This window comes from Klebsiella sp. CSG-1 (assembly GCF_056521145.1).
Genome location: NZ_JBWNLD010000008.1, coordinates 115,344 through 173,014, shown reverse-complemented (window position 1 = coordinate 173,014; position 57,671 = coordinate 115,344). Strand labels below are relative to the sequence as shown.

General features: G+C 57.6%; 46 protein-coding genes and 2 pseudogenes (2 of these 48 cut by a window edge). 24 read left to right on the top strand and 24 right to left on the bottom strand.

What is annotated here, in order from left to right:
- Positions 1 to 1,320 carry the 3' portion of an alpha/beta hydrolase gene (locus AC007G_RS19565; protein WP_375379704.1) on the top strand. It extends 180 nt beyond the left edge of the window, so 1,320 of the gene's 1,500 nt are visible here — the last part of the coding sequence; its start codon lies off the left edge, out of view; its stop codon occupies positions 1,318 to 1,320.
- 249 nt (positions 1,321 to 1,569) lie between these two features.
- Positions 1,570 to 2,145 carry a lipid IV(A) palmitoyltransferase PagP gene (gene pagP / locus AC007G_RS19560; RefSeq protein ID WP_032695265.1) on the top strand — a complete coding sequence of 192 codons (576 nt, stop codon included), beginning with the start codon at positions 1,570 to 1,572 and terminating at the stop codon, positions 2,143 to 2,145.
- A 26-nt stretch (positions 2,146 to 2,171) separates the two neighbouring features.
- Here pagP and AC007G_RS19555 read toward each other — a convergent pair whose 3' ends face one another.
- From AC007G_RS19555 to AC007G_RS19545, 3 genes are read right to left on the bottom strand one after another with little or no spacing between them, the layout of a single operon-like run.
- Entirely contained in the window at positions 2,172 to 3,095 is a 924-nt protein-coding gene (locus AC007G_RS19555) for an acyltransferase (protein WP_162180085.1), read from the bottom strand.
- Positions 3,096 to 3,142: 47 nt separating this feature from the next.
- Positions 3,143 to 6,196, bottom strand: a complete 3,054-nt coding sequence (locus tag AC007G_RS19550) for an efflux RND transporter permease subunit (RefSeq protein ID WP_142630701.1) — start codon at positions 6,194 to 6,196, stop codon at positions 3,143 to 3,145.
- Entirely contained in the window at positions 6,196 to 7,281 is a 1,086-nt protein-coding gene (locus AC007G_RS19545) for an efflux RND transporter periplasmic adaptor subunit (protein WP_032699400.1), read from the bottom strand. The genes AC007G_RS19550 and AC007G_RS19545 overlap by 1 nt, the downstream gene beginning before the upstream one ends.
- A gap of 532 nt (positions 7,282 to 7,813) precedes the next feature.
- Here AC007G_RS19545 and AC007G_RS19540 point away from each other — a divergent pair.
- Entirely contained in the window at positions 7,814 to 8,245 is a 432-nt protein-coding gene (locus tag AC007G_RS19540; RefSeq protein ID WP_032695261.1) for a universal stress protein, read from the top strand.
- A 50-nt stretch (positions 8,246 to 8,295) separates the two neighbouring features.
- Positions 8,296 to 10,983 carry a cation-transporting P-type ATPase gene (locus tag AC007G_RS19535; RefSeq protein WP_032695260.1) on the top strand — a complete coding sequence of 896 codons (2,688 nt, stop codon included), beginning with the start codon at positions 8,296 to 8,298 and terminating at the stop codon, positions 10,981 to 10,983.
- Positions 10,984 to 11,252: 269 nt separating this feature from the next.
- Here the strand turns inward: AC007G_RS19535 and AC007G_RS19530 are convergent, their stop codons facing one another.
- Positions 11,253 to 12,221: a threonine ammonia-lyase gene (locus AC007G_RS19530; RefSeq protein ID WP_032687021.1), complete on the bottom strand. Its 969-nt coding sequence runs from the start codon at positions 12,219 to 12,221 to the stop codon at positions 11,253 to 11,255.
- A gap of 129 nt (positions 12,222 to 12,350) precedes the next feature.
- Between AC007G_RS19530 and AC007G_RS19525 the strand changes: the two are divergent.
- A pseudogene (locus tag AC007G_RS19525) lies at positions 12,351 to 12,452 on the top strand (hypothetical protein); the annotation flags it as partial.
- Here AC007G_RS19525 and AC007G_RS19520 read toward each other — a convergent pair.
- Positions 12,405 to 14,120, bottom strand: a pseudogene (locus tag AC007G_RS19520) (potassium/proton antiporter); the annotation flags it as partial. The pseudogenes AC007G_RS19525 and AC007G_RS19520 overlap by 48 nt on opposite strands.
- A gap of 92 nt (positions 14,121 to 14,212) precedes the next feature.
- Positions 14,213 to 15,127, bottom strand: coding sequence for a muramoyltetrapeptide carboxypeptidase (gene ldcA, locus AC007G_RS19515; protein WP_131063690.1), 915 nt, complete (start codon positions 15,125 to 15,127; stop codon positions 14,213 to 14,215).
- 95 nt (positions 15,128 to 15,222) lie between these two features.
- Here ldcA and emtA point away from each other — a divergent pair, with 95 nt between their 5' ends.
- Positions 15,223 to 15,834: a membrane-bound lytic murein transglycosylase EmtA gene (gene emtA / locus AC007G_RS19510; RefSeq protein WP_142630700.1), complete on the top strand. Its 612-nt coding sequence runs from the start codon at positions 15,223 to 15,225 to the stop codon at positions 15,832 to 15,834.
- Positions 15,835 to 15,923: 89 nt separating this feature from the next.
- Here emtA and AC007G_RS19505 read toward each other — a convergent pair whose 3' ends face one another.
- The 3 genes from AC007G_RS19505 to AC007G_RS19495 all read right to left on the bottom strand — a co-directional run bounded on the left by AC007G_RS19505 (position 15,924) and on the right by AC007G_RS19495 (position 20,939).
- Positions 15,924 to 18,044, bottom strand: a complete 2,121-nt coding sequence (locus AC007G_RS19505; RefSeq protein ID WP_407300197.1) for a TonB-dependent siderophore receptor — start codon at positions 18,042 to 18,044, stop codon at positions 15,924 to 15,926.
- 254 nt (positions 18,045 to 18,298) lie between these two features.
- Positions 18,299 to 19,090, bottom strand: coding sequence for a methyltransferase domain-containing protein (locus AC007G_RS19500; RefSeq protein ID WP_142630698.1), 792 nt, complete (start codon positions 19,088 to 19,090; stop codon positions 18,299 to 18,301).
- Between the two features lie 103 nt (positions 19,091 to 19,193).
- A complete protein-coding gene (locus AC007G_RS19495) occupies positions 19,194 to 20,939 on the bottom strand; it encodes an alpha,alpha-trehalase (protein ID WP_142630697.1) in 1,746 nt (581 codons plus the stop codon).
- Positions 20,940 to 21,162: 223 nt separating this feature from the next.
- Between AC007G_RS19495 and AC007G_RS19490 the strand changes: the two genes are divergently transcribed.
- From AC007G_RS19490 to AC007G_RS19470, 5 genes are all read left to right on the top strand, one after another.
- On the top strand, positions 21,163 to 22,056 hold the full coding sequence (locus AC007G_RS19490; RefSeq protein WP_142630696.1) for an alpha/beta hydrolase: 894 nt from the start codon (positions 21,163 to 21,165) through the stop codon (positions 22,054 to 22,056).
- A 204-nt stretch (positions 22,057 to 22,260) separates the two neighbouring features.
- A complete protein-coding gene (locus AC007G_RS19485) occupies positions 22,261 to 23,700 on the top strand; it encodes a circularly permuted type 2 ATP-grasp protein (RefSeq protein ID WP_004863765.1) in 1,440 nt (479 codons plus the stop codon).
- Positions 23,694 to 24,623 (top strand): alpha-E domain-containing protein, encoded by a 930-nt coding sequence (locus tag AC007G_RS19480; protein ID WP_032687030.1) that lies wholly within the window; start codon positions 23,694 to 23,696, stop codon positions 24,621 to 24,623. The genes AC007G_RS19485 and AC007G_RS19480 overlap by 7 nt, the downstream gene beginning before the upstream one ends.
- Positions 24,620 to 25,435 (top strand): transglutaminase family protein, encoded by an 816-nt coding sequence (locus AC007G_RS19475; RefSeq protein WP_032687031.1) that lies wholly within the window; start codon positions 24,620 to 24,622, stop codon positions 25,433 to 25,435. Before AC007G_RS19480 ends, AC007G_RS19475 begins: the two co-directional genes overlap by 4 nt.
- Before the next feature lie 18 nt (positions 25,436 to 25,453).
- Positions 25,454 to 26,194, top strand: coding sequence for a proteasome-type protease (locus AC007G_RS19470; protein ID WP_032687032.1), 741 nt, complete (start codon positions 25,454 to 25,456; stop codon positions 26,192 to 26,194).
- Here AC007G_RS19470 and AC007G_RS19465 read toward each other — a convergent pair.
- Positions 26,191 to 26,970 carry an AraC family transcriptional regulator gene (locus AC007G_RS19465; RefSeq protein ID WP_142630695.1) on the bottom strand — a complete coding sequence of 260 codons (780 nt, stop codon included), beginning with the start codon at positions 26,968 to 26,970 and terminating at the stop codon, positions 26,191 to 26,193. The two genes, AC007G_RS19470 and AC007G_RS19465, sit on opposite strands and share 4 nt — an antisense overlap.
- 95 nt (positions 26,971 to 27,065) lie before the next feature.
- Here AC007G_RS19465 and AC007G_RS19460 point away from each other — a divergent pair, with 95 nt between their 5' ends.
- Positions 27,066 to 28,220: an MFS transporter gene (locus AC007G_RS19460; RefSeq protein WP_142630720.1), complete on the top strand. Its 1,155-nt coding sequence runs from the start codon at positions 27,066 to 27,068 to the stop codon at positions 28,218 to 28,220.
- A gap of 14 nt (positions 28,221 to 28,234) precedes the next feature.
- Here the strand turns inward: AC007G_RS19460 and AC007G_RS19455 are convergent, their stop codons facing one another.
- The 5 genes from AC007G_RS19455 to AC007G_RS19435 are packed head-to-tail and all read right to left on the bottom strand — an operon-like array spanning position 28,235 to position 33,263.
- Complete coding sequence (locus tag AC007G_RS19455; protein ID WP_032695252.1) at positions 28,235 to 29,320, bottom strand: ABC transporter ATP-binding protein; 1,086 nt, start codon at positions 29,318 to 29,320, stop codon at positions 28,235 to 28,237.
- Positions 29,307 to 30,269, bottom strand: a complete 963-nt coding sequence (locus AC007G_RS19450; protein WP_142630694.1) for a carbohydrate kinase family protein — start codon at positions 30,267 to 30,269, stop codon at positions 29,307 to 29,309. Before AC007G_RS19450 ends, AC007G_RS19455 begins: the two co-directional genes overlap by 14 nt.
- A gap of 2 nt (positions 30,270 to 30,271) precedes the next feature.
- Positions 30,272 to 31,111 carry a carbohydrate ABC transporter permease gene (locus AC007G_RS19445; RefSeq protein ID WP_032687345.1) on the bottom strand — a complete coding sequence of 280 codons (840 nt, stop codon included), beginning with the start codon at positions 31,109 to 31,111 and terminating at the stop codon, positions 30,272 to 30,274.
- Entirely contained in the window at positions 31,101 to 32,009 is a 909-nt protein-coding gene (locus AC007G_RS19440) for a carbohydrate ABC transporter permease (RefSeq protein ID WP_064793240.1), read from the bottom strand. The genes AC007G_RS19445 and AC007G_RS19440 overlap by 11 nt, the downstream gene beginning before the upstream one ends.
- Before the next feature lie 9 nt (positions 32,010 to 32,018).
- Entirely contained in the window at positions 32,019 to 33,263 is a 1,245-nt protein-coding gene (locus AC007G_RS19435) for an extracellular solute-binding protein (protein ID WP_032699419.1), read from the bottom strand.
- Positions 33,264 to 33,474: 211 nt separating this feature from the next.
- Between AC007G_RS19435 and AC007G_RS19430 the strand changes: the two genes are divergently transcribed.
- The gene (locus tag AC007G_RS19430) at positions 33,475 to 34,647 is read left to right on the top strand and encodes an ROK family transcriptional regulator (protein ID WP_064793242.1); all 1,173 of its coding nucleotides are present in this window, start codon (positions 33,475 to 33,477) and stop codon (positions 34,645 to 34,647) included.
- Between the two features lie 101 nt (positions 34,648 to 34,748).
- On the opposite strand, the gene AC007G_RS19425 is transcribed toward AC007G_RS19430, so the two are convergent.
- The gene (locus tag AC007G_RS19425; protein ID WP_032695247.1) at positions 34,749 to 35,192 is read right to left on the bottom strand and encodes a 6,7-dimethyl-8-ribityllumazine synthase; all 444 of its coding nucleotides are present in this window, start codon (positions 35,190 to 35,192) and stop codon (positions 34,749 to 34,751) included.
- 447 nt (positions 35,193 to 35,639) lie between these two features.
- Between AC007G_RS19425 and AC007G_RS19420 the strand changes: the two genes are divergently transcribed.
- Positions 35,640 to 36,638 (top strand): fatty acid desaturase, encoded by a 999-nt coding sequence (locus AC007G_RS19420; RefSeq protein ID WP_099972937.1) that lies wholly within the window; start codon positions 35,640 to 35,642, stop codon positions 36,636 to 36,638.
- Positions 36,628 to 37,422 carry a phosphate/phosphite/phosphonate ABC transporter substrate-binding protein gene (locus AC007G_RS19415; protein WP_136893778.1) on the top strand — a complete coding sequence of 265 codons (795 nt, stop codon included), beginning with the start codon at positions 36,628 to 36,630 and terminating at the stop codon, positions 37,420 to 37,422. Before AC007G_RS19420 ends, AC007G_RS19415 begins: the two co-directional genes overlap by 11 nt.
- A gap of 55 nt (positions 37,423 to 37,477) precedes the next feature.
- On the opposite strand, the gene AC007G_RS19410 is transcribed toward AC007G_RS19415, so the two are convergent.
- From AC007G_RS19410 to AC007G_RS19390, 5 genes are read right to left on the bottom strand one after another with little or no spacing between them, the layout of a single operon-like run.
- Entirely contained in the window at positions 37,478 to 38,806 is a 1,329-nt protein-coding gene (locus AC007G_RS19410) for an LLM class flavin-dependent oxidoreductase (RefSeq protein ID WP_142630693.1), read from the bottom strand.
- 42 nt (positions 38,807 to 38,848) lie between these two features.
- A complete protein-coding gene (locus AC007G_RS19405) occupies positions 38,849 to 39,748 on the bottom strand; it encodes an ABC transporter substrate-binding protein (protein WP_032695244.1) in 900 nt (299 codons plus the stop codon).
- A 43-nt stretch (positions 39,749 to 39,791) separates the two neighbouring features.
- A complete protein-coding gene (locus AC007G_RS19400; RefSeq protein WP_032687044.1) occupies positions 39,792 to 40,460 on the bottom strand; it encodes an ABC transporter permease in 669 nt (222 codons plus the stop codon).
- Positions 40,460 to 41,089, bottom strand: a complete 630-nt coding sequence (locus AC007G_RS19395) for an ABC transporter permease (RefSeq protein ID WP_032687046.1) — start codon at positions 41,087 to 41,089, stop codon at positions 40,460 to 40,462. The genes AC007G_RS19400 and AC007G_RS19395 overlap by 1 nt, the downstream gene beginning before the upstream one ends.
- Positions 41,082 to 42,170 carry an ABC transporter ATP-binding protein gene (locus tag AC007G_RS19390; protein ID WP_131063695.1) on the bottom strand — a complete coding sequence of 363 codons (1,089 nt, stop codon included), beginning with the start codon at positions 42,168 to 42,170 and terminating at the stop codon, positions 41,082 to 41,084. Before AC007G_RS19390 ends, AC007G_RS19395 begins: the two co-directional genes overlap by 8 nt.
- 852 nt (positions 42,171 to 43,022) lie before the next feature.
- Between AC007G_RS19390 and tdcA the strand changes: the two genes are divergently transcribed.
- The 7 genes from tdcA to tdcG all read left to right on the top strand — a co-directional run bounded on the left by tdcA (position 43,023) and on the right by tdcG (position 51,909).
- Positions 43,023 to 43,961, top strand: coding sequence for a transcriptional regulator TdcA (tdcA, locus tag AC007G_RS19385; RefSeq protein ID WP_032695243.1), 939 nt, complete (start codon positions 43,023 to 43,025; stop codon positions 43,959 to 43,961).
- 181 nt (positions 43,962 to 44,142) lie between these two features.
- A complete protein-coding gene (gene tdcB, locus AC007G_RS19380; protein WP_032687049.1) occupies positions 44,143 to 45,132 on the top strand; it encodes a bifunctional threonine ammonia-lyase/L-serine ammonia-lyase TdcB in 990 nt (329 codons plus the stop codon).
- A gap of 20 nt (positions 45,133 to 45,152) precedes the next feature.
- Positions 45,153 to 46,484, top strand: a complete 1,332-nt coding sequence (gene tdcC, locus AC007G_RS19375) for a threonine/serine transporter TdcC (protein WP_099001823.1) — start codon at positions 45,153 to 45,155, stop codon at positions 46,482 to 46,484.
- Positions 46,485 to 46,512: 28 nt separating this feature from the next.
- A complete protein-coding gene (gene tdcD / locus AC007G_RS19370; RefSeq protein WP_032687051.1) occupies positions 46,513 to 47,721 on the top strand; it encodes a propionate kinase in 1,209 nt (402 codons plus the stop codon).
- 34 nt (positions 47,722 to 47,755) lie between these two features.
- Positions 47,756 to 50,050 carry a formate C-acetyltransferase gene (gene pflB, locus AC007G_RS19365; RefSeq protein WP_032687052.1) on the top strand — a complete coding sequence of 765 codons (2,295 nt, stop codon included), beginning with the start codon at positions 47,756 to 47,758 and terminating at the stop codon, positions 50,048 to 50,050.
- A gap of 13 nt (positions 50,051 to 50,063) precedes the next feature.
- Positions 50,064 to 50,453: an enamine/imine deaminase gene (locus tag AC007G_RS19360; protein WP_032687053.1), complete on the top strand. Its 390-nt coding sequence runs from the start codon at positions 50,064 to 50,066 to the stop codon at positions 50,451 to 50,453.
- 91 nt (positions 50,454 to 50,544) lie between these two features.
- The gene (gene tdcG / locus AC007G_RS19355; protein ID WP_142630692.1) at positions 50,545 to 51,909 is read left to right on the top strand and encodes an L-serine ammonia-lyase; all 1,365 of its coding nucleotides are present in this window, start codon (positions 50,545 to 50,547) and stop codon (positions 51,907 to 51,909) included.
- Positions 51,910 to 52,017: 108 nt separating this feature from the next.
- Here the strand turns inward: tdcG and hpaX are convergent, their stop codons facing one another.
- The 3 genes from hpaX to AC007G_RS19340 form a co-directional block, all read right to left on the bottom strand.
- Complete coding sequence (gene hpaX, locus AC007G_RS19350) at positions 52,018 to 53,388, bottom strand: 4-hydroxyphenylacetate permease (RefSeq protein ID WP_142630719.1); 1,371 nt, start codon at positions 53,386 to 53,388, stop codon at positions 52,018 to 52,020.
- A 503-nt stretch (positions 53,389 to 53,891) separates the two neighbouring features.
- Positions 53,892 to 54,590, bottom strand: a complete 699-nt coding sequence (locus AC007G_RS19345; RefSeq protein ID WP_032687056.1) for an RluA family pseudouridine synthase — start codon at positions 54,588 to 54,590, stop codon at positions 53,892 to 53,894.
- A 186-nt stretch (positions 54,591 to 54,776) separates the two neighbouring features.
- Positions 54,777 to 55,811 (bottom strand): malate/lactate/ureidoglycolate dehydrogenase, encoded by a 1,035-nt coding sequence (locus AC007G_RS19340; RefSeq protein WP_032695238.1) that lies wholly within the window; start codon positions 55,809 to 55,811, stop codon positions 54,777 to 54,779.
- A gap of 338 nt (positions 55,812 to 56,149) precedes the next feature.
- Between AC007G_RS19340 and AC007G_RS19335 the strand changes: the two genes are divergently transcribed.
- Positions 56,150 to 57,157, top strand: coding sequence for an ABC transporter substrate-binding protein (locus AC007G_RS19335; protein WP_032687347.1), 1,008 nt, complete (start codon positions 56,150 to 56,152; stop codon positions 57,155 to 57,157).
- A gap of 1 nt (position 57,158) precedes the next feature.
- Positions 57,159 to 57,671: the 5' portion of an ABC transporter ATP-binding protein gene (locus AC007G_RS19330; RefSeq protein ID WP_032695237.1), read on the top strand. Its footprint extends 342 nt past the window's final position; only the first 513 of its 855 coding nucleotides appear in the window; its start codon is at positions 57,159 to 57,161; the stop codon falls past the right edge of the window.

Below are 57,671 nucleotides of genomic sequence, written 5' to 3'. Positions count from 1 at the left end.
GCGGAGATTGACCGCTCGACCTTCGCGGGCTATCTGGCGCGAGAAGACGCGATTTTTCACGAGATGAAAATTCAGCTGACCAATACGCTTCCTGACGATCAAAAAACGCCGCTTAATCGGTTTTATGCCCAAAGCCAGGTCTACCCGCAACAGTTTCAGCCTGACTGGAATCGCTCCTTTGTGCTGCTGCCGGAGGGGACGCCGCGCGGCGCCGCGGTGTTACTTCATGGCTTGACGGACTCGCCGTACAGCGTGCGCTATCTGGCAAAGGCCTACCAGCAGCAGGGGTTCGTTGCCGTTGTGCCGAGGCTGCCGGGGCATGGTACTGCGCCGGGTTCGCTGACCGCCGTTGACTGGCAACAGTGGATGGCGACAACGCGACTGGCGGTACGCGAAGCGACCCGACTGGCCGGGGCGAACGTCCCGCTGCATGTTATCGGCTATTCCAACGGCGGCGCGCTGGCGCTGAAATATGCGCTCGACGCGCTGGATGATAAGGCCTTGTCTCAGCCGCAGCAGATAGTCCTGCTGTCGCCGATGATTGGGGTGACCGCTTTTGCCCGCTTTGCCGGGCTGACGGGGTTACCGGCGGTGTTTCCTGCTTTTGCGCGGGCGGCATGGCTGAACGTGGTCCCTGAGTTTAATCCTTATAAATACAATTCCTTTCCGGTGAAGGCGGCCCGACAGTCGTGGCTGTTAACCCAGGCGCTGCAGGAGAAAATTGTCCAGGATTCCCGCAGCCAGCGGCTCGCGGCCCTTGCTCCGGTGCTGACTTTTCAGTCGGTGATGGACTCCACCGTCAGCACCAGGGCCGTGGTGGATTCGCTGTATCGCTATTTGCCGGAAAACGGCAGTGAACTGGTGATTTTTGATATCAACCAGGCGGCGAATTTGCGCGCGCTGTTTCGACCCGCGGTCTACTCTGCGCTCAGCACGCTATTACCGCCAGCGCCGCGGCGCTATCGCACAACCGTGATTACCAATGCCTCGCCCACCACGTATGATACCGTCGCTCGTACCACGCCAGCAGGCGCGCAAGAGGAGCAGGTGACGCGGCTGAACATGGCGTGGCCGCAGGATATGTATTCGCTCTCGCATGTCGCGGTGCCATTCCCGATGACCGACTCTCTGTACGGTCGCGAGCCGACGGAGAAGAACCTTTACGGCATTAGTATCGGCACCATTTCGCTACGCGGAGAGACCTCAACCCTCAGCGTAGGGCTGGATACGCTGATGCGCGTCACCTCCAACCCGTTTTTCCCATTTATGATGGAGCGTATTCAGCAACATATTCGCGGCGCTGTCCCGCCTTCTCCCTGAATCGGGATTATAATGCGAGGACATCCTTTGATTTCCCGACCGGCGCATACGCCAGATTCAATGAGCGTCGTGAGAATGTCCTGATTCAGAAATGGTAGGGTTTATCGCTCTGGGGGAGCGCCTTGCCGGCTACTATAGCCCTGTCATCAGGGACGCCTGTGACCAGCAAACTAGCGGCGGTGATATTGGCAAAGCGCGTTTATTATTCCCGGACTGAATCGTTACCGGTGATTTTTTAAGGAAAAACCTATGCAACATTGTCGGCTGATAGTGTGGGCAACCCTGATTATTTTCGCCACGGCGGTACAGGCTGAAGACCATGTTTACGGCGAACAGCGTATCAGCGGCTGGTGGAACTGGCTCAAAAACGATGTTTCGCAAACCTGGAATCAGCCGCAAAATTATGACCTCTATCTGCCGTTTCTTAGCTGGCACAACCGCTTAACCTACGATAAAGAGAAAACGGATAACTACAATGAGATGCCCTGGGGCGGCGGCTTCGGCGTCTCTCGCTATCACGATGATGGCGACTGGAGTTCGCTGTATGCCATGATGTTTAAGGATTCGCATAACAAATGGCAGCCGATCGTCGGCTACGGCTGGGAGAAGGGCTGGTATCTGGATAGCCGCCAGGATTTCCGCCTTGGTCTTGGCGTGACCGCCGGGATCACCGCCCGTGATGATTTTGCTAATTATGTCCCCTTACCGATTATTCTCCCCTTATTTTCCGCAAGCTATCAGCGGCTTAGCGTACAGTTCACCTATATTCCCGGCACCTACAATAACGGCAATGTCCTGTTTGCCTGGCTCCGCTATGGTTTTTAAACCCGGGTCAGCTGGGCGCCGGTGATTTAAAGGGTGATCACTTTTTTAGTGATGGAGTGGGATAACGCCAGCATGGAAATCAATACCGAGACGATAAACGTCAGGGCAATCAGCATTAATTTTGTGGTCAGCGAACCGATTGGGATAAGGGTGCTCAGGAGATGAAAAATTGAGTAATGGAGAATATAAACCCCGGTCATCGTTTTGCTGATTGCCGCCAGAATACTCTCTTTAAACTCGCTGTTTTTGCGAAAACGCACGCCGTTGGCCGCAATGACCAGCGCGACCACCAGAATATAAATTTGCGAACCGGTGAGAATGAAAGCATTTCTGTCGGCCTTGAACAGGGCGAAAAAGAAATGGCGCTCGTAAAACCAGGTGAAAAGATAAATAAAGGGGATAGCAAACATCGCGGCTTTGACGACGTTATCGCGATTAAGCCAGCGCACGACCAGCGGGTCGCTAAACAGCTGACCGGTTAAATAAAACAACAGCCAGGTCCACAGGCGATACTGCGGCGCCAGGGTCAGCGCATGCACGTTGGGATAGAGGGCCGCCAGCAGGTCGTAACCATAGGAGAAAAGCAGTAATACAAACACCACGCCGAAGAAGAGCCTTCTTCGCTGGCTTAGCCACTCGATCAGCGGGTGGAAGGTATAAATCACAATAAAGGCGAAGACAAACCACGGCTGGATAAGATAGCCGCGCTGATAGGGCTCCCAGAGGTAGTAAATCGTCATCCAGAAAAGAAAGACGATCACCACGCTTTTAATTTTCCCCATCTGCCAGCTCGCGCTATGCCGGGACTGAGCATCGAGATAGCCGGCCACCACAAAAAACAGCGGCGTGGCGATGGTTGAGATAAACGTCAGAAAGCCGAGGATCCAGTGATAATCGTAATCATACCGATCCCAGGTGTTATAGATGGTAAAGAAGGTGACCGCCGTCATGCATCCCAGCGTTTTAATAATATTTAACCCGGTGGTGTTCATTGTGGTTACCGCATATCCTTAGGGTGGAAACAGGCGTAAATAACCGGAAGAACCAGTAGCGTCAGAAGGGTCGCAAAACCCAGCCCGAACATGATAACCACCGCCATACTCTGGAAGAAGACGTCCAGCAGCAGCGGCGCCAGCCCGAGCACGGTGGTGAAGGCCGTGAGCAGTATCGGCCGTAAGCGCGAGGTTGCCGCATAGATAATCGCCTCGTGCTGCGGTTTTTCCTGTTTTTGTTGTTCAATCTCTTCAACCAGCACGATACCGTTACGGATAAGCATTCCGCTCAGGCTCAGTAGACCGATAAGCGCCATAAAACCAAAAGGGATGCCGGTAATTAAAAATCCCGGCGTCACGCCGATCAGCGCCAGCGGTACGGTCAGCCAGATGGCAATGGCATTCTTCAGCGAGCTGAACATCAACACGGTGATGACGAACATCACCAGATAGCCCAATGGCAGGGTGGTGAACAGCCCCTGCTGCGCTTCGCTGGAGTTCTCGGCATCGCCTCCCCACTCAATGCTGTAGCCGTGCGGCAGGCTGAGCGCGTCAATCTGCGGCTGGACCCGCGCCAGAATATCGCCTGAGGTTTGATTGCTCAGCGGGTCGGGGTCGGTCATCACCGTGAGCACGCGGCTGCGGTCGCGGCGCAGAATTAACGGGTCTTCCCATTCGAGGTTAAAGCCGCTGACGACGTTGCTTAGCGGAATGTACTGCTGACGGCTTTGACTCCACACCAGCACGTTTTGCAGATGGTTAGCATCCTGACGTTCGGCGGCCGGCGGGCGCACCACTACCGGCAGCAGATCGGCGCCTTCGCGATACAGCCCGGCGCGGCTACCGCTGAAATTCATCTGCAGCGCACTGTCGATATCTTGCTTATCCACCCCCAACTCGCGCCCCAGGGTAGGGGAATACTGCGGGCGGATCGTTTTACTGCGGTTTTGCCAGTCGTTACGCACGCTGCCGACGGCCGGATCTGCCGTGAGGATCGTGCTTACCTGGCTGGCTATCAGCCGCAATCTGTCGGGATCGGGGCCTTTAATCCGCACCTCGATTGCGCTGTCGCCGGACGGACCAAACATCACCCGCTTGCTGCTGGCGTTCACCTGCGGATAGTGACGCGCAATATAGGCATCCACGTGACGAGTGAGGGCGTCAATGCTGCGCCGGTCGTCCATGCGAACCATAATCTGCGCATAGTTGCTGTACTGCCGCTGGCCGCTATAGGTGAGGATAAAGCGCATGCTGCCCTGACCGACGGTGGCCACGGTGGTGACGACGCCGGGCTGGCCGTTAATCGCGGTTTCGATATCGCTGGCCATTTTTTCCGTGGCGGCAATGTCGGTGCCGTAGGGCAGCCACAGATCCACAAAGAAGATCGGCGTATTGGATGACGGGAAAAAGTTCTGCCGCACCGAGCCAAATCCCCAGACTGCGCCAGCCAGCAGCGCAGCCATCACCACGAGGGTGACGGTTTTTTGCCGCAACAGGGCGTTGAGGATCCGCTGGTAGCTGCGGTAGAAGCGCCCGCGGTAAGGATCGGTCTCAGCGGCCGGCGCCGGGGATGCCGCGCCTTTAAACAGCCACCATTTGATCAGCACCGGGGTAATGGTGAGCGCCGAGAACCAGCTGAGCATCAGGGAGATTAACAGTACCTGGAACAGCGATTTACAATATTCCCCCGTCGAGTCCTGCGACAGGCCGATAGGTGCGAAGGCGAGGATCGCAATCACCGTTGCTCCCAGCAAGGGCAGGGCGGAACGGCGGATAACGTAGTTGATGGCGGTCAGCAGCGTTGACCCCTGCTGGCGGGCAATCAGCACCCCTTCGACAATCACGATAGCATTATCGACCAGCATACTGAGGGCGATAATGAGCGCCCCCAGCGAAATCCGCTGTAGCTCAATACCCCACAGGTACATAATCAGCAGCGTGCCCAGCACGTTGAGGGCCAGCGAGAACGCAATAATAATACCGCTGCGCACGCCCATAAAGATCAGCAGCACGCCGACAACAATGGCCAGCGCCATTAAGAAATTAGTGATAAAGCCGTTAACCGAGTGGCCAACTTCAGCCGCCTGATCGTAGAACAGATCGAGGTGAATCCCGGCGGGTTTTTCCGCCGACATTTGCGCCAGTTTAGCCTCCAGCGCGTGGCCAACATCGATGACGTTGACGCCGGGAATAAACGAGACGCCCATCGTCACCGCCTGGCGGCCGTTGGCGTGGTAGATGCTGGACGGGGATTCGCTCAACCCGCGCGAGATCGTCGCAATATCCCGCAGCCGGGTCGCCGCTCCCGTGCCATGCGGGTTGATCGGCAGGTCGCCCAGTTCGTCGATATTGTCAAATTCCCCGGTGGGATGCAGGCGAATGGACTCGCTGCCGGATTTTATCTCCCCGGCGCTGGAAACGACGTTCAGGCGACTGAGAAGAGCGGAAAGTTGATTAAGGGTAATGCCGCGGGCCGCCATTTTAGGCAGCGAGATATCAATGTTAATTTGCTGGGGGATCGCGCCGCCGATGGCGACCTTGCCGACGCCGGGCACCAGCACCAGCTCCCGGCGCAGCTGCTCGGCATAGCGGACCAGCTCCGGATTGCTAAAACTGTCGCCGGAAATGGCAAAGAAGAAGCCAAACACGTCGCCGAAATCATCGTTGACGAAGGGGGAAACCACGCCCGGCGGGAAGAGGCGGGCCGCATCGCCCACCCTGCGCCGCAGCTCATCCCAGATTTGCGGCAGCTCATCGGAGTGGTAATTCGAGGCGATGTTCACCGTAATCTGCGAGAGTCCGTTGGACGAAATAGAGCTGACGTTATCCAGATAGGGCAACTGTTGCAGGGCATTTTCCAGCGGAAGGGTGACCTCTTCTTCGACCTGTTGCGCCGATGCGCCAGGATAGTGGGTAATGACCACCGCCGTTTTAATGGTAAAGGCCGGATCTTCCAGACGGCCGATATTGAGCAGGGCAAAAATACCGCCAATGCCCAGCAGCAGAATAGTTAACCAGACGCGAACGGGATTATTAATAAACTGGCGAGAGATATCCATTACAGGCCTCGTTCACGCGTCCAGATTCGAACCGGCTGTTGGGCATGCAGTTCGCTTACGCCAGCCGCCACAACGCGCTCGCCGGCGCTGAGCCCGTCGGTAATGACCACACCCTGGGTGGTTACCTGCCCGACACTCACTTTGCGATCTTCAAGATGCAGCTGTTCTCCATCGCCTTTAATTACCCACACGTGCGGCTCATTGCGCGGATGATTATCGGGATTGAACACCGCCTCAACCGGCACCACCAGCGCCTCATGACCCGCGTTGGCGGGCAGATTTGCCAGATTCACCGTCACGGTTCCGCTGACGCCGCCCACCGCAGGGAAATCAGCCGGACGCGGCATGGTCAAAATCACCTGCCACGTCAGGGTATGATTGTCGCTGCTGCCGGAATGCTCTTTGTACTGGGCGGTGAACTGGCGCTCCGGCAGGGCGTTGATTTTCACTATCGGGCGGTACTGGGCGTTGCGAATATCAAAGGCGCTAAACAGGTTTTCCGGAATACTGAAGACCACATCAAGGAGATCGCTACGCGTCAGGGTCACAATGGTCTGGCCGGCGGCGACCACCTGGTGATTGCGGACCGGCACGCTGGCCGCTACCCCGCTAAACGGCGCGTTTAGCGTCATCTGGTCGAGCTCTTCGCGGGCAATTTTCAGCGCGGCATTTGCCGAGTCGCGGCTGGCGCGCTGGATGTCCATTTCAGCTTTCGAAATAGCCTGGCGGCCGGCCAGGGTCTGGAAGCGATCGAACTGCCGCTGCGCGAGCGTGGCGGCAGTTTGTCGTTCATTGAAGCGCTGTTGGGCTTCCCGCGCGTTCAGGCGGGCGAGGACCTGTCCTTGCGTAATGTTCGCCCCCTGGCGAACGTCGAGCGATTCAACCTGGCCACCGCGTTTAAAAGACAGATCCGTAGAGTCCCCGGATTCGATGCGCGCAGGAAAAATACGTTGCTGTGAATCACCGACGGCGGTTACCTCCACCGCTTTAACCATCCGCGGTAGTGGCGTGACCTGGGGTGCTTTCTGATCGCAAGCTGTTGTTATTAAAATAACAACAGGAATGAGAGAAAAATAACGCTTCACTGTATTCCCCTCAGTGTGAATAGATTTATTTTACATGTTTGTTACAAGCGCCATGATTATTCAGCCAACGCGGAGACAACGACATAAGTGAATAAACCTGTCGCCGTACAGGCAATGATTGCCAGGGCGATAAACAGGCTCAGACGAACCAGACTATAGCCAAACATCGCGCCTCCTTTAGTACTGGATATATAGTAAGTAAATTCTCACATGACTAATTATGGGGTGATTTTTGGAAGTACTATAGCTCCTGATTATGAGCATAGTCGTAGAAAAACGGAAATGTTAAAAAGAGTAAAAATTGTCCTTATGTCGAAGTTTTAGCGCTGTTTCCAGCCGATTTGTCTGAGGTGAGCGGGCTCTGTGATATTTTTCAATATAATAACCGGTGGCTTAATCATGTTAACCGTCCTGTGCTACGTTTAATTATACCGACTTTTGTGCCAGCTTTTGTTTCTGAGATTATTTCCTCAATACGACACGTCAGGCGTTAATCGCCAACTATTCTATTGGTAATAAAAGGATTGTCTCTATGTATAAAAATATCCTGGTCCCGGTTGATGTCTTCGAAATTGGTCTCGCCGACAAAGCGTTATCCCATGCTCAGTTTCTCGCGCAAAGCGCTTCCGGGAAAATTCATTTAGTGCACGTAAACCCTCTGTTTTCCCCAGCGCTAACGCGCGGATTTATTTCCGATGCACGAAAAATGGAAGACTATCTGGTTAAAAACTCAGAGGAAAAACTGGCTGAGCTGGCCAAAAAGTCCACCTTGCCGGAAAGTGACATCCATATTCATGTCCGCAGCGGCAATATTCGTGATGAGGTGATCAAACTGGCCGACGAACTGCAGGCGGATGTGGTGATTATTGGCTCGCGTAACCCCAATATTCAGACCCACTTGCTGGGTTCCGAGGCGGCAAGCATCGTGCGTTATGCCCACGTTCCGGTTTTCGTTGTGCGTTAGGGGCGGCCTGATGCTGTTCTGATTTCCGTTACAGGAGTGAGGAGATAACTATGAGTACAGACAAACCGGCTGGCCCGTTCTACAAGCTCTCCGTCGATGAAACCCTGACCAGCACCAACAGTTCCTCCGAAGGTATTAGCAGCGCAGAAGCGGCCTCGCGACTCCAGCAGTACGGTGAGAATGCACTACCCCAAAAGCCGGGCAAACCCGCCTGGCTCCGCTTCCTCGCCCATTTCAACGATGTCCTGATCTACGTCCTGCTGGCAGCCGCGCTGCTGACTGCGGTCATGGGGCACTGGGTCGATACCCTGGTGATCCTCGGCGTCGCGGTGATCAATGCCCTGATTGGCCATATCCAGGAAAGTAATGCGGAAAAATCGCTGCAGAGCATTCGCAATATGCTTTCCAGCGAAGCGGTGGTGATTCGTCAGGGGAACCATGAAACGGTGGCGACCACCGCGCTGGTGCCGGGTGACATTGTGGTGATTCGGGCAGGTGACCGAATCCCTGCCGACCTGCGGGTTATTGAAGCCCACAATCTGCGTGTGGAAGAGGCGATTCTCACCGGTGAGTCGACGGTCGTGGAAAAAAACACCGAGGCGCTGAGCGGCGAGCTTCCCCTCGGCGATCGCACGAACCTGCTGTTTTCGGGGACCACGGTCAGTTCCGGCGGCGGGAAAGGTCTGGTGGTGGCGACCGGCGGGGATACCGAACTGGGCCATATCAACCAGATGATGGCGGATATTGAAAAGCACCGTACGCCGCTGCTGGTACAGATGGATAAGCTCGGCAAAGCCATCTTTATTATCATCCTGGTGATGATGGCCGCGCTGTTCGTCTTCAGCCTGCTGTTTCGCGATATGCCGGTTTCAGAGCTGATGCTCTCGCTGATTAGCCTTGCGGTGGCGTCGGTGCCGGAAGGTTTGCCGGCGATCATCTCGATCATTCTCTCTTTGGGCGTGCAGACCATGGCGCGGCAGAAGGCGATTATCCGCAAGCTGCCGACCGTTGAGACCCTCGGGGCGATGACGGTGATCTGCTCGGATAAAACCGGAACGCTGACCATGAACGAGATGACGGTAAAAGCCGTCATTACGGCGGATACCGTCTATCGGGTAGAAGGCGATAGCTATGAACCGATCGGGAATATTCACCCGGTAGATGGCGCTGGGCCGGTTGTGGTGGCCCCCGGTACGCTGCTTGAGCGCTATTTGAGGACCATTGATTTATGTAATGACAGCCAGCTTATCAAGGATGAAAGCGGGTTATGGAAAATTACCGGCGGTCCAACGGAAGGGGCGCTGAAAGTGCTGGCGGCGAAAGTCGCGCTGCCGACTGTGGCCACAGAATTGCGCAGCAAAATCCCTTTCGATTCGCAATATAAATATATGTCGACGCTCTATCGGATCGGTAATGAAGAGATGATCTTAATCACCGGCGCCCCGGATGTGCTGTTCCGGCTTTGTCAGCAGCAGCAGACGGAGGATGGCCTGCAGCCGCTGAATCAGCCCTACTGGGAAGCGAAAATCGAAGAGTACGCGCGGGAAGGGTTGCGAATGGTCGCGGCGGCGTGGAAACCGGCGGCCAGCGGGCAAAGCGAGCTGACCCATCAGGATCTGCAGCAGGGGGTTATCCTCCTCGGCATTGCCGGGATGATGGACCCGCCGCGTCCGGAAGCGATTACGGCGATTGGCGACTGCCTGCAGGCGGGCATTCGGGTGAAAATGATCACTGGCGATCACCCGCAAACCGCGATGAGTATCGGCAAAATGCTTGGCATTGGCAATGCCGGCAATGCCATCACCGGGCGTGAACTGGAGGTGATGGACGACCAGCAGCTCAGCGAAGCGGCGCAGAAATTTGACATTTTCGCCCGTACCAGCCCGGAAGATAAATTCCGTCTGGTGCAGGCGTTGCAGAGTAAAAAAGAGGTGGTGGGGATGACCGGCGACGGGGTGAACGATGCTCCGGCGCTGAAGCAGGCTGATGTCGGGATCGCCATGGGCATCAAGGGAACCGAGGTGACCAAAGAGGCGGCCGATATGGTGCTGACGGATGATAACTTCGCCACCATCGCCAGCGCGGTCAGAGAAGGGCGGCGGGTGTACGATAACCTGAAGAAAACCATCCTTTTCATTATGCCGACCAACCTGGCGCAGGGGTTATTAATCATTATTGCGCTGCTGGCGGGGAACTTGATTCCTTTGACCCCGGTGCTGATCTTATGGATGAACATGGCGACCTCCGCCACGCTGTCGTTCGGCCTGGCGTTTGAGGCTGGCGAGAAGAACATTATGGCGCGACCGCCGCGCGATCCTAAACTGCATGTTATGGATGGTTTCGCTATCTGGCGGGTGATTTTTGTGGGTTCGATGATAGCCGTGAGCGCCTTTGTTCTGGAAGCCTGGCTCCAGCCACGCGGCTATTCGCCGGAGTTTATTCGTACCGTCCTGCTGCAGACGCTGGTGACCGCCCAGTGGTTTTATATGCTCAACTGCCGCGTCGCCGACGGCTTTTCTCTGAGTAAAGGATTACTGGCAAACAGAGGCATCTGGATCGTCAGCGCCGTCCTGCTGGCGCTGCAGCTGCTGATCATCTACGCGCCGTTTATGCAAATGCTGTTTGGTACCACCGCGCTGCCGTTCCGCTATTGGGTGATCACTTTTGTCATCGGATTTGTGATGTTCCTGATTGTCGAGGTCGAAAAACCGTTAACCCGGAAATGGCGCACCGCCTGATACATGAGGCTGTCGCATCGGACAAGGGCAGGCCCGCTTATGTTCAGCAGGCGTATTGTGTTAACCGTGGGGGAAATGGCGCTTCAGGCCGCATGAGCCGGCGTGGGATTAGCCATTCTTTTTGAGCAGGTCTGTCGGGCCTCTGTTGCCGGTGGGCGGCGGGTAAAAATTCCGCTGGAATTTGAACCCGCCCCTTTGCCGCTTTCAGTACTCTCTGCCGATCGCCCATTTTTGCCAGCCTAAAGCAGGGGGGCACAGGACGCTGGCATTTAATTAATCCCGGCATTTTTTGCCCAGACATTCATCTCCCGCTGGCTAATATTCCCCCCGCATACGATGAGCCCAATGACCGCATCTTTGGGAAGTTTGGGGATAACCGCATGGGCCGCAGGAATGAGCGTCCCGCTGGCGGGTTCCACCCATTGTCTGGCTTGCTCAGCAAAAGTGATCATCCCTGAGACGGCGTCGTTATCTGACACGATGACTATCTCTTCAAGGTAGCGCTGAGCGTGTTTCAGCATCAACGGATCAATCACCGGGACACCCAGCGTTGACACGGCGGAGGTGATATCGACATTTACAGGCTTGCCCGCTTTTAATGCCTGATACATTGAACTGGCGCCCACCGTTTCCACTCCCCAGATGCGGATATGCGGGTTGTGGGATTTAAGCACCGTCCCCACCCCAGCCAGCATGGCACCGCCACCGACCGCAACAAACACGTCGGTTAAAGAAGGGCAATCCGCAATCAGTTCGAGCGCCAGAGTGCCATATCCTTCCGCGACACGGGTGTCGCGACAGTCATCAATGAGATGATATCCCTGTTGTGAAAGGTTTCTGGCCCGTTCAAAGGCGGCGTCGACATTTTCTTCAATCATGACCGTGGCGCCGGAATGACGTATTTTTTCAACGGATGAGGCCGGAGCATTTTCCGGCATGATGACGGTGACGTTGATATTGAGCGCTTTGGCAGCCTCTGCCACTGCGATACCAAAGTTACCGCCACTGACGGCAGCGAAGCGGTAATCTTTCCGCTCGCCGCTAAAAGCGGAAAGCAGGTTCAGCACTCCCCTGGCTTTAAATGAACCCCCGGTCTGCAAATTCTCCAGTTTAAGAAAAACCGCTCTTCCCAGCATATCCGATAATCCCGGAGACCAAACCGTGGGGGTTCGCACGACTGTATCTCTAACCCTTTCGGCTGCGGCGACAATGGAAGACACAGTCATGTAAGTCGTCATCGGTATATCTCCTGTGAAAGCTCTCGGGTAAAAGAGGTGAGGAAACAGGGGGCGTTTCCCTGCGTCATCGCGGCCCTCAGGGCCGCCGATGCGCGTTTGTTGAGATGATTCTGGGGTCTGTATGCGGCGGTGCCATTCACCGAAGCGAGAGTAGCAAGAGGCGGATCACTCCGCCTCGTCTTCCGCCACGCGTACCCCGACCTTCAGCACGTGGTCTTCCTCTTTCTCCGCCACTGTCCACAGCATTCCGGCGAACTCCACCTGGTCACCGACAACCGGCGCGGCACCGAGCAGGTCCTGAATCACGTCCCCCAGCGACTGCTGGCGTTCGCGAAACTCCTCTCCGCCGTCAAGGCCGTAAATTTGCGCCACATCGGCGAATTTTGCGCTGGCGTCGAGAATAAAGTCGCCGAAGAAGCGCTGGTCGAGCGCCACCGGCGGCGACTGGCTGAACATTTTACCCAGCGCCGGCAGGTCGTGCTCGCGGCCGATCACGCAGAGAATATCGCCTTCGAGCAGGCGGGTGCTACCGGTCGGGTGCAGCAGAACATTGTCGCGGAACAGGGCGGCAATGCGGGTTTCCGGCGGCATGTGCAGATCGCGCAGCGCCGCGCCGACGCACCATTTATCGGCGCTCAGCTGGTAAACAAACTGCTCCCAGGGGTTTTCCGGGTGAATATCCAGCCCGACGCGGGAGATGGGCCAGCCCACCGGCGGAACCACCACTTTGGCTTTTTTCGCCGCCCAGGAGAGGGACGTTCCCTGCAGCAGCAGCGAGACCAGCACCACGAAGAAGGCGACGTTAAAGAACAAGCGGGCGTTGTCAAGGCCCGCCATCATCGGGAAGACGGCGAGAATAATCGGCACCGCGCCGCGCAGGCCAACCCAGCTGATAAACACCCGCTCGCGCAGGTTAAAGCCGCGAAATGGCAGCAGGCCGGCGAAGACCGACAGCGGGCGGGCGACGAAAATCATCCACATTGACAGCAGCAGCGCCGGGATGGCGATAGGCCACAGATCCGACGGCGTGAGCAGCAGACCGAGCACAAGGAACATGGCGATTTGCGCCAGCCACGCCAGCCCGTCAAAGTTCTGCAGGATCCCGTGGCGGTTGCGAATCGGCCGGTTGCCGAGCAGGAAGCCGCACAGATACACCGCCAGAATACCGCTGCCGTCCAGCGACGTGGTGACGGCAAAAATCATAATCCCGCCGCTCAGCGCCAGCAGCGGATAGAGTCCCGCAGGGAGCACGATACGGTTAATCATCTGCAACAGCAGATAACCGCCGCCGAGACCAATCGCAATACCGAGGCCGAACTGCTGCACGATATGCACGGCAAACATCCAGCTCAGGCCGGTTTCATGCTGCTGAATCATCTCGATAAGGGTAATGGTCAGGAATACCGCCATCGGATCATTGCTACCGGATTCAATCTCCAGCGTGGAGCCCACGCGTTCGTTCAGCCCTTTGCCGCCGAGCAACGAGAAGACCGCCGCGGCGTCGGTGGAGCCGACAATCGCGCCGATCAGCATCCCCTCGATAAGATCGAGATGGAACAGCCACGCGGCCATCATCCCGGTCAGACAGGAGGTGATCAGCACGCCAACGGTCGCCAGTGAGAGGGCGGGCCAGAGCGCGACGCGAAACGAGCTCGCCTGGGTGCGCATGCCGCCGTCCAGCAGGATCACCGCCAGCGCCAGGTTACTCACCATGTAGGCGAAAGGGTAGTTGTCAAAAGGGATGCCGCCGATACCATCGACGCCGGCCAGCATACCGATGGCAAGGAAAATAACCAGAATCGGGATGCCAAGGCGTGAGGAAAAGGAACTCAATAAAATGCTACAGGTTACTAATACAGAACCCAGAATAAACAGACTAATGACCGCACCGGCGTCCAAAGTTGACGTACTCCTTACTGGCGTGAAGGTTTTATGAAAGTGACATCATTTTAACAATCTGCAGAGTATCCGAAAATGTGTAACGGAAGTTTTTATTCTGTCAGTACCGGATGCCCGCTGAGCGTTAAGGTGGTGGTGGCCGCGTTGTTCACCAGCAGCGCATTCGCGCCGAGGGGCAGAGTCACGGTCCGCTGCTCGTGGCCGAAGTCCAACCCGCTGATGAGCGGAACAGCGAGCTGTGCGCGAAGATAATCACGGACCTGCGGTAAATCATAGCCCGCGTCGTAATCGTTAGGTCGGGCGCCGGTAAAGCTGCCGAGGACGATGGCGCGCTGATTCGCGAGGATACCACTATTGAGCAGCTGCAGCAGCATCCGTTCGACGCGGAACGGATGCTCGTTAATATCTTCCAGCACCAGAATGCCGTTGGCGATTTGCGGCAGCCACGGCGTGCCAATCAGCGAGGTTATCATCGCCAGATTGCCGCCCCACAGAGTTCCCTGGGCCCGGCAATCCGGGCCTTCGCCCTGCCACTCGAGGGTAAATTCCGGGTTGCGCAGCGCCTGCCAGAAGTGGTGTTCGGTAAACGGGTCCATGGTTTCGGCGCCAAAGTTACCGGCCAGCATCGGACCACTGAAGGTGATTATGCTACCCTTTGCCAGCAGGCCCATCTGAATCGCTGTAAAATCGCTGTGTCCGCAAATGATTAGCGGGTTCTGCCGCTGGCGCGCAGCGAGGGCCTGCCAGTCGATGTGCGGCAGCAGGCGGCTGGCGCCGTAGCCGCCGCGTACCGCCATCACGATGCGGTTAGCGCCGTCGAGGGTCGCCAGTTGGTTAATGTCGTTCAGGCGCTCATGCTCAGTTCCGGCAAACCGCTGCTGGCGGCGAGGGATGACCTCCTGGTGCAGGACCTGATGCCCGGCTTCCTGCAGACGTTGAACGCCGCGGTATGCTGCCTCCTGGTTGAGGCAGTAACCTGAGGGGGCGACCAGATAAAACTGAGACATGACAATTCCTTGCTAAGAATGAAAGGGTTATCATGCCGCCTGGAGCGATTATTGTCATCTCCAGGCGGCAAACTTCAGCCAATAAGGATAGATGTGTGAAATTGAGATGGTATGTTTTTATCGTTGTATTGTTGGCCGGTTGTAGCTCAAAACAGGATTACCGTAACCCGCCGTGGAACGCTGAAGTTCCGGTTAAGCGGGCGATGCAGTGGATGCCGATCAGTGAAAAAGCCGGCGCGGCGTGGGGCGTTGACCCGCAGCTGGTGACGGCGATTATCGCCATTGAATCCGGTGGCAACCCGACGGTTATCAGCAAATCCGGAGCAGTAGGCCTGATGCAGCTGAAGCCTTCCACTTCCGGGCGCGATGTCTACCGGCGCATGGGCTGGCGCGGCGAGCCGTCGGTCAGCGAGCTGAAAAACCCCGAACGTAATATCTCGATGGGCGCGGCCTATCTGAGTATCCTTGAGAATGGCCCGCTTGCCGGGATTAAAGATCCGCAGGTGATGCGCTATGCGGTGGTGGTCTCCTACGCCAATGGCGCCGGGGCGCTCCTGCGTACCTTCTCCTCGAATCGTCAGGATGCGATTGACGAGATTAACGATTTGGATGCCGATGAGTTCTTTGAGCACGTGGTGAAAAAACATCCGGCTCCGCAGGCTCCGCGCTATATCTGGAAGCTGCAGCAGGCGCTGGACGCCATGTAGCCGCCTGCGCTCGCGCTGCGCTTCACGGGGCGACACGTCGGGTGTCATCCGTAGAGCACAGCGCGAGCGGAATGTTTTTCAGACAATCCTTAGAAGTCGTAGCCGACGGTAGCGGTCACGCTGCGTTCGGCTCCCCAGTAGCAGTTGCCGGTTCCGTAGCAGCCGGAGAGATACTCCCGGTCGCTGAGGTTATTGGCGTTAACCTGCACAAAAGCCCCTTTCAACGACGGCGACCAGACGCCGAGATCGGCGCGCACCATCGCATCCAGTAAGGTGACCGACGGCAGGCGTTCGGTATTAGCGTCATCCGCCCACTGTTTCCCGATATAGCGTACGCCAGCCCCGGCGCTGATCCCCGCCGGGAACTGATAGCGCGCCCAGAAAGAGGCCATCTGATCCGGCGTCAGCTGCGGCGTATTGTCGCTCGTCCCATCTTTGGTGTCCTGGAAGCGCAGGCGGTTCCAGGTGTAGGAGGCGAGGGTGCTCAGCTCAGGCGTAATCTGGTTGCGCATCTCCAGCTCCACGCCCTGAGAGTGAACTTTTCCTGCTGGAATAAAGGTCGCGGTGGCGATGTTTGGATCGCGCGTCGCCACATCTTTTTGCGTTAAATCGTAGACCGCGATGCTGTACATATCGGCGGAGCCCGGCGGCTGGAACTTCAGCCCCGCTTCCAGCTGTTCTGCAGTGGTGGGTTTCAGCAGGGTACCGTCGGCGCCCGGCAGCATCGCAGGGGTAATCGCCTGGCTATAGCTCAGATACGGCGAGAGGCCGTTTTCCAGGGCATACAGCAGCGATGCCCGGCCGCTGATATGGTCATCGGAGCGGCGGCTGGAGGTGCCGAAGGTATCGCTGACCTGCTGCGAAACAATACGGTCGTAACGCCCGGACACATCCAGATGCCAGCGCGCCCAGACCATTTCGTCCTGCAGATAGATCCCGGTCTGGTAATAGCGGCGGTTGTTGTTATCGCTGTAGGTCACGGTATGTCCGGTCTGCGCGCTATAGCCGCTGAACGGATCGAGAGGCGACGCGCTGCCGGCACCGGTCCACAGATCGTTGCGGAAACGGTGATATTCTCCACCGAGAATCAGCGTATGGGCCAGTTCGCCGGTGGTGAAATCGGCGCGCAGGCGGTTATCGGTTGACCAGGCATCCAGCGAACCGCGCGAGCCGCTGTAGCCGCGCGCCAGACTATCGCTGTCATCAATCCAGCCGACCTGATACACCTGATCCAGCGATACGTTGGTGTGGGTATAGCTTCCGGCGGAGTAGGCCGACCAGACGTCATTGAACTGGTGAGTGAACTCGTAGCTGTAGATCTGCTCGCGGCGCTGATACCCGTCTGACGGATCGCCTTCGTTGGTGCTGGTGGAGAGCTTACGCCCGTTGTGGGCATAGCGGGTGCCTTCCAGCGGCAGCGAACCGTGATAGCCGCCTGACGGATCTTTTTGCAGGTAGGCGCGCAGCAGCAGCGAGGTGTCAGTATCCGGTTGCCAGAGCAGGGAAGGCGAAATAGCGTAGCGTTCTTCGCGGGTGTTATCGTACTGAGTATCGCTGGTGCGCGTCATGCCGATAATCCGGTAAGCCCATTGATCGTTGAGGGCATCGGTATAATCGAAGGCGGCCCCTTTGGTATTCTGCGTCCCGCCGCTGAGGCGGAAATGGCCTTCCGAGGTAAACTGCGGACGTTTGGAGGTCAGATTCACCACCCCGCCCGGCACGCTCTGACCGTACAGCGCCGAAGAGGGGCCGCGGATGACGTCAACCCGTTCAACAAACCACGGATCGATTTGCAGGACGTTGTGGCTACCGCCGTCGCTCATCAGGCGCATGCCGTCGAGAAACAGGTTATCAACATCACCGCCGTGGTAGCCGCGTAGCGATACCGTATCAAAGCGGGTTGCGCCGCCGCCGAAGCTGGAGTAAACCCCCGGAGTGTATTCCAGCGCCTGGCTGATGGTATTGGCTCCCTGATCATCCATCTGTTGACGGGTGATGACGGAGACCGATTGCGCGGTGGTAATCAACGGCTGATCGGTTTTGGTCGCGCCGGCCGAGGTTTTGGCGCTATAGCCCTGCGTTGGCGAGATGGCAGAGTCGATGGGTTGCGCGGTGACGATAACCGTCTCTTCCGCCAGGCTGGCAAACGGGAAGACGCTGGCCAGCGCGTACAGCAGCGCCGGGCGTTTGAAGATGACGCGAGCGGTCATGACATAATCCTGAGTTGACGTAGCCTGGTACTCCTGTACGCCACCACGCATAAAAAACGAAAGTGTCATCTTTCGTAAAAAAGTAATGCGAATTATTATCGTTTGCTTTCTCGCGATCAAGCGCGTTTTTGTCGCGCTCGCTGGCAAAGACCGCGATAAATATCAGGATGTTGCTGCGTAAGGGGCGCGTCATGCGCCCGAAGGGGGAGAGAGGGAAACCCGCTACCTACTAATTCAGGTGGGGGATAACGCGTTCAGCGACGGCAATTCCAGCCGATCAGCGCCCAGTCCCGGGCGTCAACCTGAATTGTCTCCGGGTTTTGCTGCGGATACCAGCGGGCGAGACGTTCCCGCTCGGCCGGGCTGAGTGCGCCGAACGCCGCCACGACGTTGCGCTCAAACAGCGGATAGCTGCTGTTATCCTGAGTGTCGCCATAAATAAAGTCGACGCTGGCATTAATCCCCATTTGATACAACACGTTCACGGCATACATATAGTTCGGCAGCGCCGCGCCGTCTCGTCCCAGCACGCGCAGGATCGTCGGTGAGGCAAACCCCGGGTTAACCAAATGGGTGGTGTAGACCCGCAGCTGCGCCTGACGATCGAGCTTCGTCATCGCATCGCGCAAATCGGCCACCAGGGTGGAACGGGAGGCGATGGCGATATCGCAGCGCGGTAGCCCCTCCCAGCTCTCTTCCCACGCCCGCTGGCGCCAGACCGCGTGGCGAACGCCTTGCGCCGTAGCCCGACGGGCGGCGACCTCCAGCATCCCCTGACTGTAATCGACGCCGCAGATCTCTTTGAGCTGGCTGGCCAGCGCCAGCGAGACGGTACCCGGCCCACAGCCCATATCAAACAGGCTGCTGGCGCCGTGCAAATCGATTTTTGCCAGCAGCTGCTGCAGATAGCTGTCGATGACCGGGGCGTCGCCGATGGCGATGTTTTCCGCCCGGGCATCCCAGTGGGCGGGCGGTTTCTCTTTCCGTCCTGCCAGAGCGAGCTGTTGTTGGTAGAGGCGGGCAAAATCGATATCGTCAATCAACATAAGAGTCTTCCATCAAGGCGGGTGACCTGAAAACAGCAGACTAACGCGATTGCGAGCCGCGCGGGAGAAAAAAACGCGGCGGTGAGCCCGCCGCGTACGAGGTTTACGGCGCCGGTTTTTTATCCGGTTCGGCGAGCGCATCGTTGGCGGCCGGCTGGGTGCTGACGGCCGCAGCGGATTTTTCCACATTCCCGACCGGGCGCGAGGCCGGCAGTGAATCGCACGGTTTCTCTTTCGGGCAGACCAGATCCAGCATTTTCAGCGTCACGCCGTTGGTCCAGCCGAAACCATCCTGCAGCGGATATTCACCGCCGCCACCGCCGGTGCCCGTCGAGCTGACATCATACTTTTCGACCAGCTTTTGTTGACTGTCGTAGGTATGCTGGACATTGCTGAGGAAGCGCCAGCTCACCTCCATCGCAATTTTCTGCTGGTCGTAGTTTTGTAGCCCCTGGGCGGCAACCCACTGCAGCGGCGCCCAGCCGTTCGGTGCATCCCACTGCTGACCGCTGTTCACGGTGGTCGTGGTTAAGCCACCGGGTTTCAGCAGCTGCGATTCTGCCGCCGCAGCGACCTTCGCCGCTCGCTCGCGGGAAGCGGCGTTTACGTACAGCGGGAACAGGGCCGCGGCGGTGAGCTGATTACGGACCTTATGGGTCTTGAGGTCATAATCGGCGTACCAGCCCGCTTTATCGTTCCACAGATATTTCTCCAGCGCCTTCTGGCGGTCGTTGGCCAGGGCATCGTACTGCGCCGCTTTGGCGCTGTCGCCGGCGGCCTTGCTGGCATGCGAGAGGGTCTTCTCCATGTGGAACATCAGCGCGTTGAGATCGACCGGCACGATGCTGGTGGTGCGGATGGTCCCCAGTTTTTTCGGGTCATCCATCCAGCGCGAGCTGAAATCCCAGCCCGAGGCGGCGGCAGAACGCAGGTCGCGATAGATCTCGGTCGCCGGGCGATTCGGGTTGTTTTTCGCGGTGGTGACATCATCGAGCCACGATTCCGGACGCGGGGTATCGTTATCATCCCAGTAGCGGTTCAGCAGCGCGCCATCCTCCATTCGCACCACCCGCTGGTTGGCTTTTCCCGGCTCCAGCGCATCGGCGCCTTTCATCCAGTACTGGTACTCTTTTTCCATCTGCGGCAGCCAGGTTTTCAGCACCCTATCGCCATCATGGGTCGCGAGGAGCTCCACCATAAACGAGAAAAACGGCGGCTGTGAGCGGCTCAGATAGTAGCTACGATTACCATTGGGAATGTGGCCCCAGGCATCGATCTCCGCCGCGAAGTTGGTCACCATATCCTCAACTTTATCCCAGTGCCCGCTCTCGGCCAGGCCCAACATGGTGAAGTAGCTATCCCAGTAATACACTTCCCGGAAGCGGCCGCCGGGAACCACGTAGGGTTTGGGCAACGGCAGCAAAGAGTCCCACTTTTCGACCTCAACGGTGCTGCGGGTCAGCACTGGCCACAGGCCGTCGATATGCTGACGCAGCGTCTGGCCCTTCGGCGGAACGTACCGATCATTGTCTTTCGGCAGGGTGAAATTCAGCTCGACGAAATGACGCAGGTCGAAGCTGGTCTGGTTTTTTTGCATGCGATAGTCGGCCAGGATCATCAGCGGATCGCTATTGGGGATCGCATCGGCAAAGGTTTTCTGGTCGGGGAAGAGTCGGGCATTTTGCACATCATTAAACAGCGGGCCGAGCATCACATCCGGGGATGACGGCACGGGTTTGGTTTCCACGGCCTGGGCGGCCAGCGTCGATAAAGCGAAGATCGCGCCCCCGAGCGCCAGAGATAAAGCGTAAGGCAACGTTGCGGGACGACGTGAAACCGATCTCGTCATGGGGAATTCTCCTTATCATTTCAGACGGTCTTGCCACTGCATTTGACCATCAGAAAACCTTAGACGAATATCTGCTATCCGGGGTGTTGCAGGTAACATTTTGCGTGAAAACAGACAATTTACCTGCCTGTCCTGGCAGACAAACAATAAGCAGAGCCGTGGAAATCGCCATGTCATCGCGGTGTGCTGTTATCGGTCGATCAAAGTCTGAGGAGAACTGCGGGTGAATCGACGTCATTTTCTGCTGTTAAGCGCGGCATCGCTGTGGGCGGCGGCACGTGCCGGGGCCAGCGATCGCCGGGATGAGGTGCTCAGCTTATGGCCTGCCGAACCGCCGGGGGGCGGCGGGCCATCCGGGGCGCCGCGGCTCTCTGCGCGCGGCGCGCTCACTCATATTGTCCGGCCGCAGTTGGCGGTGTGGCGCCCGGCGCAACCCCGTGGTCATGGCGTACTGATTGCCGCCGGGGGCGGCTACCGGCGCATCGAAATGGCGAAAGAGGCCTGGCCTGCCGCGCGCTGGCTGACGGCACGCGGCTATACCGCCTACGTCCTGAGCTACCGGCTTCCCGGCGAAGGGTGGGGCGCCGGCGCGCTGGCGCCGTTGCAGGACGCCCAGCGGGCGCTGCGGTTGATTCGCGCGCGGGAAGAACAGGTCAGCCTGCTGGGGTTTTCCGCCGGCGGGCATTTGCTGGGTATGGCGGCCTGCCGGGCCGATTTTGCCGCTTATTCGCCGCAGGATGCTCTCGATGACCATCCGGCTCGTGCCGATAAAGCCGCGCTGATTTATCCGATTATTTCGCTGATGTCGCCCTATAGCCATACCGCGACGCACCGGATGCTGGCGGGCGCCCATGCCTCGGAAGCGGTTGACCGCGCCTGGTCGGTGCAGACCTACGTCAATTCACAGACACCGCCCTGTTTTCTGGCCCAGGCGGAGGATGATTCGGTGTCCGATCCGCATAACACCCTGATCATGGCCGCCGCCTGCCGACAGCATCAGGTGCCGGTCAGCCTCTATCGCTATGCCCGCGGTGGACACGGTTTTGCCATGGGGCGTCCCGGTACGCCGACCGTCGAATGGCCGGAGCATTACGCGCACTGGCTGAACGGGCGCTAACCCTGATGGCGCAGGCGCGCGATATTTGCTTCATGATGGTGCAAAACCGGCGTGGCATCGGCTATCGGGGTGATTGTTTTTTGCACAATAAAGCGGCGCATTGTGGGGAATTGCACTGGTCTCACGCCCTCTGCTACCTGGCATAATAAATGCTTATCTCTTTGCGGGGTTACCCCAACGTGAGTATAACCGGAGGAGACGGCCATGATAAAAATAACGCTTCCTGACGGGCATTATTATGATGAGATGCTTACCGCGCAGGGACAGCAGCGTCACCACTATAACGCCTGGTGGCAATGGTTTCACAACACCGATCAATTCTCTATCCGGCAAAAGAAAGAGCAGGCGGAGCTGCTTTTTCACCGCATCGGCATCACGTTTAATGTGTATGGGGAAGATGAAGGTACCGAGCGTTTGATTCCATTCGATAGCGTCCCGCGCATCATTCCCGGCGGAGAGTGGAAAAAGATCGATCGCGGTATTCGTCAGCGGGTCAAAGCGCTGAACGCCTTTTTGTACGATATCTACCACGAGCAAAATATCCTGCGCGCGGGCCTCATTCCGGCGGAGCAGGTACTGGCCAATGAACAATATCAGCCCTGCATGCAGGGCATCAATCTGCCCAATAATACCTATGCCCACATTACCGGCGTCGATATGGTGCGCAACAGCGACGGCCAGTATTACGTGCTGGAGGATAACCTGCGTACCCCTTCAGGGGTCTCGTATATGCTGGAAAACCGCAAAATGATGATGCGTCTCTATCCGGAGATGTTTGAAAATCACCATATTGCGCCGGTCGAGCGCTATCCGGGCTACCTGCTGCAAACCCTGCGTGAAAGTTCCCCGGTGGACGATCCCTGCGTGGTGGTGATGACGCCCGGGCGTTTTAACAGCGCCTATTTCGAACACAGCTTCCTCGCCCAGCAGATGGGGGTTGAGCTGGTGGAAAGTGCCGATCTGTTTATTAAATCGGGCGCGGTCTATATGCGCACTACCGAAGGGCCGCGGCGGGTGGATGTGATTTACCGCCGTGTTGATGACGCCTATCTCGACCCGCTGGCATTTCGCGCCGACTCGATGCTCGGCGTGCCCGGCCTGCTGTCGGTGTATCGCGCAGGCGGCGTGGTGCTGGCTAATGCGATTGGTACCGGTGTGGCGGACGATAAGTCGATCTACCCCTTCGTCCCGGAGATGATCCGCTTCTATCTTGGCGAGCAGCCGATACTGAACAATATTCCCACCTGGCAGTGTCGCAAGCCGGAGGATTTGCAGTACGTGCTGGGGAATCTCGAGAGGATGGTGGTCAAGGAAGTTCATGGCGCCGGGGGATACGGCATGCTGGTGGGGCCGCGTTCAACCAAAGAAGAGCGGGAGATGTTTCGCCAGCGTCTGTTGGCCAATCCGGCTAACTATATCGGACAGGAGACCCTGGCGTTGTCCACCTGTCCGACCTTCGTGGAGGGAGGGCTGTCGCCGAGGCATATCGATTTGCGTCCCTTTGTCCTCTCCGGCCAGGAGATTCGTCTGGTGCCGGGCGGTCTGACGCGGGTGGCGCTCACCGAAGGCTCGCTGGTGGTGAACTCATCGCAGGGCGGGGGCACCAAAGATACCTGGGTGATGGAGGATGGTGAATCATGCTGAGTCGGACTGCGAGTGAACTTTTCTGGATGGCGCGCTACCTGGAGCGCGCGGAAAGCTATGCCCGGGTGCTTGATGTGACGTGGAAGCTGTCGATGATCCCGCGTCACAGCCAGCAGTCGCGGGATCTGGCTCTGCCGCTGAATTTGTCCTTAACCCATGAACTGTTTCAGGCGCGACATGCGCGCTTCACCATGAGCAATTTGCTTAATTTCTTCGCGCTCGACGGCAACAACCCCTGCAGTATTTACAGCTGCGTGGAGATGGCCTGGAACAACGCGCATGCGGTTCGCGGCAGCCTGTCCGCCGAAGTGTGGGAGTGCATCAACGCTACACGTATTGAACTGCGCCAGCTCCGCCAGCGGGGGATTAGCGAACTGGGCACCGATGGTTTTTTCGACTGGGTGAAGGAGCGGGTGCACCTGTTTCGCGGCGCGGTGCTGGGTACGCTGCTGCGCAATGACGCGCTGAGCTTTATCGGTATCGGCACCTTGATTGAACGGGCCTACGCCACCACGCAACTGCTGCTGATCAAGGATCAGCAGCTGAGCAGCGATCCGGATTCGGTACGCGAATACTACCGGCTGGACACCCTGCTTAACGCGGTCAGCGCCCGGGAAGCCTACAACAGTATCTTTCGCCAGCCGGTCACCCGGGAGACGGTGATGGAGCTGCTGATTTTGCGCAACGACGTACCGCGATCCCTGCGAGCCTGTATCTCCGATCTGATTGGTCAACTGGAGCATATCGCGAACGACCGTTCACACCTGCCGCTGCGCCTGGCGCATCAGCTGAATGTCGATCTGCGCTTCAGCACCCGCGACGATCTGGCGGGCGCCGATTTACAAAGTTACCTCAACGGACTGCTGGCGCGTATTAATGCTCTGTCCGACAGCATCAGACAAACTTATCTGGAGGCGCTATGAAACTGGTCATCGATCACCTGACCCGCTACGGCTACGATGAAGAAGTGAAGTTTTCGACCCAGTACCTGCGCCTGACGCCGCGCAGTACCGGACGGCAAACCATTACCTCCTGGACCCTGACCTTGCCGGAGGGGGCGGCGGTGACGACCACCGACGCATGGGGAAATGTCCTGCATGTATTAACGCTCGACAATCCCCACAAAGAGATTGCCATCCGCGCCAGCGGGATCGTGGATATTGCCGAGGACAGCGAACAGAGCGATGTGGCGGAAGAGGAGCTGCTCTCTCCGCTGGTCTATTTACGCTGTACGCCGCTGACCCGCGCCGACGACAGGATTCGCGAATTTGCCCAGCGTCTGTATCGCCGCGATGAGCCGGAGGAGAGTCTGAATCAACTGATGGCGGACCTGCTGCTGAGAATGCCATACTCACCGGGAGCCACGCAGGTGCAGGACTCTGCCGCAGACGCCTTTGCCAGGGCAAAAGGCGTCTGCCAGGATCATACCCACGTCTTCCTCGCCTGCTGTCGCGCGCTGGAGATCCCGGCGCGCTACGTCAGCGGCTACGTTTACAGCGATAATGCCCAGCATGTCGCAATGCACGCATGGGCAGAGGTGTGGGTGAACGGACGCTGGCAATCTTTTGATATCACCAATAATACCCGTCACCTCAACCAGCATCTGCGGCTGGCGACCGGGCTGGACTATCTGGATGCCTGTCCGGTGCGCGGCACCCGGCTGGGCGGCGGCGGGGAAATAATGTTAACCAACGCTGAAGTGCGCGAGCATTCGCAACAGGCGCAGCAGCAATAAAGGCAGGAACAAAGAACGATGACCTACTGTGTGGCCATGTGTTTAGCGGATGGACTGGTATTTGCCTCCGACTCCCGCACCAATGCGGGAGTGGATCATATCGCGACCTTTAAAAAACTCCATGTGTTTGCCGAGGACGGCGAACGGGTCCTGGTGCTGCAGTCCGCAGGCAACCTGGCCACCACCCAGAGCGTCATAAGCCTGCTGAGTACGCGGATTGCGACTCAGCAGGAGCCTAATCTGCTGCAGGTGAGCTCGCTGTATGACGCGGCGATGCTGATTGGCAAAACGCTGCAGGAGGTGATTCAGCGCGATAGCAGCAATCAGCAGCACTGCGGCAATACCAACTTCAACTGCAACCTGCTGCTGGGCGGGCAGATTGCCGGAGAAACGCATCGGTTGTTTCATATCTATCCGGAAGGCAATTTTATTGAAGCCTCGCGCGATACCCCGTACTTCCAGATTGGCGAGAGCAAATACGGCAAACCGATCATCGATCGGGTGTTAAGCCGGGAGACACCGCTGGAACAGGCGATGTGCTGCGCGCTTATCTCGATTGATTCCACGCTGCGCAGCAATCTCTCCGTTGGCCTGCCGCTGGATACGCTGCTGTACCGCAGCGGGAGCCTGAGCAGCGCCGGCCAGCATCGCATCACCGAAAGCGATCCGTACTTCAACACCATCCGCAAGGCGTGGTCGGAAGGATTGCAAAACACGTTCCAGACCTTGCCGCCCTATGCGCCGGGCGGCGATCGCTAAGGCGCGGTCTGCGGTGAGAAATAGCGTCCCGGCGTCATGCCGGTCATGGTGCGGAAAAAGTAGATAAAGGCGCTGTCGCTGGCGAAATCCAGCGCCTGCGCGGTATCGGTAATGCGCTCCCCGGTGGCCAGCAGCTCCACCGCCTTCATCAGGCGCCACTGCTGCCGCCACTGCTGATAAGTCATCCCGGTATCGCGACGGAAAATCCGGCTGATGGTCTTTTCGCTGGCTCCGCAGCGGACCGCCAGCTGCTGCAGCGGCGGCAGCAGGGCGTCGCCGGCGAGCAGCGCCAGACGCTTATCCTGAGGCAGGGCGAGCATCATCGGCTCCTGCGCCGCGCTGCACATTTCCGCCTCGCAAAGCGCGGCGAGGTGCCAGCCGATACCGTTCTGCCAGTCACTATCCCACGGGCTGGCGGCGATTCGCTCCAGCAGTTCGCGCAGCAGCGGGCCGACGTTGAGGATCGCCGGATGGCGCGGGAGGGCAGGATAGTGGGTCGGATGAAACCAGACCGAGCGATAGTCGACGATGCTTTTCATCTCCGCACGGTGGTCCATGCCGGCCGGTATCCAGGCCGCCCGGGTGGGCGGCAGCAGGCACAGCAGCGCGCCGTTGTTGAGGGTCAGTCGTATGCAGCCCTGACGGGTAAAAAGCAGCTGTCCCATCCGGTGCAGGTGGCTGCCGGAATCATGCTGACCCAGCGCCGAGCACACGCCAATCACTCTGTTATGCAGATCCTCCGGATTAAATAGCGCATTCGCCTCGAGCCAGGCCATGATGTCTGATTTCCGATATAAAAAGTCATTATGTTTATAATGTACGATTCACCGCCCGCCTACAATAGCGCCTCTTAATTGTATCGGAGGTGATGATGTTCGGGCGTTCGGCCATGGTGCTGGTTACCGCATTATTGATGTTTCCGCAGATCGTGGAGACGATTTACAGTCCGGCGCTGACCGATATCAGCCGCTATTTTTCCGTCAGCGCGGTAGAGGCGACGCAGACCCTGTCGGTTTACTTTATCGGCTTCGCCATCGGCGTGCTGTACTGGGGACGATTCAGCGACCGCTATGGCCGGCGTCCGGCGCTGCTGGCGGGCCTCGCGGCCTATGCCCTGGGCTGCGTGCTGGCGCTGGCGGCGCGTGATTTCACGTTACTGCTGGTCGCCCGGATGCTGTCGGCGTTCGGTGCGGCAACGGGATCGGTGGTGAGCCAGACTATCCTTCGCGACCGTTTTAACGGCCGCCAGCTTGCCGCTCTTTTTTCAGTGATGGGCCTCGTGCTGGCGGTCAGCCCGGCGGCAGGCGTCTACCTCGGCGGAGCAATCGTTGCCGGCTGGGGAATGCACGGTGTGTTGACGGCCCTCGCGCTGCTGGCCGCGGTGTTACTGCTACTGTGCTGCTGGCTACTGCCGGAGACTCGCCCGTCGCAGCATGTTCACACCGCGTTTTTACCGCTCTTACGCCGGATGGCGACGGATAAGCCGCTGGCGCTGGCGGTCCTGCTGGTGGCGGCCTTCAACGTCAGTCTGTTCAGCTATTACAGCCTGGCGCCGTTCATCTTCGCGCAGCTGCGTCAGGGGAGCGTGATTTTTGGCTACAGCGGCATCGCGTTGGCCGTCGGATCGTTGGCCGGGGCGCTGTTCAATCGCTGGCTGCTGCGCAAAGCCGTCGCGGAAGCGGGAATATTGCTGCTCGCCTGTCTGATACAGCTGATGAGCAGCGTAGCGGTGTTTTGCCTGCCGGATACGCTGCTGTTCCTGCTGCCGATGATCGGCATCACCTTTGCCTACGCCATGGCGATCCCGCTGCTGCTCGGCACGGCGCTGGGCGCATACTGCCACTGTCGGGGAACCGCCGGGGCTATCTTCGGCCTGGCCTATTATGTGCTGATTGGCCTGGGACTGGCGGCAGTGGGATGGGGGCAATCGCTGGGAGGGGCGCTGATCGTGTGCGCCAGCGTCAGCTGCATCGCCGGGCTATGCTACGGCTGCTGTTTGCGCACCGCGCGGGCAGAGGCGACCTGACCCGCCCGCGAGGCTCAGCGCGTGGAAGCCAGCCGTTCGCCGCTGGCGGCGTCGAAAAGATGGATTTTCTCGCGCCGTACCGCCAGCGATAAGGGCTGACGGATAGTCGCTTCGAGACGCCCGGCGACCTGGACATGGAGGGGGAAGCCTTGCCAGTCGAGATGCAGCAGCGTGGACTCGCCGGTGACCTCGACAATATTGACGACCCCCGGCAGTCCTTCGGCGGCAGGCTGAATATCCTGCGGACGCAGACCGACAATCACCGGCGCCTGACCCTGCTGTGCCGCCGCCGGATACCAGCGTTCAGGCAGGGCCAGCCACAGTTCGCCGCACTGCACGCCGGGCTGGCCATCGCGCTGCTGAATCTGCCCCTCCAGCAGATTCATCGGCGGGGAGCCGATAAAGCGCGCCACGAAGGTGTTGCAGGGGCGATCGTAAATCTCCAGCGGCGCCCCCTGCTGCACGATCACGCCATCGCGCATCACCACGATCTGGTCGGCAAGCGTCATGGCTTCAACCTGATCGTGGGTGACGTAAATCATGGTGGTGTTGAAGCGCTGGTGCAGGGATTTGATCTCGGCCCGCAGCTCCATGCGCAGCTGGGCATCGAGGTTGGAGAGCGGCTCATCGAACAGAAAAACCTGCGGATTACGCACCATCGCCCGGCCCATAGCCACGCGCTGACGCTGGCCGCCGGAAAGCGCTCGCGGATAGCGGCCGAGCAGTTTATCGATACCCAGCATACTGGCGATGTGCTGAACCTTGTTTTTCTGTGTCGCCTTGTCGACTTTTTTGACCTGCATATGAAAGGCGAGGTTTTCCGCCACCGTCAGATGGGGGTAGAGCGCGTAGCTCTGAAAAACCATGGCGACATCGCGGTCCGCGGGATCGAGATCGTTGATCGGGCGGTTGTTCATCAATATCGTTCCAGCGGACAGGCTTTCCAGCCCGGCCAGCAGGCGCAGCAGCGTTGACTTTCCGCAGCCGGATGGCCCTACCAGCACCGTAAAGCTGCCGTCCGGAATGGTCAAGTCCAGCGGATGCAGCACCGTCTGTTTACCGTACTGTTTGGCGACGTTTAGCAGTTCAACGCTGGCCATAGTCGACCTCCTCGATATGGTGTTGCAAGGTTCGCCAGTCGGGATAGCGACGTGGGGATGAACCGATCGCGTAAGCGGCCACGGCGTTGCCCCAACGTAACGCCTGTGAGGCCGACTGGCCGTTTAACAAACCGGCAAGAAACCCGGCATTAAAACTGTCTCCGGCGCCGATGGTGTCGATGACCTCGACCGGTTTCACCGGCGCGTGATGCCCCTGTTCCGCCGTCCACCACCAGGCGCCATCGGCGCCGCATTTGACAATGCAGCCGCCCCGGCCGCTGAGACGCGCCGCGAGGGTGCGGGCCGCCGTCGGCAGAGGGTCCTGGTTCGCCAGGCCAAGCGTTTCGACTTCATTGAGCAGCAGCCAGTCGCAATCGCCGAGCCAGCGGTGGGTCGCCTCACGCAGCGCGCTGTCCCAGTTGTGCGGCGGCCAGCCGGTATCGACCGCCACCTGAAAACCGCGGTCGCGCAGGGTCGTCAGCAGCCGTGGATAGTCCGGCAACAGCGCGGTGCATAAGAAGGTGCCGCAGAGCAGCAGAATATCGCCGGGCGTCGCCCTGGCCGGGAGCTGAGTCAGGATGTCGTCGGCGGACAGGCGGGTGATATGTCCATAGTTGCTGAGAAACGAACGCTCTTTGTCGGGATGCGTCACCGCCACCGTCAGCGAGGTCTCGCAGGGATACTGCGGCCAGCGTTCGGCGCTGCCGGGGAACTGCGCCGCCAGCCAGGCGGTAAAGGCGTCGTCGCCCTGGCAGCCGACGGTGCAGTGGGGGAGCTGCATGGCCGCGGCCGCCAGCGCGCAGTTACCCGCTGAACCGCCGGGGCGCAGCGCGCTGTGTTCCAGCATCACCTCGGTGCCGGGAGTTGGCCACTGTGCGAGGGTTCCCATAATTAAATCAATATTGTAATTACCTGCGATATAGAGCACAGGCGCGGTGAGCGTTTGCATAGTTATCCTTTACTTCCACCGTGAGTGAGACCGCTGACCAACGTTTTTTGCAGCCAGATGGCGATAAACAGCGGCGGGACCGAGGCGAGGATGCCGACCGCCGCCACCAGTCCATCGTCGGTGGCGCGCCCGGCGGTGAATCCGGCAATGGTGACCGGCAGCGTCTGGGCGGCAATGTTGCTGGTAAACAGCAGCGCATAGAAAAACTCGTCCCAGGCCAGCAGCCAGCCGAACAGCGCCGACGCCCCCAGCATGGGTTTTGCCAGTGGAAGGGTGATGCGCAGTAGCACCTGCCAGACCCGCAGACCGTCAAGTCGGGCGGCCTGCTCAATATCCTGCGGCAGCGCGTCGAACTGATTTTTCACCATCCAGGTGAGAAACGGCATAATCAGCGAACAGTAGACCAGCACCAGCCCGCTGCGGGTATTCAGCAGCCCGAAATGTTCGAGAATAAAATAGAGCGGCAGCACGAAGGCCACCGGCGGCACCATATAGATGCCGAGCCCGGCGTACAGCCAGCCGTCGCGTCCGGGGTAGCGCGAGAAGCTGAAGGCGGCGGGCACCGCCAGCAGCAGCGACACCAGCGTCGCCCCAGCGGCAACCAGCAGGCTGTTGCGCAGGGCGGGGAGAAACAGCGCGCCGGGCTCACCGGGCTGCAGCGACAGCAGACGGGCGTAGCGGCTGAAGTCCCACTGACGCGGCAGCCACTCCAGCGGCACCCGGGTCAGATCTGCCGCGGCGCTGACGCTCATCAAAAACAGCCACGCCATGGGGGCCAGGATCGACAGCGCCACCAGCAGGGCCGCCAGGTAGCGCAGCAGAATACGCAGTTTACGTTTCATCATGAGTGCTCCGGCGGCGCTGACGCAGCAGCATAAACAGATACAGGGCGATCAGCAGGGCGCACATCAGGGTCATCAGGATGGCGTAGGCCGCGCCGCTGCCCGCCCGCAGGTAGCTAAAGGACTCCTGGTAGACGAAGAAACTCAGCGTGCGGGTACTGTCCAGCGGCCCGCCGCGGGTCATTACGTAGATGATATCGAAGACCTTAAACGCATCGATGGTGCGCAGGACCAGGGCCACGCCGAGCGGGGCGGCGATCGCCGGGAAGGTAATGGCGCGAAAACGCCGCCACGACGAGGCGCCGTCAAGGCGAGCCGCTTCGTATAAATCCTCCGGAATGGATTGCAGCGCGGCCAGCACCAGCAGGGTGACCAGCGGATAGTTCTTCCAGATATCCGCCAGCATCACCGCGTTGAGGGCCGAGTCCGGCGACCCCAGCCAGCTGCGGTAACCGTCGATAATGCCCCATTGGCTGAGCAAGGCGTTAATACTGCCGTAGTCCGGGTTGAAGTTGAGCCGCCACATCATCGCGTTAACGATAGTCGGCAGCGCCCAGGGCAAAATGACCAGCACCCGCAGGATATTGCGTCCGACAAATGGCTGATTGAGCAACAGCGCCACCAGCACGCCGATAACCCCTTCAATGGCGACAGAGACCACGGTGAAGTAAAGCGTGCGGGCGAAGGCGGCGCGAAAATCCGGGTCGGTTAACGCATACAGATAGTTATCCAGCCAGAGGTAATTCGTCACATCGCCATTGCCCACCAGCGCGGTGTCGGTAAAGCTCAACCATAGCGTGCGCGCCAGCGGCCAGGCCGTCAGCAGAAACATCACGATCAGCATGGGTGCCAGAAGCACCCATGCCTGACGCTGCTCGCGTTGTTGCAAACTCAGCATCAAATGTCCTTAACGCAGGCGCGCCGCGCTTTTGTCGACGGCTTGCATCGCGGCATCCGGGGCGGCCTTGCCCTGCAGAACGGCCTGAAGCTGCTGTTGTAAGGCGTTGGAGAGGCGCGAGTAGTCCGCGGTTTCCGGACGCGACAGCATCACGTTCAGCGATTTATCCGCTGCGGCGATCAGGCTCTCCTGACCTTTCGCCACCGCCGGGTCCTGATAGGAGGATTTCCACACCGGCAGGCTCAGCTTCGCATATTTATCCTGCACCGGTTGCGAGGTCAGATAGTGAATATACTGCCACGCCTGTTCCGGATGCTGGCTGGCTTTGGCAATGCCTAACCCCATTGAGCCGTTCACCGCGCCGGGTTTGTCCGGCGTATCGCCGGGGGCCGGCATAATGCCGACATCGCCCGCTACCTTACTTTGTTTCGGGTCGTTGGCCATGTTGTACATATAGGTCCAGTTCAGGGCAAATGCCGCGTCGCCGTTGGAGAAGGCCTTGCGCACATCCTCTTCCAGATATTCACGGGAGGCCGGATTGCTTAACCCGTCATCCAGCGATTGTTTCATCAGCGTAACTGCTTTCAACGACGCCGGAGTGGAAAAGTCCAGTTTGCCGTTCTGATAAAACTGCCCGCCAAACCCGGAGACGAGGGTGGTGTAGTCGCACACCAGCGCTTCTGCCTGCGACCAGCTCCACACCAGCGGGTATTTAACGATACCTTTATCCTTGATGATTTTGGCGTCGTCCAGCACCTGTTGCCAGGTGGTCGGCATCTGCTTGATCCCGGCTTTGTCCAGCATCGCTTTGTTGTAGTAAAGATACTTGGTGTCGAGGATCCACGGCATGCCCAGCGTTTTGCCTTTGTAAACCACGGTATTCATGGCGCCGGGGAAAACCTTCTCCCGTTCGGCGACGGGAATACGTGCCGAGACATCCTGCAGGAGATCGAAGTGGCTAAATTCGGCAGGCCAGATGGCATCGAAGAGCACCACGTCGTAGCCGTTGCCGCCGGCTCCGCGTGCGGCAACGATTTTGTCATGCAACGCTTCGTAGGGGACGAACTCAAGGTTGATTTTGATATCCGGGTTTTGTTTTTCGAAATCGGCGGTCATGGCGCGAATGTCATTTTCGCTGTACGCCGCCTGGGTCATAAACAGGGCGTTAACCTGGGTGGCCGCCGCCGCACTCCCGCTGATGACCAGCATAGCCAGCAGACCGGCTTTAACCCGAAATGCACTGTAGTCGTTCATGTTGCTCTCCGCGGTACTGAAAAGAGGGATATGATTTATTAAATCAATTTGATTGATTTAATCGGGGCGACAATACGGCCCAAACGTCATTCGTGGCCCTTAGCATAAGCGTAGCAAAGCTTATGCCACCCGAAAGGGGGGAGGAGAATGTCGTTGCGCGAATTGTGACGCTGGCTAGAATTGCAGCATGATGCGACCAGGAAGGGACGGAATGAAAACCTCGGGAACGAACCTTGAACACGCGCGAGTACACAACCGGCGGGTGGTGATTGAGGCCGTGCGTCTGCACGGTACGCTGACCCGGGCGGAGCTGGCGCGAATTACCGCGCTGACGCCGCAAACGGTCTCCAATATTGTCGCCGAGCTACAGCAGATGGGGTTGCTCACCAGCCATGAACCGCGTCGCGCCGCAGGACGCGGTCAGCCGGCGGTGCCGGTGAGCCTCAACCCCGCCAGCGCGTGGTCCATCGGGATCCATCTCGACCATCAAACCTTGATCATCGTGCTGGTGGATCTCACCGGCGAGATCCATTTCCGCCGGCTCATTCTGGTGCAAAAGCCCCAACCTGGTGCCACCTTTGCCCGCATTGCCGAGGTGGTGCAGGAGATGAAAGCGCTGCCCGGGCTCGACTGGAGTCGGGTGCTGGGCATTGGCGTAGTGATGCCTGGGCCGTTTGGCGTGGAGGGCATTTCATCGACCGGGCCGACCACTCTCAACGGCTGGGAGGGGGTGGATGTAGCGTCGGAGCTGGAGCGGATAAGCGGTCTGCCGGTCACCCTGGAGAATGACGCCACGGTGGCGGCTATCGGCGAGCGCTTCCACGGGGTGGCGCGCCAGCTGAATTCGTTTGTTTATCTGTATATCGGCACCGGGCTTGGCGCCGGGATCTTCACCGACGGCCATATTTATACCGGCCACGCCCACAACGCCGGAGAGGTCGGGCATATCGTGGTGCAACCGGGAGGGCGCGTCTGTTACTGCGGTAACCAGGGCTGCCTTGAACGCTACGTTTCTCTGCAGGCGGCCTATGAGTTTTGCGGTCTCGACCCCTACCGGGCGCTGCCCGAGGACCTGCTGGCGGTGGAGGCGTCGCTGTTCGATCGCTGGGTGGAGACGGCGTTACCGTCGCTGCGCCAGGCCATTAATTTGCTGGAATGCGTTTTCGATGCGGAAACGGTGGTGGTCGGCGGCATGATGCCCGCGCCGCTGTTGGAGAAAGTGCTGGCCCGCCTGCCGCCGCTGTATCAGTCGGTGCGCGGGCGTTATCTCCCGGCAATGCGGGTGAAAATGGGGATGACGGGCACCGACACCGCCGCCCTCGGCGCTGCCGCACTGCCGATCTTTGATGAGTTTAATCCGCAGTTTCAGGCATTGATGAAGTAGGCCGCCGGCGCAATTCAGCACCGCCCGCACCGTGCGTCGCGGATGAGCCCACGCAAAGGACCGCCGGCGGGGGCTCGGACCACGCGGTTAAAGGCGTTGATTCACTCTTTCGCCAGCGGCAAGTTGTGGATCTGCAGTACCGCTCTGGCGGCTTCCTGACCCTTTTTGATGAAATGCTGGCTGTAAAAATCGATGAACTCGTCGGCAGGCTGGAAGTTGTGCGGCGTCAGAGAGACGGAGAACATCGGGACTTCGGTGGCCAGCTGGGCCTGCATCAGACCGCTGACCACGGCCTGGGCGACAAAGTCATGGCGATAGATACCGCCATCGACCACCAGCGCGGCGCACACGATGGCATCATAGCGTCCGCTTTTTGCCAGCTTCTGCGCCAGAAGCGGCATTTCAAATGCGCCAGGGACATCCCAGCTGTCGAGCGAATAATCAACCTGCTGACGGTCCAGCTCCTGCTGAAAACCGCTCTGCGCCTGGCTGACGATGTCACTGTGCCAGTTAGCTTTGATAAAGGCGACGTTTAACGATGGCATGGCATACTCCTGTAAAATGACCGCATCAGGCGAGTCAAAGAATGTTGATCTTCAGGTCTTATACTCCGCGAGCCGTTTCAGGCCCCCACCGGGCGATGCTCTCATTCGCTCGGTTTACGCGCTTTCACACGGAGCTCAGGTCCTGTCTCATTAGCCAAAAGCGCTGGCGCATTCAGCAGCGTTCGGACGGGATCCGGTCGTTAACATTATACTGTTATGTCAAGAGACGATAGCCGTTTTTATCCGCCGCACGCCGTGGAATACCTGTTCTCGGCCTGCGGGCGGCGCGGGCGTCTCATGGGGGCCGGGGGCGCTATCCCGCCGGGCAGAAAAGTGCGCGCATCATCATTTTCTGGCAAAGCTAAGTGATTTAAATACTTTGTTATTTTCCGCGTTTTCTCTCATCTTCTGGAGGCAAAAAGTTACGCGGAGAGAGTACCGGTAGTGATGACACAGCACTCGTCGAAGTATCTGCATCAGCAGCAACGCGATCTGATTCGCCAGCTTTCCCGCCGCTGGTTGTGGCGCAGCGAATTACCCACCTGGCTATTAATTATTGCGGTCTACAGCGGCTGGTTTATGACCCTGATCTACTGGCAGACGCTGGGGCTTTTCCCGGCGACCGTGCTGCTCATCTGGTTTACCGCCTGGTACATGTCGTTGCAGCATGAGCTGATCCACGGCCACCCGACGCCCTGGCGGTGGTGTAATCAGCTGCTGGGCACGCTACCGCTGGCGGTGTGGTATCCCTACGGGCTTTATCGCGATTCGCATCTGGCGCACCACAATAACGACCGGCTGACGGTGCCGGTGGATGACCCCGAATCCTACTATTTTAGCGCCGAAAGCTGGCGCCGTTTCTCGCCCTGGCAGCGTAAAGTGATACATCTGCGCAATACGTTTTTCGGCCGTCTGCTGCTGGCCCCGCTGCTGGATATTGTGCAAACGCTCGCCAGCGCGGTGAACGCCTTTCGCTATCGCCAGGGGAAAGCGATGATCATGTGGCTGGTTCACGGCGGATTGCTGGCCGCACTCCTGACGTGGATGGCACGCTGTGATTTTTCGCCGCTCTATTTCGTGGTGGTCATCAGCTACCCGGCGCTGGCGCTGACCAAAATTCGCTCCTTCCTCGAGCATCGGGCCGCTGACGACCCGCTGGCGCGCTCGGTCATCAATGAGGCCGGGCTGCTGTGGCGGCTGCTGTTTCTGAACCTGAACTACCACTCCGTGCATCATGATCTGCCCGGCGTACCGTGGTACGGTCTGAGAAAACTCTATCTGCTGGAGCGGGAGCGCTACCAGCAGCGTAATCACGGGTTCGTGGTGCGCGGCTATGGTGAGTGGCTGCGCGCCTTTTTCTTCAGCGCGGTGGCGGTGAACGCCCATCCGGGGATCGGGAAAGCCTCCCGGGCAGGAGAGCAGGCGGGAGAAAGTGATGAGTCATAGCGTGAATTTGCCGATGTACGCGCTTCACCCGCCGGAGAACCAGGCGTTAGAAGCCGCGGTGCGGGAGCTGTTGCTCGCCCGAGGCATTGCCGTGAGTTCACCATCGTCGCCGCCGACGGACTTACTTTCGCACTGGCGTCAGCCGGATCTGCTGCTGAGCCAGACTTGCGGCTACCCGCTGGCGACGCTGCTGCCGGAGGTTCAGACGGTGGGCTGTTTTCACTATTCGGCGCCCGGCTGCGCAGGGATTGATTACCGCAGCCTGCTGGTGGCCCGTAAGGCGGATAACGTGCGGCCGCTTGCCGATTTCCGTGGGCGGCGGGCGATCTGCAATTCGCCCGATTCGCAGTCAGGTTATAACGTCTTACTGAAAATGGTGGCTCCGCTCGCCCACGAGGGGCGCTTTTTTTCCGGGGTCAATTTCAGCGGCAGCCACCGACAGTCGCTGCTCGGCTTACAGCAGGGGGCGGGCGATATTGCCGCCATCGACTGCGTTAGCTGGGCGCTGCTGGCGCGCCATGAACCTGCGGTACTGGAGGGGTTGTGTGTTATCGGCCAGACGCCGTCGGCGCCAGGGCTGCCGCTGATTACCGGGCCGCAAACGACAGCGCAAACCCTGGCCGGTTTGCGATCGGCGCTGCGGCAGTTGGTCAGCGATGCGCAATATCGGGAGCGCTGCGACGCGCAGTTTATCTGCGGTTTCAGCCCGGTGACCCGGGAGCCCTATTCCAGACTGCTGGCGTGGCGCGAAGAGGCGCGACAACTGGGCGTGACGCAACTTTGACAGACCGGAGAAGGTTGACCTCCTCCGGTCAAGGCGTCGCGTAGGTTGCCGCCTGCTAGCGGGCAAAGCGGTTATCGGCCTTCGGCAAGCCCAGTTTTTCCCGCAGCGTACCCGGCGGATAGTTCTTTTTCATGGCACCGCTGCGCTGAAGAATCGGCACCACCTGCTCGACAAAACGGTCAAAATCGCCAGGCAATAGCGGGAACATCAAGTTAAATCCATCGGCAGCGCCGGCGCGCCAGATCTCGATAAGCCCGTTGGCGACCTCTTCTGCGCTGCCAATCAGCAGCCAGCTATCGGAGCTTTGCAGCAGTAAGCGGCCCAGTTCCAGTATGGTCAGCGCCGGGTCGTAGTCGCGGATCAGCCGCAGCGCGGTGCGAATGCCGTCAAACGTCTCTTCATCCGGCAGCGGCGGCAGCGGTTGGTCGACAGCGCAGGTCGAGAGGTCCATACGCAGGTAGGAAGAGAGCAGGTCGATGGCCATTCGATCGCTCATCAACCGGTTGTTGAGCTGCTGACGAGCCTCCTTTTCGCCACTGGAGTTCACCACCACCGGCAGCACGCCGGCGATGATTTTGAAGTGTGCCGGGTCACGTCCCTTCGCCAGCAGCCGCTGGTTCATCTCCTGGCGATAGCGCAGCCCCTCTGCAACGGATTTAATAAACACGAAGTGCATATCTGACCAGGTTGCCGCCAGCTCTTTCCCTGCCTCCGACGATCCGGCCTGTACCAGCAGCGGATGGCCCTGCGGCGGGCGCGACACGTTCAGCGGTCCGCGAACGTTAAAGAATTCGCCGTGATGGTCGAGGTGATGGACTTTCTGTTTGTCGGCAAACAGACCGCTCGCTTTGTCGTACAGGACGGCATCCTCTTCCCAGGAGTCCCAAAGCCGGGTGACGACATCAATAAATTCACCGGCGCGCTGATAGCGGTTGTCGTGCCGGGGCAACTGCCGGAGGCCGAAATTGGCCGCCTCTTCCTCCAGCCACGAGGTGACGATATTCCAGCTTGCCCGGCCATTACTCAGGAAATCGAGCGAGGCAAAGTAGCGTGCAAGGTTGTAGGGTTCGTTATACGACGTCGACGCCGTCCCCATCAGGCCAATATGCTCGGTGACGGCCGCCAGCGCGGCGAGCAGGGTGATGGGTTCCAGCCGGGCGTTGGCGTAGTGGGTCAGACCGCTGGGCACCGTATCCCAGATAGCAATATGATCGGCAATAAAAATGGCATCGAGCGTGGCCGCCTCGGCTTTCCTGGCCAGTTCGGCATAATAACTAAGGGTAAAAATTTCTTTTCCCGGCGCCTGCGGGTGACGCCAGGAGAAGCGATAATCGCCCTGGGGATTGAAGAAGAACAGATTCAGAATCATCGGGTTTTTAGACATCGTCGCGCTCATTTGGCTGATGGCCACTCCCTGGCCGGATGATTAAGGGGTCGTCAGGTTGGCATTAACCCATTGTTCGGCCACGGCCGCCGGGTCCTTATGCTGAAGATCCACCTGCTGGTTCAGCGCAATCAGCGCCGCATTGTCGAGTCTGGCGGAGACCGCATTGAGCACGCTGCTGACGTTCGCCGACAGGCTGGCTTTGCGCACCAGCGGCACGACGTTCTGGCTGGGCTGTTCGTGCTTATCGTCGGCTAAGACCACCCAATCCTCTTTGGCCAGATTGCCCTGGGTAGAGACCACCGTGGCGACGTCGATTTTGCCGGAGTTCAGCGCCAGACGAGTCAGCGGCCCGCCCATATCCAGCGATTTCACCGCCTTAAACTCAAGTCCGTAGACGCGCTTGAGCCCCGGTAAGCCGAGTGCGCGCACCGCCAGCTCCGGCGGCCCGCCGATGGTCAGTTGATGGGCGATAGGCTGAAGATCGGACAGTTTCGTCAACTGGTATTTCTTTGCCGTGTCCGCGCGTACCGCCCAGGCGGTAATCGACGTGGCCGGGGAGGGGTCAAGCAGCGTGAAATCGGCGGGCAGTACTTTCGCCAGCTCGGCGCTCACGTCGCTCTGGCGCGTAGCCAGGGTTTTCCCGTCATAATAGTTAAGCAGGGCGCCAAGATATTCCGGCACAATATCAATCTCGCCGCTCTTTAGCGCCGGCAGAATAATCTCGCGGTTGCCGAGATTAAGCCGGGTTTTGACCTCGATATTCTTTTTCTTTAGCGCGCTGGCGTAAATATTGGCGAGAATAGAGCTCTCCGTAAAATTGGCTCCGCCGATAGTTACGCTTTCTGCCAGTACACTAAAACTCAAGCTGAATAATCCAGCGGCGAGGAGAGATAAACGGAACCGTCGGGCGTTAACAGGGAACCCCAATATATGCTTCATAGTGCCTCTTTATATGCAGATGATTTATGGTTGTGGTTGTTGTTTAATACTCTGGTGCGATGGCGGTATGACTCCATTTCCGGCTACAGCAGCTGAACAGCAGTTCACTGCCGATAGCCAGTAGCGAGACTACCAGCGACCCGGCAATAACCTGTGGAATATCGCGCTGACCAAGACCGTCGATCAGGAAGCGCCCCAGACCGCCCAGGCCGGCGTAGGCGGCGACCACGGCGGTGGCGATCAGCTGTACCAGCGCGGTGCGCAGTCCGGCGATAATCAGCGGCGCCGCCAGCGGGATACGCAGTTGCCACAGGCTTTGCCATGGCGTCATTCCCAGCGCGGTGGCGGCGTCGCAAAGCGGGCGATCGGCATGATAAATACCGACCCAGGTATTGGTCAGCACGGGGGGAATCGACATGGCCACCAGCGCGGCAAAAACCGGCACATCATTAAAACCAAATAAAATAATGCATAGCAAAATAAGCCCTAATGAGGGAATGGCGCGGCCAATATTAAACAGATTAATAATAAGGAAGGCGCCTTTCCGCCAGTAGCCGAGGGCAATACCCAGCGGCAAAGCGATGGCCGATGAGCAAGCGATGCTGATCAGCACATAATAAATATGCTCGCGCAGGCGCAGTAAAATACCCGCATCGCCGAACCAGTGTTCGGGTTGTGAAAACCAGCGGACGGTGGCCAGTAATATATCCATTAGCGTGCCCAGGGCGTAAGCCAATAGCCAACGTGGGCGATCAGCGAGTCCAGTAAAAACGACAGCACGAGGCTTAATGCCAGGCTGACAACAATGGGAGTGAGAAAATCCTGATTAAAGCCCGCCAGCAGCAATTGCCCCAGACCGCCCTGGCCAATCAGCGCGGTGACGGTGACCAGCCCCACCAGCGTCACGGAGGCAATCCGCAGACCGGCAAACAGAGAGGGCACCAGCAGAGGTAACTCAATATCCATAAACCGGTAGTGGCGCGTGTAGCCGAGCGCGCGCGCCGACTCCAGCACGGCGGCGGGCAGTTTTTCGATTCCGGCGATAACGTTACGCAGCAGGATCAACAGTGAATAGATGGTTAAGCCGATGACCGAGGTTGTCAGCGACAGGCCGGTAAAGGGCAGTAACAGAATAAATAACGCCAGCGACGGGATAGTAAAGATGACCCCGCAAAGATAAATCAAAGGCTGAGCGGTGGCGGGCCAGCGTAGCGTTACGACCAGCAGCGCGCCCGTTAACAGCGTGCCAAAAAACAGCGAGATGCAGACCAGCTGCGTATGTTGCCACAGCAGTTCGCCAATCAGGATTTTGTTGTCAACCATCCACTGCCAGTCAATCATAGCGGCGAATTTCCACGTGGCCATCCAGCACATGCTGGAGCAGGGCATGAGAAATGGTGCCCTGATATTGACCATTGCTGTCCACGTGCACCAGCACGCCCCCCGGCGCATCCAGCAGCGCGCTATAGGCAAAACGCAGCGTATTCAGGGCCTGCAGCGGCTGAACAATCGGCAGCGTGACGCGTTTATCCGGGTCGAACCAGTGGAGGGGACGGCGTTCTTTATCCAGCACCAGCCGCAGCGGGCTGGTGACCGTCGGATGCGCGGTGGCTATCGGGGATAAACCTTCGTCAACCAGCGTGACATCATGTCGCGGTAGCTGGCCGACCTGAATCATCCCCAGCCGTTTCAGGTTGGGTTCGGGACCGATAAAGCGTTGGACAAACTCGCTCGCCGGGTGCGCCAGAATCCGGTCCGGCGTATCACACTGCGCCAGCACGCCCCCCTCCTGGAAGATGGCGATCTTATCTCCCAGCCGTATGGCCTCATTGATGTCATGCGTCACCAGCACGATGGTCTTATGCAGGCGCTGCTGAATAAGCAATAGCTCATCCTGCAGACGCTCGCGGACCACCGGGTCAATGGCGGCGAAGGGTTCGTCCATCAGCAGAATCGGCGGATCGGCGGCTAACGCCCGGGCAATGGCGACGCGTCCCTGCTGCCCGCCGGAGAGCTGATGCGGGTAGCGCGCCAGCAGATGACGGTCTAGCGACATTAAGTCCACCAGTTCATCGATGCGGGCGCGAATTTGCGCTTTACGCCAGCCCAGCAGGCGAGGGACCGTGGCGATATTTTGCGCCACGGTACGATGGGGAAACAGCGCGGCGCTTTGCATGACAAAGCCAATTTTACGCCGCACCTGAATGATATCGGCCTGCGCGATGTTAACGCCCTGGACATAAACGCTGCCGGCGTCCGGTTTATCGAGTTGATTAATCATGCGCAGGATTGTGGTTTTGCCGCATCCGCTGGGGCCGACAAACGTGCAGAATTCACCGTTATTAATCATCAGGTTAAGGCCGCGTATTGCCGCATGCGCGCTGCCGGGATAGGTCTTGTGAATGTTTTCTAATCTGATCATGGGGAATTGTAGCACTCTGAATTTATTGAGAATTTATGGCTTTTACGGCGGCACGAATAAAATACAAATTACAGAGCGGCTATGGGGAGGGCAAATACGTTATTCGCAATTGCATAGTTGGAATCTGTTCAATTCTGTCCCACCAGAACGCAGTTTTTATCTGGCCCGGCCGCACAGGGCGCGTTTTTGTTCTGCAGGCGTGGCGAAAACGACGATTCTGCTGCCGTTTGGCGCGATGAAAGGGGGAGGCGCAGAATATTGATTTCAGAATTTGTGATGTATGGCACAAACGTCTATGGATGAAAGTTTTTGTCGTATGAAAAGTTACATTTGATTTTAATCAAGAAATTACGTGCTAAAAATTATGAAAAATGCAGAGTTAAAATTGTATGCAAAATGCTAATGCGTTGTGTCTGTTATTTTGCGCAATAATGAATGAAAGATACTTTTACAAACAACCAGGGGCGAAAAGTGTGACCCCATACGATTTTTAAAAAAAGAAAAACCTGATTTCTCATTATATTTTATTTTTTACACTAACAGTTGCATAACAATATCGCTGAATAATTGCACGCTGAAGGTTGAAATATCATGTTTAACTTCTTTCAAAATAGCTCAAAAATTAGCCTTTGTTATCCCCATAAAATATTGTTATCCCCGCATCTTTTTTTGACGAAAATCATGCAAAAAATCGACATTTAATTACTAATGCATTGATATTGTTGTATTTATTTCTGTGTGAATTGGTCAGGGAAATATCTGTCAGAGGTGTTTGTGAGTGGTCTCACATAACCCTGCGATCGCCATTTGGTACACTTCACCGCGTCGAAAAGATAATTAAAGCAGGTTGATATGAATACGATTCCTCTGCCAAAAACACAGCACCTGGTCGTTTTCCAGGAAGTTATCAGAAGCGGTTCCATCGGCTCGGCAGCAAAAGAATTAGGATTAACTCAGCCCGCAGTGAGTAAGATCATTAATGACATTGAGGCATATTTTGGCACGGAACTGGTGGTGCGTAAAAATACCGGCGTCACCTTGACCAATACCGGTCAGGTGCTGCTGTCCTGGTCGGAATCCATTACCCGTGAAATGAAAAATATGGTCAATGAAATGCACAGCATGACCTGTAACACGGTCGTCGACGTCTCGTTCGGTTTTCCGTCGCTGATTGGCTTCACCTTTATGTCTGACATGATTCACAAGTTTAAGAAAGTGTTTCCTAAAGCCCAGGTATCGATGTACGAAGCGCAGCTCTCCTCGTTTCTGCCGGCCATTCGCGACGGGCGGCTTGATTTCGCCATTGGCACACTGAGTGATGAAATGAAGCTCCACGATCTGCACGTGGAGCCGCTGTTTGAATCGGAGTTTGTGCTGGTGGCCAGCAAGTCACGAACATGCACCGGCACCACCACGCTGGCGTCGTTGCAGAACGAACAGTGGGTGTTGCCGCAAACCAACATGGGTTACTACAGTGAACTCCTCACCACGCTACAGCGCAGCGGCATCAACAGTGAAAACATCGTTAAAACCGACTCCGTCGTCACAATTTATAATCTTGTTCTCAATGCTGATTTCCTGACAGTTATTCCTTGCGATATGACGACGCCCTTTGGCTCCAACCAGTTTATTACCATCCCGATTACCGAAGCCTTACCCGTTGCCCGCTATGCGGCAATTTGGTCAAAGAATTACCGCATTAAAAATGCCGCCTCGGTATTGGTGGAATTAGCAAAAGAATATTCAGCATCTGGCGGTTGCAGAAAAAGACAATTAATTGAAGTTGATTAGTTAAACAGATTTATTCTTGGTTATAAATTCATATCATCGCGCTGATTATCAGCCGGTGGTACCGGCTAACTATACCCTGAATAATTCAAATCGTAGCGTTGGTGGGAACATAATCCTGCCGGGATAAATACGCTTTGAAACATGACGGGATTATTATTTGATATCCAGTTAAGAGGCTATAATGCATATTACATACGATCTCCCGGTTGCCATTGACGATATCCTCGAAGCAAAGAAAAGACTGGCAGGAAAGATTTATAAAACAGGCATGCCGCGCTCTAATTATTTTAGTGAGCGCTGTAAAGGTGAAATATTCCTCAAGTTTGAGAATATGCAACGCACCGGGTCGTTTAAAATCCGCGGCGCCTTTAACAAACTCAGTTCACTCAGCGAAGCTGAAAAGCGTAAGGGCGTGGTGGCATGTTCCGCCGGCAACCATGCGCAAGGGGTTTCGCTCTCCTGCGCCATGCTGGGAATCGACGGCAAAGTGGTGATGCCAAAAGGGGCGCCGAAATCCAAGGTCGCCGCCACCTGTGATTATTCGGCGGAGGTGATCCTCCACGGTGACAACTTCAATGACACCATCGCTAAAGTCAGCGAAATTGTCGAAATGGAAGGTCGCATATTTATTCCTCCGTATGACGATGCCAAAGTTATTGCCGGGCAGGGAACCATTGGTCTGGAAATCATGGAAGATCTTTATGATGTCGATAATGTGATTGTGCCCATCGGCGGCGGTGGTCTGATTGCCGGGATCGCGGTAGCGATTAAATCGATTAACCCGACAATTCGAATTATTGGCGTGCAATCAGAAAATGTCCACGGTATGGCCGCATCTTATTACGCCGGCGCGATTACCAGTCACCGAACGACCGGCACCCTGGCCGATGGCTGCGATGTTTCACGTCCGGGAAATCTCACTTACGAAATCGTTCGCGAACTCGTCGATGATATTGTTCTGGTCAGTGAAGATGAAATCCGCAATAGCATGATCGCATTAATTCAGCGCAATAAAGTTATTACCGAAGGTGCCGGGGCGTTAGCCTGCGCCGCCTTATTAAGCGGGAAGTTAGATAGCTATATTCAGAACCGGAAAACCGTCAGCATTATTTCTGGTGGCAATATCGATCTTTCTCGCGTTTCGCAAATTACTGGTTTAGTTGACGCTTAATCTTATGTTGAGGACAGGATATGAGTACTACTGATAGCATTGTATCCAGCGAGACAAGACAGTCATCCTGGCGTAAATCGGACACCACGTGGACCCTGGGATTATTTGGTACGGCCATCGGCGCCGGGGTGCTCTTTTTCCCCATTCGCGCCGGATTTGGCGGTTTAATCCCGATTCTTTTAATGCTGGTTTTAGCCTATCCGATCGCCTTTTATTGCCACCGGGCGCTGGCCCGGCTCTGTCTGTCCGGTTCGAATGCCTCCGGTAACATCACCGAGACGGTGGAAGAGCATTTCGGGAAAACGGGTGGCGTGGTCATCACGCTCCTCTACTTCTTCGCCATTTGCCCGCTACTGTGGATTTACGGCGTCACCATTACCAACACCTTTATGACCTTCTGGGAAAACCAGCTGCAGATGCCGGCGCTGAACCGCGGCTTTGTGGCGCTGTTCCTGCTGCTGCTGATGGCGTTTGTCATCTGGTTCGGTAAGGATCTGATGGTTAAAGTGATGAGCTTCTTGGTCTTTCCGTTCATCGCCAGCCTGGTGCTGATTTCCCTGTCGCTGATTCCCTACTGGAACGCTGCGGTTATCGATCAGGTGAACCTCAGTGATATCGCCTTAACCGGGCACGATGGCATCCTCGTGACCGTGTGGCTGGGGATTTCTATCATGGTTTTCTCCTTTAACTTTTCGCCGATTGTCTCCTCGTTTGTGGTCTCTAAGCGGGAAGAGTATGAAAAGGATTACGGCCGCGATTTTACCGAGCGCAAATGTTCGCAGATTATCTCCCGCGCCAGTATGTTGATGGTAGCGGTGGTGATGTTCTTCGCCTTCAGCTGCCTGTTCACGCTGTCGCCGGAAAACATGGCGGATGCGAAAGCGCAGAACATTCCGGTGCTCTCTTACCTGGCGAACCACTTTGCCTCCATGTCCGGCAGCAAATCGACCTTTGCAACGGTACTGGAGTACGGCGCATCGATTATCGCCCTGGTGGCTATTTTCAAATCGTTCTTCGGCCACTATCTCGGTACCCTCGAAGGGCTGAACGGACTGGTTCTCAAGTTCGGCTATAAAGGTGATAAAACCAAAGTTTCTACCCGCAAGCTCAACACCATCAGCATGGTCTTTATTATGGGTTCCACCTGGGTGGTGGCGTATGCCAACCCAAATATCCTCGACCTGATTGAAGCGATGGGCGCGCCAATTATTGCCTCACTATTGTGTCTGTTACCGATGTATGCCATCCGTAAAGCGCCGTCGCTGGCGAAATATCGCGGCCGGCTGGATAACGTGTTCGTCACCACGGTGGGTTTACTGACCATTCTGAATATCGTCTACAAACTGTTTTAATTCAGCTCAGGATCAACGGAGTGATGAAATGAATGAATTCCCGGTAGTACTGGTCATTAACTGTGGATCGTCTTCTATTAAATTTTCAGTCCTTGATGCAAGCAGCTGTGATGTTTTAATGGCGGGAATTGCCGACGGGATTAATTCTGAAAACGCTTTTTTATCTATCAACGACGGAGAGCCAGTTAAGCTGGCTCAGCGTAACTACGAGGGCGCCTTAAAGGCCATTGCCTTTGAACTGGAAAAACGGTCGTTAATCGACAGCGTGGCCTTAATTGGCCACCGTATTGCCCACGGCGGAAATATATTTACGCAGTCCGTGGTGATTACCGAGGAGGTGATTGACAATATCCGTCGGGTGTCGCCATTAGCGCCGTTGCATAATTACGCCAATCTTAGCGGCATTGCCTCAGCGCAACAGCTCTTTCCGGGGGTCAGGCAGGTGGCGGTGTTTGATACCAGCTTCCACCAGACGCTGGCGCCAGAGGCCTATCTCTATGGGCTGCCGTGGAAGTATTTTGAGGAGCTCGGCGTGCGCCGCTACGGTTTTCACGGCACGTCGCATCGCTATGTCGCTCAGCGGGCGCAGACCTTGCTGGCGCTCCCGGAAGCGGATTCCGGGTTGGTTATCGCCCACCTGGGCAACGGTGCCTCTATCTGCGCCGTGCGCAACGGGCAGAGCGTGGATACCTCAATGGGGATGACGCCGCTGGAAGGGCTCATGATGGGCACCCGCTGTGGCGATGTCGACTTCGGCGCCATGGCATGGATCGCCTGCGAAACCAACCAGACCCTCAGCGACCTTGAGCGGGTGGTGAACAAGGAGTCCGGGCTGCTTGGCATTTCCGGCCTCTCTTCCGATCTGCGGGTGCTGGAGAAGGCCTGGCACGCCGGTCATGAGCGCGCCCGGCTGGCGATTAAAACCTTTGTCCATCGGATTGCCCGCCATATTGCCGGTCATGCCGCATCGCTACATCGTCTCGACGGAATTATTTTTACCGGCGGTATCGGTGAGAACTCGTTATTAATTCGTCGCCTGGTGATTGAACATCTGGCGGTACTGGGGGTCACCCTCGATCCTGACATGAATAGCCTGCCCAATTCCCACGGCGAAAGAATTATTTCCACCGACTCCGCCCGGGTTATTTGCGCGGTTATCCCGACCAATGAAGAGAAAATGATTGCCCTCGATGCGATTCACTTAGGGAAAATTAACGCACAAGTGGAATTTGCATAATTTATTTTTTTGTCCTGCAGAGAGACTATTTTTCATGAAGGTAGATATCGATACCAGCGATATGCTGTATGCCGAAGCGTGGCAAGGTTTTAAAGGGACGGACTGGCAAGCAGAAATTAATGTCCGTGATTTTATTCAGCACAACTATACGCCATATGAAGGGGACGAATCCTTTCTTGCCGAGGCCACGCCGGCAACCACCGCACTGTGGGAAAAAGTGATGGCGGGAATACATATTGAAAATGCGACCCACGCCCCGGTCGATTTCGATACCAATATAGCCACCTCGATTACCGCGCATGCTGCCGGTTATATTGAACAGGAACTGGAAAAGATCGTTGGGCTGCAAACGGAGCAACCGCTGAAGCGCGCGCTGCATCCGTTCGGCGGCATCAACATGATCAAAAGTTCTTTCGATGCCTACGGTCGTGAAATGGATCCGCACTTTGAATATCTGTTTACCGACGTGCGCAAAACGCACAATCAGGGGGTGTTCGATGCCTATTCGCCGGATATGCTGCGCTGTCGCAAATCCGGCGTGCTGACCGGGCTGCCGGACGGCTACGGCCGCGGGCGCATTATCGGCGATTATCGCCGCGTGGCGCTGTACGGTATTCGTTACCTGGTGCGCGAACGCGAGCTGCAGTTTGCCGATCTGCAGTCCAGCCTGGAGTACGGGCAGAATCTGGAAGCGACGATTCGCCTGCGCGAAGAGCTGGCAGAACACCGCCGCGCGCTGCTGCAAATGCAGGAGATGGCGGCGAAGTACGGCTGCGATATCTCTCGCCCGGCGTGCAATGCCCAGGAAGCGGTACAGTGGGTCTATTTTGCCTATCTGGCGGCGGTCAAATCGCAAAACGGCGGCGCCATGTCGCTGGGCCGCACCGCCACTTTCCTCGATATCTACATTGAGCGCGACTTCAACAGCGGGCGCTTAACCGAGCAGCAGGCTCAGGAGCTGATCGACCACTTCATCATGAAGATCCGCATGGTGCGTTTCCTGCGCACGCCGGAATTCGACACGCTCTTCTCCGGCGACCCTATCTGGGCGACCGAAGTGATCGGTGGCATGGGGCTGGACGGGCGGACGCTGGTGACCAAAAACGCCTATCGCTATCTGCATACGCTGCATACCATGGGGCCGGCCCCGGAACCAAACCTCACCGTACTCTGGTCAGAAGCGTTGCCGATCGCCTTCAAAAAATATGCGGCTCAGGTCTCCATCGTCACCTCCTCATTACAGTATGAAAACGATGACTTAATGCGGGTCGATTTTAACAGCGACGACTACGCCATTGCCTGCTGCGTCAGTCCGATGATTATCGGCAAGCAGATGCAGTTCTTCGGCGCGCGCGCCAATCTGGCGAAAACCCTGCTGTACGCGATTAACGGCGGCGTGGATGAGAAGCTGAAAATTCAGGTCGGGCCGAAAACGGCGCCGCTGATGGATGAGGTGCTCGACTATGACACGGTGATGAACAGCCTCGATCACTTTATGGACTGGCTGGCGGTGCAGTACATCAGCGCGCTCAACATCATCCACTATATGCACGACAAGTACAGCTATGAAGCTTCGCTGATGGCGCTGCATGACCGCGACGTGTATCGCACCATGGCCTGCGGCATCGCCGGGCTGTCGGTGGCGACCGATTCGTTGTCGGCTATCAAGTACGCGAAGGTAAAACCGGTCCGCGACCATACCGGGCTGGCGGTTGATTTTGTCATCGAAGGCGACTATCCGCAGTATGGCAACAACGATCAGCGGGTTGACAGTATCGCCTGCGATCTGGTCGAACGCTTTATGAAGAAGATTAAAGTGCTGCCGACCTACCGCAACGCTGTCCCAACCCAGTCGATTCTGACCATCACCTCCAACGTGGTCTATGGGCAGAAAACGGGCAATACCCCGGACGGTCGCCGGGCCGGTACGCCGTTCGCGCCGGGGGCGAACCCGATGCACGGTCGCGATCGCAAAGGGGCGGTGGCGTCATTAACCTCCGTCGCTAAGCTGCCGTTCACCTACGCCAAAGACGGTATCTCCTACACCTTCTCTATTGTCCCCGCCGCGCTGGGCAAAGAGGAAACCACGCGCAAAACCAACCTGGTGGGGCTGCTGGACGGCTACTTCCACCACGAAGCGCACGTTGAGGGCGGACAGCACCTGAACGTCAACGTCATGAACCGGGATATGCTGCTCGATGCCATCGAACACCCGGAAAACTACCCGAACCTGACGATTCGCGTCTCCGGTTACGCCGTGCGCTTCAATGCGCTGACCCGCGAACAGCAGCAGGACGTCATTTCACGCACCTTTACCCAGGCGCTGTAGCGCCGGAGGAACGATGAGAAAGATAATTGCAACCCCACACGCGCCGGGGGCCATTGGCCCCTATGTTCAGGGCGTCGACCTCGGCTATCAGGTCATGACATCGGGACAGATTCCGGTCTGCCCGCAGACGGGAAAGATTGCCGACAGCGTGGCCGATCAGGCGCGTCAAAGTCTGGAAAACGTTAAGGCGATCGTGACGGCGGCGGGGCTGGAGGTGGGCAGCATCGTGAAGACCACCGTATTCATTACCGATCTCAATGACTTTGCCACCATCAATCAGGTCTATCAGCACTTCTTTGATGAGCATCAGGCGACCTACCCGACGCGCAGCTGCGTGCAGGTTGCCCGCCTGCCAAAGGATGTGAAGCTGGAAATTGAAGCCATCGCGGTACGCGACCTCTGAGGCAACGGCGGCGGGGCGAACCTGTTTTTGCCCTGCCGTCCAATTCCTGTGACTTCTGTTCTCCACGCAACGGCAACCCGAGGATGGGGATATGATTAGCGCATTCGATATTTTTAAACCCGGCATTGGTCCTTCCAGTTCGCACACCGTAGGGCCGATGAATGCCGGAAAACGTTTTATCGACCAGCTGGTGAGCATGGGCGACATCGCCCCTATCACGCGCATCGTGGTCGACCTGTATGGTTCTCTGTCGCTGACCGGTAAAGGTCATGCCACCGATGTCGCGATTGTTATGGGACTGGCGGGAAACAGCCCGCAAAATGTCGATATTGACGGCATGCCGGCATTTATTCAGCAGGTGATGCACAGCGGGCGCCTGCCGATCGCCAACGGCGTGCAGAGCGTAGACTTTCAGATGGCGGACGACATCGTGTTTCACCCGCAAACCCTCCCGTATCACGAAAACGGGATGCGTATAACCGCCTGGAGTGGCGCACAGGCGTGGGCGAGTCAGACCTACTATTCGATCGGCGGCGGTTTTATCGTCGAAGAGGGAGCCTACGGGGGGACGCCGGATGCCGAGGTTGCGGTGCCCTATGATTTTCGTTCCGCCAGCGAACTGCTGCGGCTTTGCGAACGCAACGGCCTGTCGGTCTCCGGACTGATGAGGCAAAACGAGCTGGCGCTGCGCAGTCAGGCGGAGATTGACGCTGGTTTTATGCGCATCTACGCGGTGATGCGCGACGGTATCGAGCGCGGAATGAACACCGAAGGGGGGTTGCCCGGCCCGCTGAATGTTCCGCGTCGCGCGGCGGCGTTAAGGCGGCGGCTAGTTTCCAGCGATAGCCTCTCCAGCGACCCGATGAACGTCATTGACTGGATCAATATGTTCGCCCTGGCGGTCAGTGAAGAGAATGCCGCCGGCGGGCGAGTGGTGACGGCGCCGACCAATGGTGCCTGCGGAATAATTCCCGCCGTGCTGGCCTATTACGATAAATTCCGCCGTCCGGTCAACGCCGGTTCGCTGGCGCGCTATCTGCTGGCGGCGGGCGCGATTGGCGCGCTGTATAAAATGAATGCGTCGATTTCCGGGGCTGAAGTCGGTTGTCAGGGGGAGATTGGCGTCGCTTGCTCGATGGCGGCGGCAGGGTTGACCGAACTGCTTGGCGGCAGCCCGGCACAGGTCTGCATTGCGGCGGAAATCGCCATGGAGCACAACCTCGGCCTCACCTGCGACCCGGTTGCCGGGCAGGTGCAAATTCCCTGTATTGAGCGCAATGCGATTAACGCGGTTAAGGCCGTCAATGCGGCGCGTATGGCGCTGCGTCGCACCTCAGAGCCACATGTTTCGCTGGATAAGGTTATCGAAACGATGTACGAAACCGGCAAGGATATGAATGATAAATACCGCGAAACCTCCCGCGGCGGGCTGGCGATAAAAGTGCTCTGCGTGTAGGTCGCGTGGCAATAGCGGGGGAGCGCAAGGCCCGGCGGGCACAATATCAGGGGCGGCAGATTGCCGCCCCCTGATGCCTTATCGGCAGGAAAATCAGACGGTCAGCGCTTACAGGGTGCTTTGTTTCACCGCCGTTTTCATCGGAATCAAAGCAATCACCACCGCGCCCAGCACCAGGAACCCGGCGACCATAAAGATACCGGCGTTGAAATTCCCCGTGACGTCTTTCAGCCAGCCCATCAACAGCGGCCCCAGCGCCGCGCCGGTCATGCCGGTCGCGTTGATCACCGCAATCCCCAGCGCCCGCGCGCGCAGAGAAATTGACTGGTCAGGAGTCGTCCAGAAAATGACCATCGCGGCAAAGGCGCCGGCGGAAGCCATCACGATCCCGGTGAACTGCAGCAGCGGGTTGCTGCTGGACGCGGTGAGCATCCAGCCCGCCGCCGCGAACAGATAGGGCAGCAGCGTATGCAGCTTGCGCTCCTTCAGGCGGTCGGAGCGTTTGCTCCACCAGATCATCCCGACGATGGTACAGATTTGCGGAATCGCGCTCAGGATCCCGATAGTGATATTACTGCTCTGCTCGTTGAAGCTGCGCAGAATCAGCGGCGTCCAGACGCTGAGGGCGCTCAGGGTATTGGTCAGGCAGAAATAGGCCAGCGTGTAGAGCATGATAACCGGGGTAAACAGCTCCCGCAGCATGCTGCGCTGAGACAGCGGCAGGCTGGCTTCGCTGAGCCGCGATTGCTGTAGCACCGCGCGGTCGGCATCCAGCATCTCTTTTAAACAGGCTTTATCATCGGCAGTCAGCCATTTGGCTTTATCCGGGCTGTCATCAAGCCAGAACCACACCACCAGTCCGAGCAGCACCGACGGAAACCCTTCCAGCAAAAAGAGCCACTGCCAGCCTTTCAGATTCAGCACGCCGTCGAGATTAAGAATATACCCGGAAGCCAGCGAGCCAAGCGCCATGGTGACGGGCATCGCAATCATAAACAGGGCGTTGGCGCGGGCGCGGTATTGCGCCGGGAACCAGAAAGTTAAGTACAGCAACAGTCCCGGGAGGAAGCCGGCTTCGGCAATTCCCACCAGCATTCTCAGCACGTAAAGACTGTTCGGGCCGGTGGCGAACATGGTGGCGGTGGAGGCTATCCCCCAGACCACCATCAAAATGGCGATCCAGCGGCGGGCGCCGACGATACTGAGCATGATGTTGCTGGGAATGCCGCAGATCACGTACATCACGTAAAACAGGGTGGTGGCCAGACCGAACATGGTGCTGGTGAGCCCCAGATCTTTGCCCATGGTCAGGCCGGCAAAGCCAATGTTGATACGGTCGAGGTAGGAGAATACGAACAGAATAAAGAGAAAAACAATTAAGCGACGAAATAGTTTATTGATGACGGATTGCTGACGTGCATCCAGAGGTCTCGCCGCAGAGGAGGGCGGGACCAGTACCTCGGAGCGGGTCTGTTCCATTGAAGGACTATTGTTCATCAAAAGCTCCACATTGTGATTATTAGTATTGGTCAACAGGTCGGCTAAACGTATAGAAAACAGACAGGGAGAACGTCAATTTAATGTTCAATAAATGATACAGAATTGTTACTTAACCGACATATTGGAATCATAATGAGAGCCAGATCGCCTGGGGATAATGCGTCAGGGCTGGCGTGTTCAGTCGGTGGATATCCGGAGATTCGCGTTTACGATGAGGCAAAAAAAGAGCGGTTGGGCGGCGGTGTAGGGAAGTCAGGGTGTGACAAAAACGAACAAACAAAGAGCTTATGTGCCGTTGTGGAGAGAGCGAATATAACTATTTACTTGAATATTCATGTAATTAGCCCATAACTCCACGCCCGTATCGGAGGGGGGAACCGGTTAATGCCTGTTGCCATCAATATGATTCATTTTTATTAGCTTGCTACATAATAATGAAGCCAGTTTTAAAACGCTGCGGCGACCATCCGCCGTCGGGAGATTCAGAACGGACTGGCATTGCGCGCGGTGACGGGCTCGCCGCTGACAGGGTGAACAAAATGCAGTTCGCTGGCATGCAACATGAGCCGCGGCGCGCGTGCGCTGCCCGGCCACGTCAGGCCACCGTAGAGATCGCAGCCCAGAATCGGGTGCCCCAGCAGTTGACAATGGATCCGCAGCTGGTGGGTGCGCCCGGTTTCCGGGAACAGCTGTACCCGGCTCAGCGGCAGCAGGCTACCCTCTGCGCCTTCACGGGTGAGGCGTTCTGTCACCCGGTAGCGGGAACGGGCTGGCTTGCCGTTAATGGCGCAAATGGCCATGCGCGGAAAGCGCGCCGGATCTTTGGCAATGGGGGCGTCGATGGCGCCTTCATCCTCATGGAGATGCCCGCACAGCAGGGCGCTGTATACCTTTGTCACCGAACGTTGGCTGAACTGATGGCTCAGCGCCGCATTGATCGTTTTATTTTTGGCTACCACCATCAGCCCGGAAGTACCAAAATCCAGACGGTGAACGAGGGTACAGCCGGGAAATTGTTGCACCAGCCGATGGTGCACCGAGTCGAGATTCTGCGGATTCTTCCCCGACAGACTGAGCAGCCCGGCGGGCTTATTGATCAGCAGCAGATGCTCGTCCTGATAAAGGATCGCGATGGATTCGTAGCAGGGAGGGGCAATAAAAGTATCGACGATGGTGGACATGAACAGGAGCCTGAAAAGGGTGGGGCGGATAATAGCGAATTTTCCGCCCGCTGGCGATTGCGGCGAGGATCCGCGGGAGGAATATCGCCAGGCCGTTCCTGCGGTATCACCTCATGAACGCCGCCGTCGCTGGCGTTCGCTACGGCGCCTGACTACCGGGCCCGACGGATTACCGATGTGGTTATCTCAAGGATGCGGCGTAGACAGGGCGCCTTCCAGCGCTTTGAACTGCTGCCAGCTGACCTCATCAATTTCGATACCGTGCTGCAGGCGAAATTGCCGCTGCCGCTGCTCTGCCTCACCGGGCAGCAGCAGCCCGTCGTCGTCTCGCGATGTGCGGGTCCATGCCAGCATGTCGGCCACCGCCGCGGTGTAGTGCTCCCCCGCGCCGAGCAGGGACGGGTCGAAGACGATCGACAGCATATTGTTGATGATGCCGGGCCCGGCGGGGGGCGGGGCGCTCTCGGTTTCGCCGCCGGTCAACGCCGCGCCGAGCAGGCTGCAGATCAGCGCCAGACCGGAACCTTTGTGGGCGCCGAACGCCAGCAGCGCGCCGAGCGGCTCCTGCATCAGCCAGCGCGGATCGCGGGTCGGGTTGCCCACGTTATCCACGGCGCAGCCGGGCGGTAGCTCCCGGCCCGCATTCCAGGCGATCCGCGCTTTATTGCCGGCAATGGTACTGGTCGCGAAATCAAGGACTACCGGCGGCTTGCCGGCGACAGGAATACCGACGCAGAAAGGGTTGGTGCCGAAGCGCGGGCGCTGGCCGTTGAACGGCAGCACCACCGAGCGGGCGCCGACGTTAGCGAAGTGCAGGGATACCAGCCCCTCCGCCGCCGCCTGTTCCGCCCAGGCGCCGATGCGCCCAAGATGATGGGTCTGCGCCAGTCCCATAATGCAAACGCCAAACTGCCGCACCCGCAAAATAGCCTGTTCCATCGCCAGCCGACCGGTCAGCTGGCCAAAACCGTTGCCGCCGTGAAACGAGATCACGGGCCCGGCATCGCGAAGCAGTTGCGGGGTTGCCTGCGGATCGAGTTCTCCGGCGCGAATGGCCTCGATATAGCGGGGAATAAGCGTGACCCCATGTGAGTCATGGCCTTGCAGCGACGACTCGACAAGATTATCCGCTACTTCCCCGGCAACCGCCTTTGCGACTCCGGCCTCCTGCAGGTGCTGGCGTAAATAGCGACGCAGCTCATCATGATTAAAAACCGGCATAATCGCTCCCTGGTTTTCCACTCAATAATATGAGCGGCAAACTATAGCGCCGTTTATTTCTTAACATAACGACAGAAACTGACTTTATATATCTGGAAAACGCATAGTGATAACCGGGTGTTAATTCTTGCCGGCAAAATAGACCATGATGTCATTTAACTGTTATCACCTGCGGACGTCCGGAATAACGGGAATAATATATAGCAATAAATCATTTATTATTCCCGAGGAATGGCTTCAGGATAAATCGACTTTTTTAAATACGCCTCAGGATATGACGGCGATCGGTGGGTTGATGATTGACGGGAGCGGCAATGAATTTACGGCACGGCAACGGCATGTCTTATATAGGGAAACGGTCGGCAACGGCTTTATTCTTGCTCAGTACTCTGCTGGCGGCGACCGCTGCCAGGGCAGAGGGCACCATCGGTATTGCCCAGCAATATGGCATTGGCTATCTGATCCTCGACGTGGTGCGAGATCATCAGCTAATCGAAAAGCATGGCAAAGACGAAGGGCTGGATATTAAAGTCGAGTGGCGCACGCTTTCCGGGGCCACCGGACTTAATGAAGGGCTGCTTTCCGGCGCGCTGGACGTGGTGGCCGCCGGCGTTCCGCCGGCGCTGACGCTGTGGGACCGCACCCGGGGCAAGCAGAATGTGAAAGCGATCGCGGCTCTGGGATCGATGCCGAACTACCTGCTGAGTAACAACCCGGCGGTGCAGAGCGTCAAGGATCTGAGCAGTAAAGACCGTATCGCGGTCCCTGCCGCCGGCGTAGGTTTTCAGTCGCGGACTCTGCAGATAGAGACCGCCCGGCTGTTTGGCAACGCGGACTATAAGCGCTTCGATAATATTACGGTCAGTCTCCCGCACCCGGACGCCAGCGCGGCGCTGATTGGCGGAAAATCGGAAATTAGCGCCCATTTTTCCAGCCCGCCTTTTCAGTATCAGGCGCTGGAACATGCCGGTATTCATAAAATATTAAGTTCCTATGAGGTATTAGGCGGACCGGGAACCTTTAATCTGCTCTATACCACGGAGAAATTTCATGATGACAATCCAAAAACCTATCGCGCCTTTTTCGCGGCCCTGGCGGAAGCGGAGGAGATCATTAAAGCCGATACGGCCGGAGCCGCGCAATCCTATATTCGGGTGGAGCAGTCGAAGCTCCCGGCGGCGTTTATCGAGAAAATGATCGCGGATCCGGAAAATAATTTCACCATTACCCCGCAGCGGACGTTTGTTTATGCCGATAAGCTGTATCAGCTGGGAATATTGAAACACAAAGCCGAATCCTGGAAAGATTATTTCTTCAGCGAAGCACATACCCTGCCGGGGAGTTGATATGTCTGAACTATCCGTCGCATTACCCCCGCCTCTGCTGCGCGTTGAGGGCGTTAATTTGCAATACCGCACCCGCGAGCGGCTGGTGCAGGCCACCCATGACGTCAGCTTTGACGTCTGGCCGGGGGACCGGTTTGTCCTGCTCGGGCCGTCCGGCTGCGGAAAATCCAGTTTGCTGAAAGCCATTGGCGGATTCCTGCCCCCGGTCTCCGGGGCGATCCGCCTGGCGGGAGAAACGGTTAATCGCCCTGGCCCCGACCGGATGATGGTTTTTCAGGAGTTTGACCAGCTACCGCCGTGGAAAACGGTGGCGGAAAATATCGCCTTCCCGCTGATCGCCAGCCGCCGGGCGGGACGAGCCGAGGCGATGGAGCGCGCGGAGTACTTCCTGCATAAGGTGGGGCTCGGCGCGTTTCGCCATGCCTACCCTAATACGCTCTCCGGCGGGATGAAGCAGCGGGTCGCCATTGCGCGCGCGCTGGCGCTGCATCCCCAGGTCCTGCTGATGGACGAG

Excerpts from the sequence above, each read along its gene's own strand:
- AC007G_RS19500 (WP_142630698.1), bottom strand. The coding sequence starts at position 19,090 with ATGTTGATTGACGATATCGATTTTGCCCGCCTCTACCAACAACAGCTC.
- AC007G_RS19530 (WP_032687021.1), bottom strand. The coding sequence starts at position 12,221 with ATGACGACTTACATGACTGTGTCTTCCATTGTCGCCGCAGCCGAAAGG.
- AC007G_RS19360 (WP_032687053.1), top strand. The coding sequence starts at position 50,064 with ATGAGAAAGATAATTGCAACCCCACACGCGCCGGGGGCCATTGGCCCC.
- tdcA (WP_032695243.1), top strand. The coding sequence starts at position 43,023 with ATGAATACGATTCCTCTGCCAAAAACACAGCACCTGGTCGTTTTCCAG.
- AC007G_RS19340 (WP_032695238.1), bottom strand. The coding sequence starts at position 55,811 with ATGCCGGTTTTTAATCATGATGAGCTGCGTCGCTATTTACGCCAGCAC.
- AC007G_RS19460 (WP_142630720.1), top strand. The coding sequence starts at position 27,066 with ATGTTCGGGCGTTCGGCCATGGTGCTGGTTACCGCATTATTGATGTTT.
- AC007G_RS19415 (WP_136893778.1), top strand. The coding sequence starts at position 36,628 with ATGAGTCATAGCGTGAATTTGCCGATGTACGCGCTTCACCCGCCGGAG.
- AC007G_RS19455 (WP_032695252.1), bottom strand. The coding sequence starts at position 29,320 with ATGGCCAGCGTTGAACTGCTAAACGTCGCCAAACAGTACGGTAAACAG.
- AC007G_RS19425 (WP_032695247.1), bottom strand. The coding sequence starts at position 35,192 with ATGCCATCGTTAAACGTCGCCTTTATCAAAGCTAACTGGCACAGTGAC.
- AC007G_RS19450 (WP_142630694.1), bottom strand. The coding sequence starts at position 30,269 with ATGCAAACGCTCACCGCGCCTGTGCTCTATATCGCAGGTAATTACAAT.
- AC007G_RS19345 (WP_032687056.1), bottom strand. The coding sequence starts at position 54,590 with ATGTCCACCATCGTCGATACTTTTATTGCCCCTCCCTGCTACGAATCC.
- AC007G_RS19400 (WP_032687044.1), bottom strand. The coding sequence starts at position 40,460 with ATGGATATATTACTGGCCACCGTCCGCTGGTTTTCACAACCCGAACAC.
- AC007G_RS19335 (WP_032687347.1), top strand. The coding sequence starts at position 56,150 with ATGTCTTATATAGGGAAACGGTCGGCAACGGCTTTATTCTTGCTCAGT.
- AC007G_RS19480 (WP_032687030.1), top strand. The coding sequence starts at position 23,694 with ATGCTGAGTCGGACTGCGAGTGAACTTTTCTGGATGGCGCGCTACCTG.
- pagP (WP_032695265.1), top strand. The coding sequence starts at position 1,570 with ATGCAACATTGTCGGCTGATAGTGTGGGCAACCCTGATTATTTTCGCC.
- pflB (WP_032687052.1), top strand. The coding sequence starts at position 47,756 with ATGAAGGTAGATATCGATACCAGCGATATGCTGTATGCCGAAGCGTGG.
- AC007G_RS19430 (WP_064793242.1), top strand. The coding sequence starts at position 33,475 with ATGAAAACCTCGGGAACGAACCTTGAACACGCGCGAGTACACAACCGG.
- AC007G_RS19485 (WP_004863765.1), top strand. The coding sequence starts at position 22,261 with ATGATAAAAATAACGCTTCCTGACGGGCATTATTATGATGAGATGCTT.
- tdcG (WP_142630692.1), top strand. The coding sequence starts at position 50,545 with ATGATTAGCGCATTCGATATTTTTAAACCCGGCATTGGTCCTTCCAGT.
- hpaX (WP_142630719.1), bottom strand. The coding sequence starts at position 53,388 with ATGGAACAGACCCGCTCCGAGGTACTGGTCCCGCCCTCCTCTGCGGCG.
- tdcD (WP_032687051.1), top strand. The coding sequence starts at position 46,513 with ATGAATGAATTCCCGGTAGTACTGGTCATTAACTGTGGATCGTCTTCT.
- AC007G_RS19475 (WP_032687031.1), top strand. The coding sequence starts at position 24,620 with ATGAAACTGGTCATCGATCACCTGACCCGCTACGGCTACGATGAAGAA.
- AC007G_RS19445 (WP_032687345.1), bottom strand. The coding sequence starts at position 31,111 with ATGAAACGTAAACTGCGTATTCTGCTGCGCTACCTGGCGGCCCTGCTG.
- AC007G_RS19405 (WP_032695244.1), bottom strand. The coding sequence starts at position 39,748 with ATGAAGCATATATTGGGGTTCCCTGTTAACGCCCGACGGTTCCGTTTA.
- AC007G_RS19495 (WP_142630697.1), bottom strand. The coding sequence starts at position 20,939 with ATGACGAGATCGGTTTCACGTCGTCCCGCAACGTTGCCTTACGCTTTA.
- AC007G_RS19555 (WP_162180085.1), bottom strand. The coding sequence starts at position 3,095 with ATGACGGCGGTCACCTTCTTTACCATCTATAACACCTGGGATCGGTAT.
- AC007G_RS19435 (WP_032699419.1), bottom strand. The coding sequence starts at position 33,263 with ATGAACGACTACAGTGCATTTCGGGTTAAAGCCGGTCTGCTGGCTATG.
- ldcA (WP_131063690.1), bottom strand. The coding sequence starts at position 15,127 with ATGTCTCAGTTTTATCTGGTCGCCCCCTCAGGTTACTGCCTCAACCAG.
- AC007G_RS19540 (WP_032695261.1), top strand. The coding sequence starts at position 7,814 with ATGTATAAAAATATCCTGGTCCCGGTTGATGTCTTCGAAATTGGTCTC.
- AC007G_RS19535 (WP_032695260.1), top strand. The coding sequence starts at position 8,296 with ATGAGTACAGACAAACCGGCTGGCCCGTTCTACAAGCTCTCCGTCGAT.
- AC007G_RS19395 (WP_032687046.1), bottom strand. The coding sequence starts at position 41,089 with ATGATTGACTGGCAGTGGATGGTTGACAACAAAATCCTGATTGGCGAA.
- AC007G_RS19420 (WP_099972937.1), top strand. The coding sequence starts at position 35,640 with ATGACACAGCACTCGTCGAAGTATCTGCATCAGCAGCAACGCGATCTG.
- AC007G_RS19505 (WP_407300197.1), bottom strand. The coding sequence starts at position 18,044 with ATGACCGCTCGCGTCATCTTCAAACGCCCGGCGCTGCTGTACGCGCTG.
- AC007G_RS19440 (WP_064793240.1), bottom strand. The coding sequence starts at position 32,009 with ATGCTGAGTTTGCAACAACGCGAGCAGCGTCAGGCATGGGTGCTTCTG.
- tdcC (WP_099001823.1), top strand. The coding sequence starts at position 45,153 with ATGAGTACTACTGATAGCATTGTATCCAGCGAGACAAGACAGTCATCC.
- AC007G_RS19470 (WP_032687032.1), top strand. The coding sequence starts at position 25,454 with ATGACCTACTGTGTGGCCATGTGTTTAGCGGATGGACTGGTATTTGCC.
- AC007G_RS19465 (WP_142630695.1), bottom strand. The coding sequence starts at position 26,970 with ATGGCCTGGCTCGAGGCGAATGCGCTATTTAATCCGGAGGATCTGCAT.
- AC007G_RS19550 (WP_142630701.1), bottom strand. The coding sequence starts at position 6,196 with ATGGATATCTCTCGCCAGTTTATTAATAATCCCGTTCGCGTCTGGTTA.
- tdcB (WP_032687049.1), top strand. The coding sequence starts at position 44,143 with ATGCATATTACATACGATCTCCCGGTTGCCATTGACGATATCCTCGAA.
- AC007G_RS19390 (WP_131063695.1), bottom strand. The coding sequence starts at position 42,170 with ATGATCAGATTAGAAAACATTCACAAGACCTATCCCGGCAGCGCGCAT.
- AC007G_RS19410 (WP_142630693.1), bottom strand. The coding sequence starts at position 38,806 with ATGTCTAAAAACCCGATGATTCTGAATCTGTTCTTCTTCAATCCCCAG.